We start from the raw sequence: 57,671 nt of genomic DNA on the forward strand, positions 1-57,671 counted from the left end.
GTATATTGTAAATCTTGATCATATTGAAGCCATTAATACGAGAGATATCGTCATCAATGGGGAGATCATTCCGATCTCTAAGGATTTCAGGGAATTCATTCTCGCCAATATGAACTCGTAACTGCAAGACCAATAGAACGTTTGCATTTACAACAAGAAAGGCAAGTCTTACAACATATATTTTAATGGGGGATATTCCTGGTCTATATTAGCAGGGTTGTTAGTTTGATACTGATACATCGCCCTAAATGTTATCAGTTTAATATTCCTCGAATCGATCCAATAACCAACCTACAAAATTGGATAATGAAAAAAGCTCCGGAGAAATTCGGGGCTTTTTTTATTAGTTAGCAGTTTGCAGTTTACAGTTAACTAATGATTTCGTCTTCGCGAGTTTACCTGTCAGTAGACGGGACCTATGAAATTGTATTTCTTGTGGAGGATGATGACGGTAAATGCAAAGGTGCAAAGTAGCTAAGAAGCTAAGAAGCAAAGGGTCCATAATTATCCCAACCGTAAATTATATATGGTTCGTCTTCGCGAAACCTGTAGCGCAGGTTGTGGCGATCTCCCGGTTATACCTCTATGCCTATTTTTGATCTTTCATCACCAAAGCCAATTTTGAAAACGTTTTTACCCTCCCCTTTTTTAAGGGGAGGTGGTTTTGTATAGCAAAACCGGAGGGGTCTAAGGACGACCGAGCGTTAAAAAAAGGTCTGGAAGACCATTTTAGCTATGGGGCCAGGGGGCGGGCTGGGAGTAAGGACGGGGTGGTTAAAAGGTACAAAACCGGAAGGAGTTGTAAGTGAGCTTAACTTCAATCAACCCGCCCCGTCTCAGGGTTTTATCCTGATCCACCCCGACCTGTCCAGGGTGGGGAGCCTCCTATAATTTTTACTTGATTAAAATTCGTTAACGTTAGGGCCCCCATATCCCCATATCCCAACTTCACAACAACTTCGGCCACCTTCACAACAAACAATTTGTAATAAGGGTATTCCTACATACTTTAGAGGTGTTGATACGAAAGAGTTGATTAATAGCATAACAACTTGTTTCATAAAAATTTTGCCCTGAAAACGAGTTTTAAGTCGCCCCTTAGAACTCGTTTTTTTTTCTTTTGATCATCAACGCAATACGTTTTTTGTCATAGAGAGATGCTTAATTAAATGTTGTTTATTCTTACTTTTTTTCTTTTATTCTCGTACATTTAATTTTGCTATAAGGAACTGAGATTCACAACAGCTTTCTGTGGTTATACAACAAAAGTTTAGGGGTTGTTGTGAATTGAGTTAAGTTTATCCTGCTGTTAAAATGTTATAAAGTATTAAGGTGAGTGCGATCTTGCCTAAACAATGGTAAAAAAAGCCTAAATGCGCATTTAGGCTTTTTTTAAATTAAAAGCAGCAGGTTTACCCCTAACAAGAAAGTGTATTGAGAAAAAAATTACTTCATACAAAATTTATCGGTTTTCTTCTTTGCCTGCTTCTGTCCTGGCCACTATTGGCACAGTCTGAGCCCAGAGATGCCTACTCTGCCTTTATGCAGTCTGAAGATGTTGAAGCACGATTCGATGTCTTTTTTGACATGGATCAGAGGTATGTGGGTATTACGGCCTACCGCTGGAAGGAGAAAATTGAGGATATCATAAAACGAATCAATACTGCTGAAGATCCTTATTCCAAGCCCTATTATGAAACCATGCTTTGCAGGTTGTATTATGACATGGGCGATTTTGAAAAAGGGGCCTACCTCGCCGATAAGCTGCTGGAAGACGGTGCTAATCTTGATGTAAAGGTAAAGCGTACCCTGCTTAGGGTGGCCGATCGTATTTATGCAGAAATGCTGCTGTATGATAAGCAGTTAAAAGTTCGCAAGGAACAGGAAAAACTGGCAGAGAAGGTTGAATTGTATTCGGTATATGCCAACCTGGGGCTATATCGTCAGGCCTTGTTTGATTACGAGATCCGTAACCCTTATGATTCTATCGCTAAGAAAGGAAATTTCGCACTGGCCAAATACTATAAGGACCGGGCAGACTTTAAAAGACTTGATGGAGGACTGCCGCTTTCTGCTATCAAAGAATATGAAAGTGCCCTTTCACTCATCGAAGATTATATCAATATTCAAGGTATCAGTTCGGAAGCCGAGTTCAGGGAGGCTCTTTTTCTCGGAGGACAGATCCATGGAGGGATTGGAAAGTGTAAATTGGCACTTGGTGAATACCGTAAAGCCATATCCTACCTGGAAGAAGGCGTGTCTTCAGGAAAGTTCTACGAACAGGGCAAATTTCCTTATCATACCTCTGAATACTGGACGGATCTCGCTGAATGCTATTTGAAGGATTCCAACTATGAGATCGCCAAGCTATACCTTGATAGTATAGAAAGTGTTGGCAAATTGGCTCCTTCCAATAAAATGCGGTTCTACCATCTTAAGGCCGATTATTTTTTGGGTACAGAGCGACCGGTAATGGCGGCATCATATTTAAACCGCTACTCTAAAGGAAGGGATTCTATAGAAAAGAGCGTTATGGGCAAGCAATTGCTCGGACAGTTCGTGGCTTTTGATATTGACCAGCAAACCAAGTTGAAGCTCGAAAAACAAAAGCAGGATCTGGAGAGAAATAAGAATGAGATCCTTGAACGCGAAAAGATCATTTACCTGAGTATTGTAGCCTTGCTTTTTAGTTTGCTTTGTGTGGTAGCCCTGATCGTTGCCTATTTAAAGAGTGTCAAGAACAAAAAACTCATTGAAAATCAGAAACAGATCATTGAGGATTCTCTTATTGAGAAAGATTCGCTCCTAAAGGAGATTCACCACAGGGTAAAGAACAACCTGCAAATGGTATCGAGTTTATTAAGCCTGCAATCCAAAAATACTCGTAGTCGAGCCGCGATCAATGCGCTGGAGGAAGGACAGAGTCGTGTTAAAGCCATGGCCCTGATCCATCAGAAATTGTATCAGAACGACGATCTTTCTGTCATCGAGATGCAGGAATATATTGAATCTTTGGTGGCTTCTATACATTCAGTATTTAAAAAGGAGGGATATCAAACCAATATTCACATCGATGCCGAACAAACCAGGCTTGATGTTGATAGGGCCATTCCTATCGGACTTATTCTGAATGAACTGGTCTCAAACTCCTTTAAATATGCCTTTGCAGAGAATAAGGAAGGAAATATTTATATCAGACTTCAGAGCGATGGTGAAGAATATTCCTTTGAGTACAAGGACGACGGGAAAGGACTTCCGGACGATTTTGAGCAGACCTCTGTAGGTTCAATGGGGTTACGATTGATCAGACGTCTGGCCAATCAGCTGAGATCCAATCTTCAGATAGATACCCAGGCTGCAGGAGCACGCTTCTGGTTTAATTTCGGGTAAATTTTACTACATTTAAAGGTGTCAATCTAAAGTATTTTATATGAAAATCACCTTTTATGGCCACGCTGCTTTCGGAATCGAGGTAAGTGGAAGCCATCTTGTTGTAGATCCTTTTATTTCCGGTAATGAAAAGGCATCAGCCATTGATGTTGATGCAATCAAGGCAGATGTTATTCTGGTGACCCATGCACACCAGGATCATATCCTGGATGTTGAACGCATCGCAGGGAATACCGGGGCCACCATTGTGTCTAATTATGAGATCGCTTCGTACTTCGGAAATAAAGGTTTTGAGATGCATCCGCTGAATCATGGAGGGGCACAGCATTTTGATTTTGGAAAGGTAAAATATGTCAATGCTATTCATACATCTTCATTCCCTGACGGCTCTTATGGCGGACAACCGGGAGGTTTTGTAATCGAAGGGGAACATAAAAATATCTATATAGCCGGGGATACTGCTCTTACGATGGATATGAAGCTAATCCCTTTGCAGACTTCACTTGACCTGGCGATACTGCCTATTGGAGATAATTTCACCATGGGGGTTGACGATGCTATTATAGCCTCTGATTTCCTGGAATGCGATAAGATCCTTGGCTGCCATTATGATACCTTTGGATATATTGAGATTGATCATGAAGAAGCTAAGAGAAAATTCTTCGATCATAAGAAAGATCTGATGCTCCTTGAGATCGGAGAAAGTATTGAATTGTAAATGAGAGGAAGATATTTCAGGCACATCCTGAACTTTAAACGACCCAGTGGGACCTCCAGGGGGGTATTAACCACCAAAGAAACCTGGTACTTAATTCTTGAGGAAAAAGGGAGAACGGGGATAGGAGAATGTGGTATTCTCAGAACCCTGAGCATTGATGACCGGCCCGATTATGAGGATAAATTGATCTGGTTATGTGATCATTTGCATCTGGAGCCCCATGAGATCTATGAGGCCTTAAAAGAATTCCCGTCTATTGTTTTTGGCTGGGAGCAAGCACTGTTGTCATTAAGATCGGAATCTCCTTTCATACTATTTCCTTCTGATTTTACAGCCGGCAAGCAGGGGATACCTATTAATGGATTGATATGGATGGGAGATCCGGAATTTATGCAGGAACAGATCTCTGATAAACTAAAGGAGGGCTTTTCTTGTATAAAAATGAAGATCGGAGCCATCGACTTCGACACTGAGGTCAGGCTTTTAAAAGAAATTCGCAAGAAGTTTGGTCGGGAAGATGTTGAATTGCGGGTAGACGCCAACGGGGCCTTTTCTGAAAAAGAAGCCCTTAAAAAGCTCGAGATCCTGAGCCGGCTTGATCTGCATTCCATAGAACAACCTATAAAAGCCGGAAACCCGGAAGCCATGGAGAAGCTGTGCCGAAATACGCCCCTTCCCATTGCGCTCGACGAAGAACTTATCGGGGTGTTTGATTATGAAGACCGCAAGTCATTACTTACGACTGTCAAACCTCAGTACATCATTCTTAAACCCAGTCTTGTAGGTGGGTTTAAAAGTAGTGATCAATGGATAGATCTTGCTGGAGAAGTCAATGCCGGATGGTGGCTCACCAGTGCCCTGGAAAGCAATATAGGTCTTAATGCTATTGCTCAATACACGTACGAACAAAAGAATCCCATGCCACAGGGCCTTGGTACCGGAAGCCTTTTTACCAATAATATTGAGGCGCCCTTAAGAGTTGATAATGGGTTACTTAGCTATAACGCGGAAAAAAAATGGGATTTACCTGCTGAATGGGGTGTAACATTTTAAAAAGTCAGACTACTTATGTGGATGATGTATTGAAGGAATCGAGAGTCGTGAGCCGAGAGTGGGGGCGTAGATGATGAATGATGAATTATGAATGATGAATGATGCTTTACGGAGTTAACTGTGGCAATATCCCTGTTTGAATACTGGGTATTTAATGTACTAGAATGAAGAAAATTAAGGTCCTTCGCATCGCCTGCCGCTGCTCAGGATCTCTGTTGGTTTTAATGCCAACGGTATAGTAACCAATAACAAATCTGCAAACTACTAACTGCAACCTGCAAACTGAAAACTGAACATATGTATATCGAACAAGCTTATAAAGGAAAACCGGAGCTTTGGAAATACTTGATCATTCCCGGACTGTTTCTCGGCTATATGGCCTTGAATTTTGTGGTGATGGCCTTTCTACCCCAAGGCGATATTGAAGAATTAATGGCGCAGATGATCGCCGAGATGGGAGAGATCAACTTTCTGATCCAGATGCTGCTCCCATTTGCCGTAGCGCTGGGCCTATTGTTCTTATGGGTGAAATATATTCATAAGCAATCTATTACTTCTCTGACCACCTCCCGTGATCGGATAGACTGGGGCAGGATCTTCTTTGCCTTTTTTCTTTGGGGAATACTCACCACCATATTTGTGTTTGTTGATTACAAATTAGAGCCCGAAAACTACGAATGGAATTTTGATATGTCTCTGTTCTTACAACTTGCTGCAGTGGCCATCCTGCTCATACCTTTACAAACGAGCTTTGAAGAATATTTCTTCAGAGGATACCTGATACAAGGACTGGGTATTTATGCAGGAAACCGCTGGATTCCCCTGGTGATCACTTCTCTTTTCTTTGGATTACTTCACCTCGGCAATCCTGAGGTAGGTAAATTAGGATATGGCATTATGATCTATTATATAGGTACCGGATTTTTCCTGGGAGTTATAACCCTGATGGATGAAGGTTTAGAACTGGCTTTAGGTTTTCATGCTGCTAACAACCTCTTTACGGCCTTATTGGTTACTGCTAATTGGACTGCTTTTCAAACGCCGTCGGTATTAAGAGAAGTATCGCAGCCGTCCCTGGGGTATGATGTTCTCGTACCCGTTTTTGTGGTATTCCCTTTACTGATCCTGATATTCAGCAAACGTTATCGCTGGACGAACTGGAAGGAACGGCTTGCAGGAAAGGTAGCCGGTAATGAAGTGGCAGGTGCAGTTAGTAGCTAATGGAATTCGGCTTCCCGGCTTTGTTCCCAACCGAAATAGAAGTAATTTTACAGTATGAAACTCACTTACGATAAGATCCATTTAAAGTTCCGTCTTAACGGACATTATTTTGACAGAGAACATCTTCAGGAAGTTGCTTATAGCTTTGTTAAGGAAGGTAAACCATTTGAAAAGTCAGTTGGAGACTTTCTGATGGATTGGTTAGATCATAATGATCACATTACAGTAACCACCTCCGGTTCTACCGGATCTCCCAAGACCGTACGGTTGAAGAAGCAGCACATGGTTAATTCTGCCCTTACCTCAGGAGATTTCTTTAAGATCACAGTGGGTGATTCGGCTTTACACTGTTTGCCGGCAGATTATATTGCCGGAAAAATGATGTTGGTTAGGGCTATGGTGCTGGGATTAGAGATCGACCTGATAGAGCCAACCACAAATCCGATGCACGGGATCGAGAAAAGGTATGATTTTGCAGCTATGACCCCAATGCAGGTGCAGAATTCTTTATCTCAACTGAATCAGATCAAAAAACTTATTGTGGGCGGTGCCCCGGTGAGTCGTGAGCTGGTGGAAAGCCTCCAGAACAAAAGAACCCTGGTCTTTGAAACCTATGGCATGACAGAAACGGTAACACATATCGCAGCCCGTCAATTAAACCATTTTCGTAATGCTGAGGAAGTAGAGTCTTCTTATTTTAAAGTGCTTCCCAAGGTGAGCATTAAAAAAGATGAAAGGGGATGCCTGGTGATCGATGCTCCGCAAATTAGTAAAGAAACCATTGTAACCAATGACCTTATCAATATCAAAGAAGATGATCAGTTTGAATGGCTTGGCCGCTATGATAATATTATTAATTCAGGAGGGATAAAGCTTATTCCTGAACTTATTGAAGAGAAGTTCTCACAGGCATTGGAAAAGCGATTTTTTGTCTGCGGGGTGCCTGATAGTGAACTGGGTGATAAGCTGGTTATGGTGATCGAAGATAAAAACAGTCGGGAAAACGAGTATTGGGAGCTTCTAAGAAAGGTAGAAGGCCTGGATAAATATGAAATGCCCAAGACCCTGCTGTTTACAGAATGTTTTGAGGAGACCGAAAACGGCAAGGTCATTCGTAAATCTACCCTGGAAAAGATCATCGGTTAATTTTTAGCAACAGCACAAAGAAGAGGAGTAAGGAAATTTTATAGATTCCTGCCTACTTATTCTTGACTGTCTGCTGACAGCGTTTATGATATAATTGTTACCCGAAGAAGAAAAGAATATCGGTTCTACTATCCCATAATTTTCCCTTCCCCATTCCCAAAAGGGTGGGTGAACATTTGCAAAATGTAGCTACTCCCGACTCTCTACTCTCTACTGCTGCATTTTAAAATAATAATCTGCAGAGTGTTTTCCACTACCATAGAAGAAAAAGAAAACACAGAGTCCTAATGCAACCAATGAGAGGATCAGGTTGGCAGTGTTCATTTCTCCTACAAAATTAATAGCCACGGCTCCGATTAAAATAGGAAGCTGAGCGGCTGCAGACCATCGGGTAAGCAAACCAAAGGCAATGAGCAGTCCGCCTACCATATGTGCCGGAGCTACATAATGTATAAGCATCATAGAGCCCATCCAGCCTCTAAGGGGTTCAATGATCTCAGAGAGATATTGGCTGTTTACAATGAATTTGGTTCCTTTAAGGAATAGAAATACACCCAGGGCGATTCGGATCAGGTCGAGCGGGTAATAAGTGTGCGCATTTGCCCACTTATTGAGGTTTTTAACAGTTTCCATAATTAGTTTGTTTACCTATAATTTACTAAAAATCAGCGACATATAAACATATGAATGTTTTTGGTTTTAATATGTGATGTATATGAAGTATTTTTCTGATAAAATTTTAAAGATGTTGAGAATATTATGTTTCCTGCTATTTGGGTTACACCTTGCAGGTGCCCAGGATATTTTGTCCGAAAGAGAACGGGCAGAGGTAGTAAATGAGATCCTTGAAGAGCGAATAAATGAATTGCTCCCTGAGCTTATGGATAAGGCCGGGATCGACATGTGGGTATTGATCTCCAGGGAATACAACGAAGATCCGGTATTAAAAACCATGTTGCCTGCTACCTGGCTTAATGCCAGAAGGCGCACAATAATCTTATTCTACCGGGATAAAGAAAAGAACAGTATTGAGAAGCTGGCGGTTGCCCGATATGATTTCGGAGAGCAAATCAAGGGAGCCTGGGATAAAGAAAAACAACCGGATCAATGGGCGCGACTTGTTGAATTGATCGAAGAGCGGGATCCTGATAAGATCGCCTTAAATTATTCAGAACACTTTAATATCGCCGATGGGCTGGTCCATACTGATTTTGAGGAGTTCAGTGAGTACTTGCCCTCTAAATATCAAAAAAGAATGGTCTCTGCAGAACCTCTGGCAGTAGGGTGGATAGAAACGCGTACTCCCAGGGAAATGGTAATCTATGAACAACTGGTTGAGATCACTCATAATATTATTGCAGAAGCATTTTCCGAAGAGGTGATCACCCCCGGAGTAACCACTACCTCAGACGTGGTATGGTGGATGCGTGATAAGGTGACCGAGCTTGGACTTGAAACCTGGTTTCACCCTACAGTTGATGTACAAAGAACGGCAGAGGAGTCTGCTGGGAGGCTGTATGCCTTTTCAGAGCGCCCTGAGAATGAGGTGATCATGCCGGGTGATCTGTTGCATTGCGATTTTGGAATTACCTACCTGAGATTAAATACCGATTGCCAGGAACTTGCCTATGTTTTGAAACCCGGAGAAAAGCAAGCCCCTGAATACCTGCGAAAAGCTTTAAAAGACGGGAACAGGGTTCAGGACATTCTTACCGAAAATTTTGAGACAGGAAAAAGCGGTAACGATATCCTTCTAAGGTCTTTGCAACAAGGTAAGGATGAAGGGTTGCGTCCTGCTATTTATACACATCCGCTTGGAAGTTACGGGCATTCTGCCGGTCCGACCATCGGAATGTGGGACAGCCAGGGGGGTGTTCCCGGTGATGGAGAATATACCTTAAATACCAATACGGTCTATGCCATTGAATTAAATACAACGGTAACGCTTCCTGAATGGAACCGGGATATCCGGATCATGCTGGAAGAAGCCGGATTCTGGGGAGAAAACGGCTTTCGCTATGTGAAGGGGCGTCAAACAGACCTGCTTTTAATTCCGCGTGTAAAAGATCATCTTGGAGAGTAGTTTTATGGATGATGAATGATGGATGATGAATGATGAATGGTGAATGGTGTCTTTGCGAGCCCTGGAACAGGGCGTGGCAATCTGCCCGTTACAGTGCCGGGCATCATAAGAACACTTTTATATAGACTGCATTTTAAAAATTATGGGGTCCTTCGCAGCGTTTAAGCTGCTCAGGATCTCTTATTCCGATGGACGATATTCCGTACGCTGTACCCCGTAACCCTTAACCAGTAACCCGTACCACCATGAACATAAAACGGCGACCCTATAACCTCTCTGATGTATCCAGGCTGGCTGAATACGCCAATAATTGGAACATATCAAAATACCTGTCAGATCAGTTTCCATTTCCCTACACAGAAAAAGATGCGGAGGAATTTATCAACAGAACCCTGGAGTATGATCCCCTTCACAGTTTTGCAATCGTGGTAAATGATGAGCTCGTTGGGGGAATAGGAATTCATCCGAAGGATGACATCCACCGGAAGAATGCAGAATTAGGGTACTGGGTAGCAGAACCCTTTTGGGGGAAGGGTATTATGAGCAGAATGATAAGAGAAATGGTGGAGTACGGTTTTAAAACCTTTGATATTGAGCGGATCTATGCGGCTACCTTTGGAGATAACCTGGCCTCTCAAGCCGTACTGCTAAAGAACGGATTCAAAAAAGAGGCCCATTTTACCAGGACCCTATATAAAGGCAATGCGCTGCACGATGAGATCATTTTCGGGATAAGAAGGGAGTGGATTATGGATGGTGAATTATGAATGGTGAATTATGGATTATATTTCGTAACCCGTAACCCGTAACCCGTAACCCGTACCCCGTACCCCGTAACCCGTACCCCGTAACTATTACTGCTAACCGCAAACTGCTAACTACTAACTACGTTTGTATCACCCCTAAATTAAATGGTTTTTCAAGAGGTGCATGGTCTGCAGCCTCAATACCCATGCTGATCCATTTTCGGGTTTCCAGAGGATCGATAACGGCATCGGTCCATAACCTGGCGGCTGCATAGTATGGAGAAACCTGTTCGTCATATCGCGATTTGATCTTATTGAACAGGGCATCTTCTTTTTCCTTAGTAATGGTTTCTCCTTTTTTCTTCAAAGCAGCGGTTTCTATTTGCAACAATACTTTCGCAGCCTGTGTACCTCCCATAACGGCAAGTTCGGCGCTGGGCCAGGCAAAAATAAGACGCGGATCATAGGCTTTACCGCACATTGCATAGTTTCCGGCTCCGTAAGAATTGCCGATGACTACGGTGAACTTAGGTACTACAGAATTACTAACCGCATTTACCATTTTAGCTCCGTCTTTTATGATGCCCCCGTGTTCTGATTTACTGCCAACCATAAACCCGGTCACGTCTTGAAGAAATACCAAAGGGATCTTTTTCTGGTTGCAATTAGCGATGAAGCGGGTGGCCTTGTCTGCAGAATCAGAATAGATGACCCCACCAAACTGCATTTCCCCTTTTTTGGTTCTTACCACCTTTCGCTGATTGGCCACTATACCTACAGCCCATCCGTTAATACGCGCATAACCGGTTATAATGGTTTGTCCGTAGCCTTCCTTATAGGCTTCAAATTCAGAATTGTCAACCAGTCGCTTAATGATCTCCATCATATCGTACTGATCACTTCGCGATTTGGGTAACAACCCATAGATTTCCTTCTGATCTGCAGCAGGGGGTGCAGGTTTCTTGCGATTAAAGCCTGCTTTTTCAAAATCCCCGATCTTATCCATGATATTTCTGATCTTTTTCAGCGCATCCTTGTCGTCTGCCGCCTTATAGTCGGTAACACCACTAATCTCACTGTGGGTAGTTGCGCCTCCCAGGGTTTCATTATCAATATCTTCTCCGATCGCAGCCTTTACGAGGTAGCTTCCTGCCAAAAAGATACTCCCTGTTTTATCAACGATCAGGGCCTCATCGCTCATAATGGGTAAATAGGCTCCTCCCGCCACACAGCTTCCCATCACAGCAGCGATCTGGGTAATACCCATACTACTCATCACCGCATTATTTCTGAAGATACGTCCGAAATGCTCCTTGTCAGGAAATATTTCATCCTGCATGGGGAGGTATACCCCGGCACTGTCAACCAGGTAAATAATGGGTAATCGGTTTTCGATGGCGATCTCCTGGGCGCGTAAATTCTTTTTGCCGGTAATAGGAAACCAAGCCCCGGCCTTCACCGTAGCATCATTGGCCACCACAACACATTGCTTCCCGCTTACATAACCGATGCAGACCACAACGCCTCCTGAAGGGCACCCGCCGTGTTCTTCATACATATTATCTCCTGCAAAAGCTCCAACCTCAATGCGTTCACTGTCTTTATCTAAAAGCAGGTCAATACGTTCCCGGGCAGTCAGTTTACCCTGATCGTGAAGTTTAGCGATCCGCTTTTCGCCTCCACCTTTATGAACCCTGGCTAACCGATGTTTAAGATCGGAAACAAGAAGTTTATTGTGATCTTCGTTCTTATTGAATTTGATATCCATTACCGTGTGTTTGTTGTTGGTCTGTATTTTAGGGAGGGAAGTCACGATCATCAGCCTATACGGCCTTGCAGAGCTATCCGGACTCCCCGAAAAGCATGGCTAAAATACAAAATGAATAGGGAATAGATTCCGCATTATTTTCGTTAATTTTAACGATATTTGCCCGCTTTACGAACTAAAACTAACGATAAATAAATAGATATTAAGAAAATGGGTATGAATAAGAATACAGTACTGGCCTGGGCCACCTGGATCATGATTTTTGTAGGACTGGGTCTCATAGCCATGGGCGCCTTTAAATACGAAGAAGTAGCCGGCTGGGGTTTTGCCGCCGTAGGTGTTGGTTTCTTCTCGATTGCCTGGGTGTTTAATGCACTAAAGGGGAGGGTTTAAGCCGGTATTGTTCAATAAATTAATTTGATATGTCTGACGATAAAAAAGTAATATTTTCCATGTCCGGGGTCTCCAAGACCTACCCCGGAGCCAACAAGCAGGTTCTTAAAAATATTTACCTGAGTTTCTTCTACGGGGCCAAGATCGGGATCCTCGGTTTGAACGGTTCCGGTAAATCCACCCTTTTAAAGATCATAGCCGGTATTGATAAAAATTACCAGGGTGATGTGGTATTTGCACCCGGATATTCTGTGGGTTACCTGGAACAGGAACCCCAGTTGGATGAAGAGAAAACAGTATTGGAGATCGTCAAGGAGGGGGTTGCAGAGACTGTTGCCATTCTTGATGAGTATAACAAGATCAACGATATGTTCGGGTTGCCTGAGGTATACGAGGATGCTGATAAGATGCAAAAGCTGATGGATAAGCAGGCCGAGCTTCAGGATAAAATTGATGCCAGCAACGCCTGGGAGTTGGATAATAAACTGGAGGTGGCAATGGATGCCCTTAGAACTCCGGAACCTGATACCCCTATAAAAGTGCTTTCAGGAGGAGAGCGCAGAAGGGTAGCCCTTTGCCGACTGCTGTTAAAACAACCTGATGTACTCTTGCTTGATGAGCCTACCAACCACCTTGATGCAGAATCTGTACTTTGGTTAGAACAGCATTTACAACAGTATAAGGGAACGGTGATCGCCGTTACTCACGACCGTTATTTCCTGGATAATGTGGCAGGATGGATACTTGAATTAGACAGGGGCGAGGGTATTCCATGGAAAGGAAACTACTCTTCATGGTTGGATCAAAAGGCCAAGCGCCTGGCACAGGAGCAAAAACAGGCTTCGAAACGTCAGAAAACTCTGGAGCGTGAGCTGGAATGGGTGCGAATGGCACCAAAAGGAAGGCAGGCCAAACAGAAAGCACGTTTAAATAATTACGATAAGCTGCTGAATGAAGATCAGAAGCAATTAGACGAAAAACTGGAGATCTATATTCCAAACGGACCGCGTTTGGGTACCAATGTGATCGAAGCCAAGGGCGTTGCCAAGGCCTTTGGCGATAAATTATTGTATGAAAATCTGAACTTTACCCTTCCTCAAGCCGGGATCGTTGGTATTATTGGACCCAATGGAGCCGGTAAAACCACTATTTTCAGAATGATCATGGGAGAGGAGCAACCCGATAAAGGAGAATTTACGGTGGGTGACACGGCTAAGATCGCCTATGTAGATCAATCTCATAAAGATATTGACCCGGAGAAAACTATCTGGGAGAATTTCTCGGAAGGTCAGGAATTGATCATGATGGGAGGAAGACAGGTAAATTCACGAGCTTATCTGAGTCGTTTTAATTTTTCCGGAAGTGAGCAGAACAAGAAGGTGTCGGCCCTTTCAGGAGGAGAGCGTAACCGCCTTCACCTGGCTATGACCCTGAAAGAAGAAGGAAACGTCCTGCTCCTTGATGAGCCTACGAACGACCTTGACGTGAATACCCTGAGAGCCCTTGAAGAAGGACTTGAGAACTTTGCAGGATGTGCCGTGGTTATTTCTCACGACCGTTGGTTCCTCGACAGGATCTGTACTCATATATTGGCTTTTGAAGGAAATTCTGAGGTGTATTTCTTTGAAGGCAGCTTCTCTGACTATGAAGAGAATAAACGTAAGCGCCTTGGAGAAGATGTTACTCCTAAGCGTATTAAGTATAAAAAGCTTATTCGGGACTAGAGATCTTGCCTTGCAAGATCAATTATGGATGATGGATTATAAATTATTGTTAGTTATATAGAAAAGCGGATCAGAATGATCCGCTTTTCTGTTTATTTCATAACCGTATAACCGTATAACCGTATAACCGTATAACTGTTTACTCTTGATACCAATTCCGAAGTCGTACCTCGGTCACATCGTTCTTCTCTTCCACCAGTGCTTTGAATTTTTCAGTATCGCTCATCTCAGGTCGGCCGCGGTAGTGATACGGATATACAATACCGGGTTTAAATTCATTAACAGCACTTGCGGCCTGGTCTACCGTCATGGTGTAAGGCATGTTCATGCATACAAAGGCGATATCAATATCTTTCAGGGCACGCATTTCTGGAATATCTTCTGTATCACCACTGATGTAAACCTTTTGTTCTCCAAGGGTAAGTATATAACCATTTCCACGGCCTTTTGGGTGACGGGACTCTTCTGTTTCCGGGAGATTATACATCGGAATGGCTTTGATCTCTATTCCCTGGATTGTTTTATTTTCATCATTAGCAATAACAATGGCCTTTTCTTGAAGTTGTTCTGAAAGTTGTTCAGCTACCGCCGCAGGTACTACAAGGGTGGCATTCTCCAGTGGAAGCCCTGAGAGGGTTTCCGGATTGTAGTGGTCGCCGTGTATATCGGTAATGAGAACAATATCCGGAGCATTGATCTCTTTGAATTTATCGGCTCCCCCGTAAGGGTCAACATAAATGGTTTTGTCTTGGTATTCAAGGGCCAGTGTGCCATGAACAATGGGTTGCACCCCGATCTCTCCAATAGATTCGGTCTCAGGAGATTGTCCAGATAGGGTTACAGTGCTCCATAATAGGAGGAGGAAGGGTAGTTGTTTTGGTATTCTCATAACTTGTTTTATGCTAAAGTTACGAAAATACATCGTCACGCTCCTACCGCTGACATATTATAGATTTGACTTCTCATGAATGATTAGCCCTTACTTTTTTGCATTGCCCAACCCCGTAAGGGCTCACAAACACCTCTAAAACAATAAAAAGGAAGTGAGTAAAAAAGTAACAAAAAAGTCTAGTCCTGGTTCTTCGGCCATCCGCTAACGATTCGTTGCCTAAGCCAGCTGAACTCACCACGCCTTCAGCGTGCCTCAAACAGCACCTGGCTTTTAACGGCAACTTCATCAAGCGGGTCCTGGCCTGCCAGAACCTGAGGACGGCCTTTAATTATTAAAAAGAATAAAACTTAGTTAATCCATTTTGGGATGCTAGTTTGGAAGGAACGAATATTTGCAGCAATAGTCTGTAAACCAAGCGGAAGTGCGTAGCATGCAGCGCAGGGTTAGCAGCGGTTCTGCGAAGCAGAAATTGCCTCAAATATTCTTGATTTTTTGGTTCGTTTTGCATCAAGGCAAAATGAACATAAACGAATGCATGAAAAGATTTTTAATTGAAGCAGCTTATAGTCATCATACTCCACAAGAATTCAAATTTCAGGAAATTCGTAAAGAAAGATCGAGATTTGCTATAAATCAGTTTGATTGATCAGGAATCAGATCCGGATGATCTCAGGCGATTATTCTCGGCCTTTAATTTAAGATTTCTGTACAGGGCAACCACCAATAAACAAAGACAGATTAAAAATCCTGAGGTTACCACAGAGGTAAGACGTTCTACATTTACTTCTGCAAGGAAAGTAGTCATAACTTATAGGTTTAAGGTTAAAATTTGGGTTTTAACGGGGGCAATATACTAAAAATTAGACAAATCCAACTTAGAATGGACTTGATCGCAGATGATGACGTGGGTATATTATAACTTTTCATTAAAAATAAACTCCATCTTGATGCTGCTTCTTATGTATGGAGAGTTCTTTTCCAGTGGAATCTCACGAAAGCCGTATTTACGATATATATGGAGTGCATTACCTAGTTTAAGACTTGAATACAATACAAGTTTATTCCATCCTTCAGCTTTTCCGAAATCGATACAATGTTGCATAAGTTCCTGCCCGATCTTCAATCCTCTGTACTTACTTTCTACAGCCATTTTACCCAGTTCATATGTATTATGATCCATACGAAGCAGGGCATAACAACCTACGATCTCTTTCTTGTATTTAGCAAAAAAGATATAGCCTCCTTTCTGAATAATATATTCTTCGCACTTTTCAAGGATCTCCCTGTCATGTTCTTCCACCTCAAAGAGCTGCTCCAGCCATTCCATATTCATATTGATGAAATAAGGTCTGTACTTCCTCTGATAGGGGATGATAGAAACATCTTCCGGATTCATTTTCTAATAAAATCTGAAATGAGATAGGCAATGGCCTTGCCCGTTAACTTCAATTCTGCGGCATTCCCGGGGTCGGGGGCTGCTTCGCAAAGATGAAGGTATGCTGTATTTTTCTTCCTGGAAGCCTGGTACACCATTTGCCGTACCTGGTCTAGTTTCAGGCCCGAAGGACTTTGGGCACTACTGGGCATAAAGGCAATAGCATCCATGTCAACCTCGATACCAAAGGGCTCTGATTTTACAAAATCAAGTCCTTCTTTAAATGCTGAATCGGGATCTTTCAGTTGTCTGATAAACAGATCTTCAAATGTGGTGAAACGAATACGCTCTTTATCTTCCAGGGCTTCAAAGATCTTTTTTGAAGTATAATTTTCATGAATACCATACATGAAATACCGGTTTAGAAACCCTTCATAATAAGCCCACGAAAATCCATTACCACTATGTCTGGAATTTCTTTGACGAAAATCGGTATGCGCATCGATATTGAGAGCGTTTACAGGTACACCTTTTGCAAGAGAACAACCTTTGATATTGCCATATGAATTATTATGACCTCCCCCTATGATAATAGGGACCTTACCAGCGGTGACTATTTTTCTCACAAGGTCTGTAACTTCTTTGTCGAGACTTTCGGCGCACTTCCTGCTTTGTTTTATAAGGTCATTTCCTGAAAGTCCTTCAAGTGTATTCATCAATTCACTTGTATCAAGGTGCCCTAAGACCAATACCTTTGATCCCTTTACTATTTTATTAGACTGTATATTGAGCAAGGCTGTTAATCCTGTGTGCCATGCATGTTTTGCACCGGCCACCCCGTGGTTACCAATGACTCCAACATCTTCGGGAATACCAAAAAGAACATAAGCGGCCTTTGTGGCCGCCAATTGCTCTAAAAGATCCCCCTCAGGTTCTATCCATCTTACTTTCTCCCCAAACTTGGTTTCCCCGGCACGGGTTTTTGTAAGAGAAGCAATTTTTTTACGGTCGTAAACAACTAATTTTGAAGACATTAGCTAAAATTTATTCTTATTTCAGTGCGAAAATAATCTAAAATAAAAGTTTGTTCGTATATATATCGTTGGGTAATTTAAAAAAAGAAAAACTATATTAACGCCCCAATAAATTTAAAACTAATCTTATGACTGACACAAAAAGTAATAACGGATTAAAAGTGATAGCCGGTCTGCTGGTTGTTGCTTTGGCGGTTACCATTTTCTATACAGTGAGCCTGTATACTGAAAAGAAAGAGACTACGGCCAAACTGGTTGAAGAGAAAAACCTGGTTATGGAAGACCTTAACAACCTAAAGTCTGATTATGACCGTGCTATTTCTGAAAGCGAATCTGCAAATGCCCAACTAGTGGATGCCAGAAATAAAATTGCTTCATACATTGATTCTGTTAAGACCATGAAAGCAGATATCAGTGCGCTTTCAAGATACAGACGTCAGGTACGTCAGCTTACCAAAGAGCGTGAGTTCCTGTTAGCTCAGAACGACTCTTTAAGATCGTCTAATGCGTTATTGGCTATGGAGGTTGATAGTACCAAGGTAGCCCTGGAAGAGCAATCTATGTTTACTGACTCTCTTCTTGTACAGAACACCCAACTTGCTAAGGTTGTAGAAACCGGTTCTGCACTTGCCCTAAGCAAATTCTCTGTGGAGGCTGTAAAAGAGCGTAACAGCGGAAAACTGGTTACGGTAACCAATAACAGACGTGCAGACAAGATCAGAATTTGCTACACAGTATTGTCTAACAGAATTGCCAAGCCGGGAGCAAAACAATTCTATATCCAGGTAACTGATCCTAGCGGACAGATCATCGGTGAGCGTGCAGTAGCTGCTACCCAACCTGAGGAAGAAGGACAAGAAGGTGTAAGCGTTACTTACAGTAAAGCGTCTAGCTTCTACTATGAGAACACCGATCTTGATGTATGTGATTTCATCAGCAAAGGAGGAGAAGAAGATTTCCCTGAAGGAACTTATAATGTTGTTGTATTTGATGAGAAATTAGGCGAATTGGGATCAGCTCAGTTTGAACTAAAGTAACATAAGAACCTATCAAATACCCAACTATTTGATCATAAGAGCACCAGTTCGTTTTCGGACTGGTGTTTTTTTTATTAGGGATGTGGGTAAGTAGGTAAGTAGGTAAGTAGGTAAGTAGGTAAGTAGGTAAGTAGGTAAGTAGGTAAGTAGGTAAGCAGGTAAGCAGGTAAGCAGGTATGCAGGTATGCAGGTATGCAGGTAGACGGGTAGGTGGTAAGAAGAAATTCCAATATTCAAATTCCAAAATTTTAATTTCGTGTAACCTCACAACTGTAAACTGCAAACCGAAAACTGCTAACTGCAAAAAAAAGAGCTCCGGGGGGCACCGAAACTCTTGTTTTTTTTACCTAAGTAGTAGGTTAAATCTTGGGCTTTGATTTGTTGTTCTTGCAGACATCAATTTGGGGCTCTGACATCAACAAGTAATTTAACAACACTTCTAATATACTACTGATAACCAGGAGTTAGAAATTTATGTTGTGAGGGTAGGGGTAGTTGTTGTGTAGGGTTGATTTATAGGGGGGCTGAGCGTTAAAAGGGCCGAAGTATAACCGCATAACCGTATAACCGCATAACTGATTAAGGTTTAAATCATAGCAGAAATGAACATTACTGACAATAAGCCTGTAAATGCCAAAATAGTCGTCATCATGGTCCACGATCTGAATGTTTGAGTTTCATTCATGCCCAGGTATTGGCTAACCAGCCAAAAGCCGCTGTCGTTCAGATGGGAGAAGATGGAGGCCCCTGAGGCAATGGCAATAACGATACAGGCCATTTCTGCCGATGGGCTCTGCTCAGGAATTAATGGGGCTACCAGCCCGGCAGCGGTGATCATAGCAACAGTAGCCGAGCCTTGAATAATTCTTACCAGTGCGGCCATAACAAACCCGAATAGGAGCAGGGGGAAGCCAATGTCAGAAAGTGACGCAGCCATCATATTTCCTGCTCCCGTATCGATCAGTACCTGTTTGAAGACCCCACCGGCACCGGTGATCAAAATAATGACTCCGGCCGGAGCCAGTGATCTGGCACTAATCTCCTGTAATTGTTTTCTGGATACTCCTTTCTTAATACCAAGAAAATACAGGCTTAACAGGTTGGCAATTATAAGGGCAGTGAAAGGGTGTCCGATAAGCTCAAAGAGCTCTGCGATCCGGGTACCCTGCATCCCACTAATGGAGTTATTCAAAACGGTATTGAAGAGGATCAGTAATATCGGTACCCCTATAAGCCATAGCACCATACTGAAGGATACTCTCTTATTAATTTGTTCGTTTTTATCAGCGTGGGCATCAGGTGGAGTGATGAAAAATTTTTTTCCAATATATTTTCCAAATAGTAATCCGCTGACCATAGTAGTAGGTATACCGGCCATGAACCCTATCAGGATCACATTACCCAGGTCTGCCCCAACGATGTCGGCTACTGCTACAGGGCCCGGGGTAGGTGGTATAAAGGCATGCGTAACGGCCAGTCCGGCAAGCAGCGGAATTGCGTAATAGAGCAAAGACTTGCCTGTACGCCTGTGAAGAGCATATAGGATGGGCACCATGAGGATGAATCCAACTTCAAAAAATACGGGGATGGCAATAATGAAACCTGTAATGGTGAGTGCTAATGGCGCTTTGTTGAGTCCGAATCTGTTTAAAAGATTCTCAGCAATTACCAGGGCACCACCGCTATGCTCAAGAATAGCTCCGAAAATTGCCCCAAGGCCTACTACTGTTGCTACATAACCCAGGGTACCTCCCATTCCGTTCTGCACCGTTGTGATGATCTGTGCGGGTGCCATTCCGGCAAGTACTCCAACCGTTATACTGGCTATCAACAAGGAGAGAAAGGCATGTATTTTGAATTTCAGAATAAGTAACAAAAGCAGGATGATCCCTGCTGCCACAGAAAAGAGGGCTTGATTTTCCAGTATAAAGCTCATGATTCCCAGTTGGTATGATAGTATTTTTCGGTACGGTCGTTTTCTTTTTGGTATTTATGCGCCCCGAAAAAATCTCGTTGCGCCTGTATCAGGTTGGCCGGACCCTTCTTCTCTGTAATGCCATTCAGGTAATTCAGGGCAGCGGTAAATGAAGGCACAGCAATACCCGCATGTATAGCTTCTATAATAAGTGATTCGAGTGCGGGTTTCCAGGCTTGTACCTGTTCTTTTATTTGCGTGATCAACAGAAGGTCAGAAGAAGTTTTTAGTTGTTCAACCAAACTGTTCATCAGTTCAGAACGAATGATACAACCATTGGTCCACAACCTGGCTACCTCAGACAGTTCACAGCCATGATCAACATTTTTCAAATAAGATTGTAGTATCTCGAACCCCTGAATATGATTAATGATCCTTGCCAGGGCATAGGCATTTTTAATTGAGTTAGGCTCCAAATTAACGGTTGGTTTTGGGAACTTATATTCCCGATCATAGGCTGTACGTTTATCTTTAAAATAGGAAAGATAACGTGCAAATAGTGCGCTTGCTATCATGGTTGCCGGAAGGCCTAGTTCGGCAGCCGAAATTGTTGCCCAACTCCCTGTACCCTTATTGCCGGCCTTATCCAGAATAGTTTCTAATAAAAGTCCCTCGTTATCCTGATAACTGAGGATGCTGCAGGTTATGGTTAAGAGGTAGCTGTTCAGCTCACCTGAATTATAAGATGAAAAGGCTTTAGAAATTTCTTTGGCCGACTGACCTGATCGTTTGTGCAAATGATAAAGCTCTGCCAGTAATTGCATTTCAGCATATTCGATACCATTATGGATCATTTTAATGAAGTGCCCCGAGCCCATGCCCCCTGTAAAGCTGCAACAGGGGTGGTTGTTTTTATCGCGGGCAGCCAAGACCATAAGAAATGGTCGTGAGATCACCCAGCCCTCACTGCTTCCACCGGGCATGAGAGACGGACCTTCAAGAGCCCCTTTTTCGCCTCCGGAAATGCCACATCCAAGAAAAAATATTCCCTTTTTTCTGAGTTCATTAAGTCTTCTGCTGCTCTCCTTGTAATGAGAGTTTCCTCCATCTATGATCACATCGCCTTTAGATAATAGAGGAAGCAGATCGTTAATGAGCTGATCAACAGCATCACCCGAAGGCACCATAAGTAATATCTTTCTGGGGGATTGTAATGAAGCTACAAAGTCACTCAGATTATTAAATGCCATCGCCTCTGTGAGTTCACCGTAAGCCTGTTTCAGCTGTTCAGCAACCTGTTCTTCTTTGCCTTTCACTTCGCGATTATACAGAGCCATCCTGAAGTCTTTAGAAGCCAGGTTCCTGCTGATGCTGCTCCCCATAACACCCATACCGGCAACTCCGAATTCAGTCTTTTGAGACAGATCATGGATAATAGTATTAGCAATGTGTTCAGGTGTATCTACAGTATCATATCGTGAAGCCTCTACAGGGTATTCAAGGGTTTCAAATTGAGATGTAAGCAGTTCTAAAGGCATAAAATGACTTTGGCGATCAGCCATCCTTTTTACGATCATTTCAGGGGTGCCATGTAAGTAAATAAATTTTACCTGTGCGTTGTGATCAGTCTCTAAAATTCTGCGGTAGTCAGCCTTAAGAGCTGAGCAGCTCAGGATACAGGAAGATCCCTTTTCAAGATGATCGTGGATCACCCTTGCTAATTGCCGCAGCCATGGAATCCTGTCCTCATCGGTCAGGGCAACTCCCTTTGTCATTTTTTGGATGTTTTCTTCGGGGTGGTAGTGGTCACCTTCTATGAAAGGAATATCAGTTTTGGAAGAGAGCAGTTTTCCTATGGTCGATTTCCCGGAGCCGGAAACTCCCATGACAACAAGGGCCAGCGGACGTAGCGTATTCATTTGATAGTAGTTGGTTTTTAAAGATAGGAAAAAATGATGTAGGGCTATAAGGATGGAGGGATAGAGGGATTGGGGGATGTGGGTGAACAGGTAGACCGGTAGACGAAGGGCCGAGCGTAAAAAAGGTCTTGCAGACCTATTTAGCGATCCTGCCTGTCGGCAGACAGGGGAGCCAGCTGACGGGAGGGCAATGCGGGTAGTCAGGTAAGCGGGTAAGTAGGTAGGCAGAAAACCTAAATTTTCAACTCCTAAAATTCCAGAATTTAATTTCGCATAACCGCATAACCGCATAACCGCATAACCGCATAACCGCATAACCGCATAACCGCATAACCGCTAACTGAATGCTGTACAAATCAAAAAAGCTCCGGATCTGTTCCGGAGCTTTTTTTGTAATCCAACGGGTAGGTTGGTTCGTAGGTTTCATTTAGGGTATGATGTACTGATTACTTTTTTTGGGGCTTGGTGATCAGTACTGAACTAACAACACTGCTAATATAGAACAGGATTACTCCTGATAGAAATTTATGTTGTAAGAATTAACTGAAGCGTTGTGAACTATGGTCTTTTGGTTATTTGATGACTTTAGGAGCTTAAATTTCAACCATTTAAACCGCATAACTGTAAACCGCAAACTGTTAACTGCCTATCCCCATCTCCCCATCTTTCCTTCCCGGAAATCCTGGTAGGCCTGGGCGATCTCTTCTTCAGTGTTCATGACAAAGGGACCGTGGGCTACCATGGGTTCATTCAGAGGCTGTGCATGCCCGAAAATAAGGATGGATTCTTTCAGGGCCTTGATGGATATTTTTTCATCATCGTTATTGAATTCAACAAGATGGAATTCAGATATCTTATGACCGTTTACTTCCAGCTTTCCTTTGATCACATAGAAAAAGATATTCCTGTCGGTAGAAACATCCAGCATAATAGTGGTACCCTTGTCAAAGGTCATCGTACTTAAAAAAACATCTGTGAGGGTAGAAACACTGCCTTCTTCTCCATTCCATTGACCTGCTATCAGGTCCATTTCAATACCATCTGCCGGCCGGCTCTTTACCATTTCCCGTGCCGGTACTCCTTTGTAAAAGGGTTGGGTCATCTTATGTTTTGCCGGAAGGTTGATCCACAATTGAAGGATCTCTAATTCGCCTCCTTCCTGAAGAAACCCATCCGATGACAACTCAGCATGGATGAGTCCGCTGCCCGCTGTCATCCATTGTATACCCCCGGCATCAATAACACTCTCGGCACCCGAGGTGTCCCGGTGGGCAATATCGCCCGATATTATAAATGTTACTGTTTCAATACCCCTGTGAGGGTGGGGCCCGAAAGGCAACCCGTTGTTATTTGGCGGATAGATCTGCGGACCGTGGTGATTGAGAAATATAAAAGGATCGATTTGCTGCAGGGTACGGCTAGGCAGGGGAGAGTGGGTTTTCAGATCTCCTATGGGCCGGGACTCTGCATTATGAATTTTCTTAATGCTTCGCATGCTTTTTTATTTCAAAGTTAATGATTTGGGGTAAACGGGTAAACGGGTAAACGGGTAAACAGTTAAACGGGTATACGGGTAAGTAGGTAAGCAGAGGGCCGAACGGCATTGGAAGGTTCTGTGAACCTTTCATCGTGAGGAGCCAGAAGGTGCGTTGGCAAGTAGACCTTTTTAGCGATCTTGCCTGTTGGCAGACAGGGGAGCCAGCCCGTGGAAGGGCGATGCAGGTAGGTTGTAATCTCTAGGCGACGTAATCTATCATTTACCATTTATAATTCATCATCCATCACGCCTTCGTCGTGATTAATTCCTGTAGCCTGTTCTGTTTCCCTTTGGTCACATTCCAGACGCAGTAATTAATAATCCATCATCCCCTCAACCGCCATACAGACCTCTTGGGGGTCAGTATCATATTCAAACCAGTTAATATCAGGGTCCTTTCTTAGCCAGGTAAGCTGTCTTTTGGCAAATCGTCGTGTATTCTTTTTGATCTCGCTAACGGCTTCCTCCAGGGTGGCCTTCCCATCCATGTATTCAAACAGCTCTTTGTATCCTACGGTTTGAAGGGCATTCAGTTCGCGGTAAGGGAAAAGCCTTTCTGCTTCTTCAAGCAAGCCGGCTTCCATCATCATATCGACTCTGAGATTAATGCGGTCATATATGATCTTTCGGTCGGCAGTAATGCCAACCTTAATAGTGTTAAACGGACGCTTTTCCCGAGGTTGATTTAAAAAGGAGGAAAAGGGTTTTTCGGTACCCAGGCAAACTTCTAAAGCACGAATAAGACGATGGGGATTGTTTGTGTCAACTTTCTTGTAGTAATCAGGGTCTTTTTCCTTAAGTAATTGCTGCAGCGCTTCCAGCCCTTGTGCAGTAAAGAGCTCATTAAGCTTCTCTCTGATCTCAGGATCTATATCAGGAAAATGATCCATGCCCTTTATGACAGCATCAGAGTAGAGTCCGCTGCCCCCGGCCATGATCACGCAGGTGTGATCTTTATACAAGGCGTCGAGGCGTTTTAGGGTATCTCGCTCGAAATCTCCGACACTGTAATTCTCGTGTATGCTTATGTGCTGAATAAAATGATGCCGGGCAGCTTTCAGTTCATCGGGGTCAGGTACAGCGGTTCCAACAGACATTTCTTTAAAGAACTGCCTGGAATCACTCGAAATGATCTCTGTGTTAAAGTGCTTGGCCAGGTGAATAGCCATTGCGGTTTTACCAATAGCGGTGGGACCCGCCACCGAAATGAGATAGTTATGGCTCATTCAGCAAAGATCCACATTTATGACAAAAATGAGCATCACTGGTGTGAAATTCTTCCAGACAATGCGGACAAGCCTGGGTATTGTCGTGTATGTCATGTTCAAGCTTTGATTGTCTTGCAAATTCAGAGGTGACAATCCCGGTAGGCACAGCTATGATGCCATAACCCAGGATCATGATCATGGCAGCGATCACCTGCCCGAGGTCGGATTGTGGGGCAATATCCCCATAACCTACTGTGGTAAGTGTCACAATGGTCCAATAAATACTTCTGGGAATACTGGTAAAACCGGCATCTTCCCCTTCAATAAGATACATGACTGTTCCGAGGATTACAGATAGTATAAGTACCGTATAAATAAACACAGCTATTTTAATTCTACTGGCTTTCAGGGCACGACCCAGTTGTGATGCTTCTCCTAAAAACCTGATCAGTTTTAAGATCCTGAAAACCCTCAATAATCTGAGGGCACGAACAGCCAGTAATACCTGTGTTCCGGCAAAGAAGTAGGAAATATAGAGAGGGATGGTTGACAGGAAGTCAATGATACCGTAAAAACTAAAAATGTATTTTGAAGGTTTTTTGATACAAATAATGCGGGCGATATATTCCAGGGTAAAAAGTATGGTGACTACCCACTCGGCCGCAAGTAAGGTGTCGTGGTATTTCGCATCAAAAGGCTTAACACTTTCAAGCATCACCAAAACCACACTGAACAGAATAATTATAAAAAGAGCTATATCAAAGGCTTTCCCCATGGGGGTGTCTGCCTCGTAGATGATCTCATGGAGCTTAAACTTCCAGTTGTTTTTTGGCTCTATAGTTTCCGGCATTTTTAGGAATTTACAGCTAACGGTATTTTAAAGTTATAGGATTCCTGATATATATCCTTACAATATGTATTAAAAATTCCTTCGGAAGAAAACCCTTGCTGTAAGATACCGTTGCAGAAAAGGCCTTATAAGCCCCGTTCTATGGCTTATTTGGATGTGACTGTATCAAACATATCTCTCGGAGTCTGCAGCACCAGTCGGTTATTTTCTCCGGTATAAAGAAGAGCAGTTCTAAAAATTCAGGATCTTAAGATGTTTTTGTTTTCTCATGTATTTTTCAACGATATGACGGGTAAAGTGATCATGTGCAATGGGGCTCAGCATGGTTTGTATGATCTCTTTGACCTGTAGTTGATGATTGAGATTCACGTAGGCATAACCCTTAATAGTTCCGTTTTCTATCAGTAAAGCACTTTTCTCATCGATCTCCCGACCCTTTCCCGTGATGATCATATTTTTGTTGCTCATTGTAAGGGACGCCACGGCATTATTCACTCTTTCGTTATATATCGAGGGCTGTTCTTTCTGAATGCAGGCGCCATGACATTTCTGTTCATTATAGGCCGAACATTGAGCTCTGGCTTCACTCAAACCGTTTACTTTTAAACACAAATTGAAATCGGAGGTTAAACGGCGCAGCAGGTTCAATGCCTCCGGATAGGTATTGAAGCTTGTTATATAAGAGTGTTGTTTTTTATAGGGCTCTATAACAAGGGCCTCGTAGTTGTCTTTATTCTTTTCCTTCTTTAAAATAAATTTAAAAGGCTTCACTCTTCCGCGACGGTTATACTTTGGCTTGTTGATCTTTAATTCTTCATATTCTTTAAGAGAAGCGATAAGCTCTGTCCCGGTTTCCTCATAGGTTACTGCACGCATTTCCTTTTGCAGACTTCTAAACTTTTTACTTACCGAGGTAAATTTCTTATTGACACTTTTTTTCAGGTTACTGCTTTTCTCAATAAAGATCACTTCCCCCTTGTCATTATGCATATAGTAAAGTCCCATGGAAGAAGGCATGGCATCTACAATATCAAGCAGGCGTTGACTTAATACACCGGTAGTTGCGGTTCTGACCGTATTACTCATGATCTCCTTGCTCTTATCTTTATTCAGTAAGATCTTGAATAGCTTTAGGGTGGCCTGGGCATCACCGTTGGCTCGATGCCTGTCGCTAACGGGTATACCTAACGATCGCACCAGTTTTCCCAGGCTGTAGGAAGGTTGATCGGGCATCAGTTTTTGAGAGAGCTCAACGGTACATAATGATTCTCTTTGAAAGTCGTACCCCAATCGTCTGAACTCGGTTTGAAGTATTCTGTAGTCAAACTGGGCATTATGAGCCACAAGAATACACCCTTCGGTGATCTCTACGATCCGCTTGGCAACTTCGTAAAACTTTGGGGCACTTCTAAGCATTTTGTTGTTAATGCCGGTAAGCTTCACCACAAAGGGTTGAATTTCTTTTTCAGGGTTGACCAGGCTGATAAATTGATCAGTGATCTCATGACCATCAAACCGGTAGATAGCGATCTCAGTGATGCCTTCTTCGTTGTATTTTCCCCCCGTGGTCTCTATATCCAGAATTACGTACAATACCTTGGTATTTTATTGATAATTACGCTCTCCGAAAATACTGCTTCCAATTCTGACCATGGTACTTCCACATTCTACGGCCAGTTCATAATCGCCACTCATACCCATGGAAAGTACCTCCATACTGAGGTGAGGCCATGATTCCTGATCTTTTTTCAGGCTTTCGAAGAGTTGCTTAAGATAGGAAAATTCACTTTGAACGACCTCCTGCTTATCGGTAAATGTAGCCATACCCATAAGTCCTTTAATATGCACATATTTCATCTGGCTAAAAGCCTCAGAAGCGAGTAATTCCTTTAGCTCTTCTTCGTCGAGTCCGAATTTCGATTCTTCCCTGGCAATATGAATTTGCAGCAGGCAATTTATTACCCGATCCTGCTTTTTGGCCTGCTTCTCGATCTCTTTTAGAAGTTTCAAACTGTCTACCCCATGAATCATGTGTACAAAAGGAGCCATATATTTTACCTTATTACGCTGTACGTGACCTATCATATGCCATCTGATATCCTTAGGAAGGTTCTCGTATTTCGCCGTCATTTCCTGAACCTTATTCTCGCCAAAGTCACGATGACCGGCACGGTAAGCTTCCATGATATCCTCTTCGGGTTTGGTCTTGGATACAGCTATAAGCGTAACATTTTGCGGTAAATTTGATTTGATCGTATTTAGTTTCTCTGCTATCATCAGGTCTTTCTGCTTTTGGGTCAATATATTAAAATTCAAATACAGTAAGAGCACTTTTTAGTTTAGGCTCGATATAGGTTGACTTTGGCGGCATTCGTAGTCCCTTATCAGCAACGGCTTTAAGTTGCTCAAAACTAACCGGGAAATGGGTAAACCCTACCTCATATAACCCCTCATCAATAAGATTCTTCATCTTAAGTTCTCCGTTAAGGCTGTGTATATAAGTAATGCGCTTACTGCGTCGCATACTCTTGATGTTGAGAATAGGTTTTAGTACCGTACGCTGTAGAATGTTTGGAGGAAGATCTTTTAATGGATGATCTTTCAGGAATTGATCTCTCAGGGTAAGGCTGTAAAACCCACCATCCAGATACATGGTGAATTCCAAAGGGTTGGTTGGTTCCAGGTGCTGCGATACTTTTTCTTCAACAATAAAAAAACGATCGAGAGCTATTAGAAAATCGGCCTTACTGAGTCCGTTCAGGTCGTGTACTAACCTGGTAAATCCACTGATTCGAACCTGAGAGGCTGCGGCAAACAAACTCATAACATAGGCTGAATCCTGATGCCCGTCTTGAGTGCTCTCTTTGTACATTTTTGCAGAAGAAGAGATACGATGATGCCCGTCTGCAATGTAAATAGTATTCATTTTCTCCAGATAATTGCTGATACGTTCAATGGCGGTCTGGTCAGTGATACGCCAGAGGCGGTGTTTCTGTTTATCCGGAGTGGTGAAATTAAGACAGGGTTCGTTTGCCCTCAGTTTTTCCAGGTATTCCTGTAATGTACTATCGTCATCATGTACCAATAAGACTGGGTCTGTTTGAATTCTGGTAGTTCTCAGGTAATCCTGGAAGATCTCTACCCTTGCCTTCAGCGTTTTTTCATGAGGCTTTACCCTTGATTTTTCGTAATGAGACAGATGAAGATTGCCCAAAAGTCCCATGCAGCTTAAGGTATCATGATCTAATTGGTAGAGAAAAAGGGCTTGCTGATCGTCTTTGACGAGCACTTTTTCCTGAACGAATTCCAGGTACCTGTTTCTAACCAGGATATTCCTGTCTTCTCCGGTAACCTCTTTATTATAACGGTGCCCGGGGTTGATGACCTGAAGAAAAGAATAAGGATTGTATTTAAGTATCGCTTGAAGTTCCTCCGGAGAATAGCTCCTAAGGTCCCTTGTCACCACATGGGCAACTTTGTCCGGAACCGGTATGACGGCTCTGAATGGATTTATCAGGAACATAGGTATTACTTTTCTCCGAAGGTACTTAATTTATATTCAGCTGAATTGGGCTGATGGGGTTTCTGCTTTTCGCGAGGCAGAATAATCGTAGAAACCTTCCCCGGATTTTACACCCAGCTTCCCGGCCATAACCATATTCACCAATAGAGGGCATGGGGCGTATTTTGGATTTTTAAAGCCGTCGTAAAGAACGTTTAGAATAGATAAGCAAACATCAAGACCAATAAAATCGGCAAGCTGTAATGGCCCCATGGGATGTGCCATCCCCAGTTTCATAACCGTATCGATCTCTTTTACCCCGGCAACACCGTTGTAAAGCGTTTCAATAGCTTCGTTGATCATCGGCATCAGGATTCTGTTGGCTACAAAACCCGGATAATCATTAGCCGCTACCGGAACCTTATTCAGTTTTTCTGATAAGGACATCACGGTGCTGGTCACCTCATCAGAAGTATTGTATCCTCTTATCACTTCCACGAGTTTCATGATCGGCACCGGGTTCATAAAGTGCATCCCTATTACCTTATCGGCACGTTTGGTAGCGGTGGCAATTTTAGTGATGGAGATTGAACTGGTATTGGTAGCCAGAATAGCCTCGCTCTTACAAATTTCGTCAAGTTGTTCAAAGATCTTGAGCTTAAGGTTCTCGTTCTCTGTTGCGGCCTCCACAACAAGGTCGGTATCTTTTGCACCTTCTTCAAGGCTTGTATAAGTAGTTATGGCGTTAAGGGTTGCTTCTTTTTTAGCTTCGTCAATACTTCCCTTGCTAACCATTCTGTCAAGGTTTTTGGTGATGGTGCTCATTCCTTTTTCGAGAGAAGCTTCAGAAATATCAATAAGATTTACATCATAATCGAATTGAGCGAAGGTATGAGCAATTCCATTACCCATGGTACCTGCACCAATTACTGCGATCTTTTTCATGTATTCGTAAAATTTATAGTGTTTGTTTCAGCTTAATTTTTTTGTTCAACGAGTCGAACGATCTCCATGGCAACCCTCAGAGCCTCGGTTCCTTGTTCAAGGGTTACCGGAGGAGTGGTATTGTTGTTAATGGCATGAGCAAAGGCCTCCAGTTCATCTAAAATAGCATTGTTCTGGGTAACCTTCGGGTTCTCGAAGTAGATCTGTTTTTTAATGCCCTCGGCATTCTGCAACACCAGGGCGTATTCGTCCGGGTTTTCAGGGGCATCCTTCATTTTGACTACCTCTACCTTTTTCTCCAGAAAGTCAACCGAGATATAGGCGTCTCTCTGAAAAAATCGGGACTTTCTCATGTTTTTCAGTGATATTCTGCTGGCAGTAAGATTTGCCACACAACCGTTCTCAAATTCAATTCGGGCATTCGCAATATCGGGAGAGTTCGAGATCACATCAACACCACTGGCTACAATATTAGAAACCTTTGATCTGACTACGCTCAGAATAATATCAATGTCGTGTATCATGAGATCGAGTACCACAGGAACATCAGTCCCTCTCGGGTTGAATTCTGCCAGGCGGTGGGTCTCTATGAACATAGGATTCTCCAGTTTGCCCATAACCGACATAAATGCAGGATTAAATCGTTCAACATGTCCAACCTGCCCTTTGACGCCCTTTGCAGTTGCAAGTTCTATGATCGATCTGGCTTCCTCCACTGTTTTAGTGATGGGCTTTTCCAGGAAAATATGTTTGCCTTTTTCAATAGCTTTCACCGCACAATCATAATGCGAGAGGGTTGGAGTAACAATGTCTACCATGTCTACCTCTTCTAATAGGGCATCGATAGTGGAGAAGTACTTATATCCAAATTCTGCCGCAACCTTTTTTGCGTTGGTTTCATCGGGATCAAAAAAACCTACCAGGTCATATTGATCAGATAGTTGTAATAATTTTAGGTGAATTTTGCCCAGGTGACCGGCACCAAGAACCCCTGCTTTAAGCATAGAACGATGTTTTTCACAAAAATAAACTTCTAATGGCATTCTTTCAACCTGAAGCCCTATTAATTTTAAGAACAGGGCCCGACTTTGGGCAGAATAAATGAGATAATTGTTAATTTTACCCCCTCTAAAATCCAACCGATCTTGAAAGATAGTCTGAAACATCAGGGCATGAGAAATAAACTCGTGCAAACCCTTGAATCCAAAGGTATCAAAGATAAACGTGTATTGGCGGCTATTGCGAATATTCCACGGCACCTGTTTATGGATAGTAGTTTTGAAGACCATGCCTACCAGGATAAAGCCTTTCCCATAGCTGCAGATCAAACCATTTCTCAGCCATACACGGTGGCGTTTCAAACCGAATTATTGGAAGTTGCCCCCGGTGATAAGATCCTGGAAATAGGAACCGGAAGCGGATATCAGAGTGCGGTTCTTCTTGAAATAGGAGCCCTGGTATATACCATAGAGAGACAGCACGAACTGTTTAAAAAAACCAGCCGATTTCTACCTAAACTGGGGTATAAGCCAAAGCGCATGATCTTTGGCGATGGTTATAAAGGCCTTGAAGAGGAAGCCCCTTTTCACGGGATCATTGTTACCGCAGGAGCTCCATTTGTTCCAAAACCTTTGCTCTCACAATTGAAAATAGGAGGTAAATTGGTTATACCGGTGGGCGATGAAGTTCAGGTAATGACGCGGTTTGTTCGTAAATCAGCAACAGAATTCGAGAAGACAGAATACGGTGATTTTCGTTTCGTACCTATGTTGGAAGATAAAAACTAGTTATAGGCCTTCTTAATACGGTCAAGCTGTCTTTTACTGTCTCTGTCCTTAATGGACTCTCTTTTGTCATAGAGCTTTTTACCCTTGGCAAGGGCAACTTGCATTTTGGCCAAGCCACGGTCGTTAATGAACACCCGGAGGGGTATAATAGTGAGCCCGGAGGTTTTTACCTGCTTGTGCCACTTACGCAGTTCCTGCTTGTTTAAGAGTAATTTACGTTCGCTCTTAGGCTGGTGGTTAAAATGCGTGGCATGATCATATTCCTGAATGGTCATATTGATCACAAATAATTCTCCCTTGTCATTGAATTCACAAAAACTTTCGGCAATAGAGGCCTTGCCCTGACGAATTGATTTGATCTCTGAACCTGCCAGAACAATACCGGCTGTATAGGTGTCCAGGATCTCATATTCGAAGCGCGCTCGTTTATTCTTGATGTTAACCGTGTTCTTCATAGTTGGTTCAAATTTAAGAACAATATGTGAATTCCCTCTATTTCCGAAGAAATGAAGTTTTGTTATCTAAACTGTATATTTGCGACCTAATTAAAAGCATTGATAAAAATAGCATAGCATGAAATACCTACCTGTGATCCTGGTGTTGGCCCTGAGTATACTATCCTGTTCTCCGGATGCTACTGAAATCGTGAACAGATCCCTTGAAAGCTCGGGGAGTGCCAATTTAGAAGGTAAGGAAATCCGTTTTGAGTTCAGAGATAAGAAGTACCGCTCTGCCAGAGAAAACGGCAAATTCTTGTTGGAACGAACTTTTGTACAGGATTCTTTTCAGGTAAGAGACGTGATAACCAATGATGGCTTTCAACGTTTTCTCAATAACAACCCGGCTGAGGTGGCAGATAGCATGGCGGTGAAATATGCCAATTCAGTGAATTCAGTACACTACTTCGCTTATCTGCCTTACGGCCTTAATGACAAGGCGGTTAACAAAGAAATATTGGAGGCGGTTGAGATCAATGGAACCCCTTATTATAAGATCAAAGTTTGGTTTGATCAGGAAGGTGGGGGTACTGACTTTGAAGATGTATTTCTGTATTGGATAAATCAGAATACCTTTAAGGTAGACTTTCTGGCTTATGAATATCATACCAATGGCGGTGGTATGAGATTCAGAGAAGCTTTTAACAGACGAAGCATTGAAGGAATTGACTTTTCTGATTATCGCAATTTTAAACCCCGGTCAAAAGAGGCTTCCCTGTATCAACTGGACAGCCTCTTTCAGGAGGATGATTTAGAGTTGCTCTCGGTAATAGAACTTAAGGAAGTTCTTGTGGCACCATGTGATTCCTGTTTATAGGCTCGGGTTGCAGAAGTATGCTTTCGGCATTCTGACCTTTAACATGCACGATATAGAGATTTGCATTGTTCGTATCTTCAATTTGAGAATACTTTTCCTCACCTAAAAGAGCGTTGGCAATGCCGGGAATCGTATTACTGTGTCCAACCACAAGTACGTGCCCTCCCTTATGTTGAGCTATCCATTCTTTAACAAGGGCAGCACCATTTTCGTAGATCATTGTGTTTAACTGTTTTGATGCTGCCGTTGGCTCAGCAGTCTGCCTGGTTCTTGCATAATCTGTACTGTAAACAGCTGAAAAAGGCACCTCCCTGAACAGATCACTCCAATAGTTGGCCCTTAATTGCCCTTCCGGGGTGAGAGCCGGGTCTTTTTCTTCCGGGTCACTTCGGTCTTTCTCTGCATGTCTTATTAAATAAAATACGGTGGATGATTCCTCTTCGATCTGTTGACCATTCTTTTTGGAAGAGGAATTGCAGGCTGTGAGGGCGAACAATAAACACAGGATTGGTAATAGTCTGAATAGTTGCATGGATTTTGTTTTTTTCTGAAAGATAACAGAATTCGCGGTTATAGGTGTATGTATACTACTCTGACTTAATTTTTGAACGACGTATCGATGTATTAAAAAAGTGTATTTCATCGATATTTTTGTCATTTAATCGGGTTTTGTGATTTTTTGTACTACATTCATTAGTGTAATTGTAGGAAAAATCAAGTTAAGAACACTTGGTAGCTACAGAAAACTTAACCTATGAAAAAACATTACTTTGCCCTAATAGTCTTGTTTTTAGCCGCGGTTAATGGTTACTCCCAAACCTTGAACCAACCTGTGCTGAATTTTAGCCATGCCTGTATTAGTGATTCCTTCAGAAACTTTGAAGTGGCATTCTCTTTTTCTGAAAAATCTTTTTCTTCCGGGAATACTTTTTATATAGAGCTTTCTGACGAGCAGGGAGATTTTTCACAGGCAGAGGTGCTTGCTACCCTTTCAGACAAAAATACCTCATTCGAGTTTACACATTCTCTTGAGTTTGCCACGACCATGGCAGGTTCGGGATACCGTATCAGAATACGTTCTACCGTTCCGGCATTAACCAGTGAACCTTCTAAGCCTTTTGATGCCTATTATGTACCATCAGAATACCTGGTGCTTAATAATTACGAGACTTCGAGTTTTTGCGGTTCAGAACCCGTATTACTGGAACTTGACAAAGATGTTGCCAACAGGTATATATGGTTTAAAGACGGCGCATATTATACAGAAACAGAACTTCCTTACCTGGAAGTGAATACAGCCGGAAACTATTATGCTGAACCCTTTTACGGAGCCTGTTCCGGATCTGTTGTTTCTAATATTGTATCTGTTGAGGCCCTCGATGCCATGCAGGTAGTTCTTGCCATACCCAGCGAGATCGTTGCCTGTTCCGGACAGGAAATTATGTTAAAGGCCGAGAATGATCAACCGGGGTACACCTATCAATGGTTTCGAAACGGACAACCGGTATCGGCCATACAAACTTCTGCTTCTGATTATTCTTTCAGCGCTTCCGGCAGTACTTTAGGAACCTATTTTTTAGAGGTAACCAATGAGTTCGGATGTACCATTACTTCTGATCCGGTTATGATCTCAGGGAATGAGATCCAAGTAAGTACGATCGCTCCGCTTAAGTCGGTGCTCATTGGAGAAGCCATTGCAGAATTAAAGATCACGACGAATCGTAATGACCTTGAGATATCATGGTTTAAAAATGGTGCTGAAGTAGCAAAAGATATCAATCTTACCCAATTTGCTGCCATTGATGAAGGTCAGTACCATGCAGTACTTAAAGATGTTAATGGTTGTGCCATGGAGGTTTATTCTCCAACTTTTCAGGTATTTGAGCCGGTAAACTTTAGTGCCGAAATAGATTTTGATGGTTCTTATATGGCCTGTGACAATACAGCTGCAATTCTTTCTTTAAACCAGCTTACTGGTTCGCTCTCTAATGGAGATGAAATTAGTATAGGTGAAGATCTTTATGCGAATTTTGATTTCTCCTGGTTAAAAGAAGGGGTTGCTACAGGAATAACAGGACCCGTCATTCAATTAGACCATTACACGGCAGGGGGAGTGTATACCCTGGAGGTAAATTACAAGGGCGAATCCTATTTCTCAGTTGCAAAAGAAGCGTATATAGGCTTGGAGAAACCCAATCTTTACCTGGAGGAAGTCCTGACTTGTTCTGCTCCTGCAATGCTGAGGGTTGATGAATATCAGGATGTTATTTACAATTGGTATCGTGATAATGAATTGGTGCACTCAGGTATGGATGCGGTTTATTCAGCCCAGGCAGAAGGAGTGTATCGTGTAGAAATGGAATATATGGGTTGCCTGTCTGTTTCTGAGCCTGTAGAAGTAGTTCCAGAGGCACTTAATACTATTGAGATCTACCCGGGAGAGCGTATTTTCCTGGTACCTGATAAAGAACTTGAAGTGGTTGCCAGTGGGGCAGATAGTTATACCTGGTTGAACGCTGAGGGCGATATTCTCTCTCAGGAGGCAGCCTTACATATTTCAGAGGATGGGATATACCACCTCAGAGCCGAATCGGGCGGGTGTGTCATAGAAAAAACCGTAGAAGTCAATTACGATTACGTAAGCGCTATTCCTAATGTGGTTACACCTAATAATGATGCTATAAATGATCGATGGGTATTGCCGGGTAAATTTCTCGAGGACCCCGATCTGGAGGTGATTATATGTGATTCTTACGGACAGCCGGTACTGCGAACCAAAAGTTATGACAACAGCTGGCCTCAGTCAATGGATCAAATACCTGCACAGGATTCCAATTACTACTACATCCTGAACAAAGGGGGTAAGAGCGTTCAGAAGGGGGTAATTACCCTGCTTCGATAAATCATTAAGTATTTCTGATATGAAATTTACAGATAAAGGCATTTGCCTGTTACTGTTGCTGTTAACCGTGCAGGCATTCTCTCAGGTAACCAATAATTCTGTTACCCTCGATTGGCGACAGCACAACCTGAACAAATACAACCGTATGCTGTTCAACCCGGCCTACAGTATATCCCGTGAACAGGGAAGGGCGTTGAGTTTCTGGAGCCGTATACAATGGGCTGGGGTAAACAATGCGCCTCAGACCTTCCTGCTCAATTACTCCGGGAAGATAGGTGAAAATGCCGGGGCAGGATTAGGACTTTATCAACAAAACCTGGGACTCTTAACTGATTCCGGGCTATTGATGAATTATGCTTATCAGGTTCAGTTTTCCGAAAAGGTGCATTTGACTCTGGGGTTAAACTCCACTTTGTTTCGAAGAGGACTTAATCAAACGGCTTTGAGTGCTGCTGACCCGGATCCGGCCATCCTTGAAAATCAAAATGATTTTCTTTGGCTGTTCATGCCTGGAATGACCCTGAGCGCGGGTAAGTTCGATCTGGGATTCTATGCCGAAAATCTTTTTGATTACAACTTGAATGAGTCCCGTTCTGTAACCGGGTTCAATGGTAAGATCTACTCAGGTCACCTGGCTTTCAACCAGCGGTTTGTGAATGCCTTTGGCATTATGAGAGATGCAGTTTGGCGGGGCGTTGTATACGCTAAGACACAACCTAATGAAGTAGCCCAATACGGAGGGAATACCATGATAGACCTTCCTAAATATGGATGGTTTCAAATGGGTTATAACAATACCTACGGAGTTAACGGGGTGTTGGGTGTCAAGATAGGAGGCGGTATGAGCATAGCTCTGACCTACGAATCCGGCTGGAAAAACGGTATCAATAATTTCGGGCCTACTTATGAGGCAATGGCAACGATTGAATTGGGCAATTCTTCACCTAAGCCCAGGACAGCTGCCGTAGTTCAGGACACTCAGAATGCAAGTGCTGTGAAAGAGCATGATAATGAAATGTCGGATGTCACTATGGAAGAACAGGTATCTGAAATGGAAGCCATTGCCCAAACATTAAACACCGGTTATGCTGTAATAGGAGGAGCGATATCAGATAAGGATGAGCAATCGAACGATACTACAACCTCTGTAGCAACTGCAGCCATTCCTGATCCTGATATGAATAGGGCATTGACGCAAAATGAAGAAGAAATGAAGCAAGCACTGTTAGATAAGGTCCTGACAGATATTGATAATGAAGATGTTCTGGTTGAATCTTCAGATTCGCATGAAACCACTACAGATCACAATGAAGATCTTAAGAATAAACATCAAGAGCATCGCGATATGGCGCAATACCTGGGTTTATTAGCTTCGTTGGAGGATGTGCCTGAAGATTATGAGAAGCAAACCTATCTTGAAGGGGAGGAGGAAGCTATTTCACCGGAAGGAGAAAAGAATGAAAACGAAAATGAAAAAAGTTCCAGCTATCGAGTACTTAACGCAGGAGAAGGTGTAAAGAAAGGGTTTTATCTGGTGGTAAATGTTTTTGCTGAAGACAGGTATTTTAAAGAGTTCACAGAGGACCTGAGATCTCGCGGATTAGAACCATTACATTTTTTGAACCCTGATAATAATTACCAATATGTGTATTTGGCCTACGCCGATAATTATTATAGGGCCAAGCAATTACAGCGATCTCATTTTAATGGGAAGTACCGTGAAGAAAAATGGGTTTTATGGGTTAAATAATGTGCTAAAGTCCTGCTGAATTAGCAGTAATGGCACAAATATGACTTCCATGGGTCTATATTTCCTTTCCTTCAAGGATCACCTGATGAATGTTGGTATTACCAAAATCATAGGGCAGATACCCGTAGGAAGGTATACTTTTAGTAATGATCAGGTTTGCCTTTTTTCCTTTGGTAATACTGCCGTGTGTAGCTTCAAGTCCCATAGCATAGGCGGCATTAACAGTGGCGGCATTAATCGCCTCCTCCGGGGTCATGTTCATTTTAATACAAGCGGTGGCAATGACAAGGTTCATATTACCGCTGGGAGATGTTCCCGGATTATAATCTGAGGCCAGGGCAAGAGGCAGTCCTGCATCGATCATTCTGCGGGCGGGTGTATAGGGAATAGAGATAAAAAAGGAGCATAAAGGAAGGGCTACAGGCATGGTGTCACTGTTTTTGAGTGCTGCAATATCCTCCTCGTTGATGATCTCCAGGTGATCTACACTTAAGGCATTGTGTTTTACGGCAGCCGGTACGCCGCCTGTAATATTAAATTGATTAACATGAACCTTTGCTTTCAGATCGAATTTTTTTGAAGCCCGGAGCAAACGTTCCATATCCTCTACCGAGAAATACCCTTTTTCACAAAATATATCAACGAAATCAGCAAGCTTTTCTTCTGCCACAGCCGGCAGCATTTCATTGATTACCACATTCATGTATTCATCTCGATTACCTTTATGTGCAGCCGGAACGGCGTGTGCCCCCAGGAATGTTGCCTTTATGGTTGCCGGAAAATCTGCCTGCAACCTTTTGATTACCCTAAGCATCTTAAGTTCGGCCTCGGGAGTTAGTCCATAACCACTTTTGATCTCTATGGCCCCGGTTCCCTGGGCCATAACCTGTTCTAATCTCAATTTTGATTGCTCGTACAGGTCATCTTCCGGAGTTTCCTGCAGTCGTTTTGCGGAGTTTAAAATACCTCCACCTTTGCTGGCGATCTCTTCATAGGTTAAACCGTTGATACGGTCAACGAATTCCTGTTCCCGGTTACCGGCGTAAACAAGGTGTGTGTGACTGTCAATCCACGCAGGAAGCATAAATTTTCCCTGAAGATCTATGATGCGATCTGCCGAAACGGCGTCGGCATAACGCATTTCTCCAAAATCGGCTATGGTATCATTCTCCACCAACAAAAAGGCATCCTGAAGCCTGGGAAGAATGTTCATTTCATTGCCACTGAGATAGGTAGTGCTATGATCTCTGATCTGCAGTAATTCTCCGATGTTTATGTAGAGGGTTCTCATATGCTGTTTTAGTCACTCAAAGGTATTAAAACATTTAGGAAACCTCTTTTCAATACTGTAAATTTGAAAGAGAAAGCAAATTGTTATGAATAAAGGATTATATATCGCCACCCTGGAGGCTAACAGTGGAAAATCTCTAATTACCCTGGGCCTTATGAGAACCTTATTGGGTAAGGTTACTAAAGTTGCCTATTACAGGCCCATCATTGAAGATCTTCCTGAAGGGGTCAAAGATAATCACATTGATACCGTATTAACTTATTACGATCTGCCTCTAACCTATAAGGAGGCTTATTCGTTTACCCGGTCAGAAGTGATCCAAATGCGCAACAAAGGACAGTCAGGCGATATCATTAATGCCATTATAGATCGGTATAAACAGTTGGAGGCTGCTTATGACATGGTCCTTATAGAAGGTTCAGACTATTCAGGTGAGGGCAGTGTTTTCGAGTTTGATGTCAATGTACTTATCGCTAAAAACCTGGGGGTGCCAACCATCATTGTGGCCAGTGGAGTAAATAAGACCCGGGATGAATTGCTGGGAAGTATGGAAATGGCCTATAAAACCTTTGTTGATAAGGATGTAGATGTAGTGGCCTTGATCGCTAATAAGATACAGCCCGAAAACCTTGAGGTGGCCTCTACCGGAATGCAGGAATTTCTGCCGGAGAATGTGGCTGCCTTTGCCATTCCCATGGTAGAGACACTGGCGCATCCAACGGTAAAAGAGATCATGCATGCCCTGGAAGGCAAGGTGGTGATCGGGGAGGAGTATCTCGATAATCAGGTAGGAAGTTACGGAGTGGGTGCCATGCAATTGCGTAATTATTTACAACACCTCAATAATGACAGCCTTGTTATCACTCCCGGAGATCGGGCTGATGTGATTCTCGGAGCCCTGCAAGCCAATATTTCTACCAACTATCCACGAATTTCCGGTATTGTACTCACCGGAGGCTTGCTGCCCGAGCCCTCGATCATTAAGCTAATAGATGGTTTGTCGCAGGTAGTACCTATAATATCAGTTCAGTTAGGTACTTTTAATGCCACCAACCAAATTGGTAATATTCAGGCCAATATATACGCCAGTAGTACCCAGAAAATAGAAACCTCTATTGATACCTTTATGAAGTTTGTCGATTTTGATTCTGTTCTGGAACACCTGATCAACCTGCAGCCAAAAGGCATAACCCCTCGCATGTTTCAGTATGATCTGATGAAGAGGGCACAAAAGGAGAAAAAACATATTGTGCTTCCTGAGGGTACAGATGATCGCATCCTTATTTCAACCTCCCGTCTGGTAGCTATGGATATTGTGGATATTACGCTCTTAGGGGATCCGGTCAAGATCGAGGAGAAAATTGTTCAACTGGGAATTAATTTCCCCAACCGAAAACCCCAGATCATTAACCCGGTAGACTCCGAGCATTTTGAAGATTATGTGAACACCTTTTACGAACTGCGAAAACACAAGAATATCAACCTTGATATTGCCAAGGATATGATGAGTGATGTATCCTATTTCGGAACCATGATGATCTATAAAGGGCACGCCGACGGAATGGTGTCTGGTGCGGTTCATACCACCCAGCATACGATCAGGCCGGCTCTTCAATTTATAAAAACCAAACCCGGGGTAAGCGTGGTGTCTTCTATTTTCTTTATGTGTCTCCCTGACAGGGTATCTGTTTTTGGAGATTGTGCCATTAACCCGAACCCTACCGCTGAACAATTGGCTGAAATAGCAATTTCTTCTGCAGACAGTACAAAAGCCTTCGGGATTGAGCCTAAGGTGGCAATGTTGTCGTATTCTTCCGGTACATCGGGAAAAGGGGAGGATGTAGATCGGGTGCGTGAAGCCACGGAGATCGTAAAATCGCAACGTCCAGATCTGAAGGTAGAAGGGCCCATACAATATGACGCAGCTGTTGACCGGACTGTGGGGCGCAGTAAATTGCCTGACTCTGAAGTAGCAGGGCAGGCCAATGTACTTATATTTCCCGATCTCAACACCGGAAACAACACCTATAAGGCAGTACAGCGCGAAACAGGTGCCCTTGCTATTGGTCCGATGCTCCAGGGACTTAATAAACCGGTAAACGACCTTAGCCGTGGATGTACAACAGACGATGTTTTTAATACCGTGATCCTGACCGCTATACAGGCTCAAGGTATTTAATTCTTAAAAAGATTTTTACAAGATGAATGCAATTCTAGTGATTAATTCCGGCAGCTCCTCCATAAAACTTCAAGTGATAAAAATGCCCAGTGAAACAGTGGTTGCTTCCGGACTTATTGAGCGAATAGGGCTTGAAAATTCAGCACTTCACCTAACGATAAAAGGGACCAAAAAATCAAAAGAACTTGAAATCCCCGATCATGAAACAGGACTTAAAGAGATCACCAGAATGCTTCTTGACAAGGAGAATGGGGTCATAAAGAATACTGCAGAGATCAAAGCTGTAGGGCATAGGGTGGTGCATGGTGGTGCCGCCTTTTCTGATACCATAGAAGTGAATGATGCCGTTAAAGAAAGTATTAAGGAACTTTTTTCGCTGGCCCCCTTACACAATCCGCCCAATTATAAAGGAATAGAGGTGGCAGAAAAAATATTTCCAGAGGCCAAACAGGTGGCCGTATTTGATACCGCCTTTCATCAAAGTATCCCGTTAAAAGCCAAGAAATATGCTATTCCTAACGAGTTCCAGGACAAACACGGACTACAGGTATACGGTTTTCACGGTATAAGTCATAAATATGTCTCTGAAAAGGCAGGTGAATTTCTTAAAAAGAAACAAGGAAAGTATATAACCATTCACCTGGGTAATGGATGCAGTATCACTGCTACGAAAAATGGAAAGAGTATTGATCATTCTCTGGGATTTGGTCCGGTAAACGGATTGATCATGGGTACCAGAAGCGGTGATATCGATCAGTCGGTTATCTTTTATATGATAGAGAAATTAGGGTACACGGCAGAAGAAGTGAGTGAAATACTTCACAAGAAGAGTGGGATGCTGGGGCTTACGGGAATGAGCGATCTCAGGGATATCGAGGAAGCAGCAGAGAAGGGCGATGAAGCATGTCAACTGGCTTTGGAGATGAACGCCTATCGCATTAAAAAGTATATCGGGGCCTATATGGCTGCCATGAACGGGGTAGATGCCATTGTATTTACAGCCGGGATAGGGGAGAACAGTGATATCTTAAGGGAACTGGTATGCAGAGATATGGAGTATCTGGGCATTGAACTGGAACCGTATAAGAATAACATACGCTCCAAAGAACCCCGGGTGATCAGCAAGGAAAACTCCAGAGTTGCAGTCTTAGTAGTGCCTACCAACGAAGAATTGGAAATCGCGAAGCAAACGTATGAATTATTGTAGGTTACAGTAAGCAGTTTGCAGTTTTCGGTTCTCAGTTCTCAGTGAATAAGTTCGTGACAATGAATTGGCACCTGAATATAACAGGCCTGTATGAGAAAATTTAACCTTAAGTCATAAAACTGCAGACTGTAATCTGCAAACTGTTTACTGCAAAAAAAAAAGGAGCCCTATAGCTCCTTTTTTTGTGATCTATTTCAAAGATCCAACCATATCTTCCGGTTTTACCCACTCATCAAATTCTTCTGAGGTGAGATGTCCGAGAGCTAAGGCAGCTTCTTTGAGGGTAGTACCTTCTTCATGCGCTTTATTAGCGATCTCTGCCGCCTTGTAATACCCTATTTTGGTGTTAAGGGCTGTAACAAGCATCAAAGAATTGTTTACCAATTCATCGATTCTCTTTTGGTTCGGCTCAATGCCTGCCACACAGTTCTTCTCAAAACTAATGCAGGCATCTCCTATAAGTCGGGCAGACTGCAACAGGTTGGCTGCCATCATAGGTTTGAAAACATTAAGTTCATAATGCCCCTGGGTACCTCCAACAGTAATGGCAACATCATTACCCATTACCTGGGCGCACACCATGGTAATGGCTTCACTTTGGGTCGGATTAACCTTTCCGGGCATGATAGAACTTCCCGGTTCGTTGGCCGGTATAATGATCTCGCCAATACCTGAACGTGGACCAGAGGCCATCATACGAATATCGTTGGCGATCTTATTTAAGGAAACGGCGAGCTGTTTTAAAGCACCGTGAGTTTCAACAATGGCATCATGGGCAGCCAGGGCTTCAAATTTGTTCTCGGCGGTTTTAAACGGCAACTCGGTAAATTGCGCAATGTATTTGGCAACCAGCTCGGCATACCCCTCAGGAGTATTGATCCCTGTACCTACTGCGGTTCCTCCCAGAGCCAGTTCTGAAAGGTGCTCCAGGGTGTTATTCAAGGCTGTAAGACCATGATCCAACTGAGAAACATATCCCGAAAATTCCTGTCCAAGGGTCAGCGGGGTAGCATCCATCAGGTGGGTACGCCCGATCTTAACCACATTCTTAAACTCTTCGGCCTTTTTTTGAAGGGTGTTACGAAGCTGTGTAACTCCTGGAATGGTGGTTTCTACGATCATTTTGTAGCTGGCAATATGCATCCCGGTAGGGAAGGTATCATTAGACGATTGTGATTTGTTCACATCATCGTTGGGTTGCAGGGTCTTTTCGCCCTCACCAATGGTTTTTCCTGCCAGTTGATGTGCTCTGTTGGCTACCACCTCATTCACATTCATATTACTCTGGGTGCCCGAACCTGTTTGCCAGATCACCAGTGGAAACTGATCATCGTGCTTTCCGGCCAGGATCTCATCACAAACTGCTCCGATCAGGTCGCGCTTTTCTTCAGGAAGCACGCCCAGTTCGCAGTTGGTATAAGCAGCTGCTTTTTTCAGGTAGGCAAACCCGTAAACCACCTCTAAAGGCATACTTGCCGGGGCTCCGATCTTAAAATTATTTCGGGATCTTTCGGTTTGTGCCCCCCACAATTTGTCGGCGGGAACCTTAACCTCTCCCATGGTATCTTTTTCTATTCTGTATTCCATAAGAAGTATTGATTTTTGATCAGCACAAATTTACATTTTTTCAGGGGGTAAGCCTTGGAGTATTCCGTGTTTTTCATAAGGCATTTCTTTAAAGGTAATCACGGCCTTAACCATTGATTGTTAATCTATTCGATGGGCGCAATACCCGGTGTTACCGGTATGGTGGCATTTTCAGCGAAAATTGTACCTCAAATTATTCAGGAAATTGCAGGGTTAACTAAAGAATTGTGGTTATCTTTGACGCGAATTCAGAAAATTTCCGGAAACTATGTTCGAATTTGATCAGTATCTTGGCTTTTTAGCCTTCTTAACCATCCTAACTATCGGGTTCTGGTTGATGATCTTTCTTTTAACCTTCGTGATCCCTTATTGGGTAGGAGGTTCTATCATTGAAATGATCAAGGAGAAAAGAGCTGCTAAAAAAGCTGAACGAGAAGAATAAAAAAAGGAAGCGCAACGCTTCCTTTTTTTGTATCATAAACCTTTTGCAATTCCCTTCGCAACTCCGCTTCTTCATTGAGCTCAAATTCCAACTCAAACTCGTTACTGAAACTCATTCCTCAACCTCAAGACCAAAAAAAGGGAAGCTATGCTTCCCCTTAATGATCTGGTTTCATACTTTTCTAAACTGCAAACTGCAAACTGCAAACTGCAAACTGCAAACTGCAAACTGCAACTCGTTCCTCAAACTCAAACTCTAGAACCCTCCTTCATCATCATCGCCATAATCATTTCCTCGGCCCCTTTGCTGCTGACGTTTCGTTTGGTTAAAGCGGTATACAAATCCAACCTGGAATTGTCTTACACGCCATTGGGTTTCGCTGGTTGAAGTTACTCTGGGAGTTTCTGAAACCGAACGACGTACACCTGAGTTAAACACGTCATTTACGTTAAAACTAATGGTTGCATTGTCCTTGAATATATCCTTGGCAAAGGCAACATTTAGGATAAACAGACCTTCTGTTCTTGACTGGGCATTCTCGCTGGGGCCTCTGTAGAAAGCATTGGTTTGCCAGTCGATCTTTCCGGGCAAGGTAACCTTGGCATTCATACGGGCGAACCAGCTTAAATTGGAGGCACCGAAATCAGTGCCGTTATATTCACCGTCTTTGACGAATCTGAATACGTTCGCACTGGTGTTGATACGCATCCATTTGGAAGGATTCCATAATACTGCGGCCTCACCACCATATCGTTCTTCAGATGATAAGTTGATAGGAGTTCGTCTTAAGATCGGAATATTATCTGAGGTAACTTCTCCTGTTTCTTCGGTGATCCACTCAAAGCTATCCGTTTCAAGCTGATAATACACCGATGTGGTTAGTGTTAGCTTGTCCCATCGCTTAAGGTACCCAAGATCAAAGGTGTTGGCGTAAGCGGGGTTCAAAGAAGGATTTCCCTGGAAAATATTGGTACGACTGGACTGTGATGGGAAAGGGTTAATCTGCCAGCTTCTGGGGCGGTTTATACGACGGTTATACCCAAGGGTAATATTTTCGCTTTCTCCAAATTCCCAGGTGAGGTTGGCCGTTGGGAAAAGTCCCAGGAAATTTTTATCGAAATTAGGATCAAACGGAAAGTCTACTTCATTTTCATTAAAGTCAACGCTCCCTATGAGTCGTGTGTTTTCCAGACGTAACCCAGCCAGGAAAGAGAACTTTCCAAATTTGTTTCCGTATTGGGTGTAGAATGCATTGATGTTTTGCTCGAAATTGAAAGTATTAGTCAATCCGAAATTTACTACGACCTCTCCAAAATCAGGTAGCGTTGGATCGAGCTGCAGTCCCTGCAACAGATAATCGGTTTCTGAGTTTTCGAAAGATCCCCGATAACCCGCTTCAAAGCGTGCATTTTCTCCTATAGGTAATACATAGTCTGCCTGCACCAGGTAGTCATTCTGTTCCTGGATCTCAAAAACATCATCATCTCTTATCAGGGAATCCTGGGGAGCAAAGATACGCTCTTCAATAGGCGTGTTTACATCTTCTTTATCTTCAGAATACTGAAGGTCTACGGTAAGATTGTGACCATCTTCATTGAAATTGTGTCTGAAGTTCAGTGACGTTTGATAACTTCGGTCTTCTTCATTCTCTTCTTCTGTACTTACTGATTGATCGAAGGAACCATCTGCATAGAAACGATCATTGATATTGGTAGTCAGGTCAACTCCGTCACTCAGCCTGGTAAAAAAGCTGGCAGTAACAGAGGTTTGTTCTGTGATAAAATATTCTGTTCCAATGTTCAGGTTGAATCCATTGCTGGTGCGGTCCCAGTCTCTTTCTTCGGTGATCCTGTCAAAATTACTGCTTCCGGGATTGTAAATATTATCATTTAAAGCACGACCGGGAGAATTTCTGTAGCGATACCCTATGGTATTGAAGAAATTAAACTTTTTTGTACGGTAATTCAGGTTTGAAGTTGCCTGAAAACTTTCAGGGTACCCTCCATTAGCCTGGAATGTTCCGTTGAATCCAAGGGTCTTATCTCGCTTAAGCACAATATTCAATATACCTGCTGTTCCTTCCGCATCATAACGTGCAGAAGGACTTGTAATAACCTCTATTCTTTCTATGGCATCTGCCGGTAGTTGTTGAAGGGCATCGGTAGATCCGAATCCGGCCAAAGCAGACGGACGACCATTGATAAGAATTCGAACGTTTTGGTTTCCTCTTAAAGAGATACCACCTTCAACATCAACTGCTACAGAAGGAACATTGTTTAAGGCATCAGAAATGGTGGCTCCGGCATTGGTGAGATCTTTACCTACGTTGTAGACCTTTTTATCAAGCTTGATCTCTACCGTAGTTCTTTCTCCGGTTACTTCTACCGCTTCCAGGGTAGAAACGTCAAGGCTAAGGGAGATGGTTCCCAGGTCATTTCTTCCCCTGAGCATTCGGTCTTTAACCTCGTAAGTTTTGTATGAAATAAACTCTACCCGTATGTTATAACGTCCGGCCGGTGCTTCTACTTCAAACTTTCCTTCTGCATCTGTAATACCTCCTGTGATATTATTCGGGTCTTCTGTACTTTGAAGCACAAGGGTTGCAAATTCAAGGGGCTGGCCGTTCTCTTTATCAATTACCTTCCCTGTTATTGTGGTTCTGCGTTGTGCATCGCCACCGGGCTCCTGCCCAAAAGAAAAAATGCCGCATCCCAGCAGTACGAATAGGAGTGCAGCTACCCTAAGCCATTGTCTCATAGTTAGTTAGTGTCTAAAGATTTTTTTGATTCGTTAAACACAAATGTAAATGATGAAGTCTATGCCCGGTATTAATGCTATGTTAATAAAAAACCGAAATGATGTCATTTCGGTTAATTATTTCATAAAAGGCTTTTGATGTTTTCCGGTGGCCTGCCCAGAACGGCTTTTGAGTTCTTTACTACTATGGGCCTTTCTATAAGTTTAGGGTGAGTGGTCATGGCCTTGATGATCTCTTCATCGGTCATGGTCTTGCCCTTATAATTTTCTTTCCAGACCGATTCTGATTTACGCACCAGGTCAATAGGAGCCATATTGAGGTATTGCAGGACCTGTTTTAGTTCCTCTTCTCGGGGAACATTTTCAAGGTATTTTATGATCTCAAATGACTGGCCTGATTCTTCAAGGATCTGAAGGCCTTCTCTGGATTTACGGCATCGTGGGTTATGATAAATTTTGATCATCTTGGTGTATTTAATAGGGTTGTAATTAGATCTCCTCTTCCTGTTGCCCCATCATCATCAAATAGGATTTTAGAAAGCCATCAATATCACCATCCATCACCGCGTCAACATTTCCCGTTTCGTGGCTGGTTCTTACATCCTTTACCAGTTTATAAGGGTGCATTACATAGTTTCGTATTTGTGATCCCCATTCGATCTTCATCTTACCGGCTTCGATCTCATCTTTGGCCGCCTGTCTTTTCTTAAGCTCGATCTCATAAAGCTGTGATTTCAGCATTTGCATGGCTTTTTCCCTGTTTTCCAGCTGGGATCGTGTTTCAGAGTTATGGATAACGATACCCGTAGGGTGGTGGGTAAGAATGGCTTTGGTTTCCACCTTGTTTACATTTTGTCCACCTGCTCCGCTGGAGCGTGCAAAATCCCATGAGATATCGGCAGGATTAATATCTATTTCAATACTGTCGTCAGCCAGCGGGTAAACATATACCGAAACGAATGAAGTATGTCTTTTGGCATTACTGTCAAAGGGAGAGATCCTAACCAGCCTGTGAACTCCGTTCTCGCCTTTTAACCATCCAAAGGCATAATCGCCATCAAACTCCAGGGTAACAGTCTTAATTCCGGCCACATCACCTTCCTGGTGGTTGAGTTCTTTGATCTTAAACCCGTGTTTTTCTCCCCACATCAGGTACATACGCATAAGCATGGAGGCCCAGTCGCAGCTTTCGGTACCTCCGGCCCCGGCAGTGATCTGAAGTACGGCACTCATGCTGTCGCCCTCTTCAGAGAGCATGTTTCTGAACTCCAGGTTCTCTATTTGTTCTTTAGCTTTTTCATATTGGGTCATAACCTCTTCCTCCGAGGCGTCACCTTCTTTATGAAATTCCATTAACACCTCAAGGTCGTTTACCAGGGTGTTGGCCGTATTGTAGTCTTCTACCCATTTCTTTTCAGTTCTCAGGGCTTTCATGATGACCTCGGCCTCTTTCGGCTTGTCCCAAAAGTCAGGTGCAAAGGTCTTTTCTTCTTCATTTTGTATCTCGATCAGCTTAGCCTCTATATTGAGGTATTTCTTAAGGGCCTGTACCCGTTCTGCGAGATCTTTATATTGATCGGTTGTGATCATAGGGATCGAATTTTGCTCAAAAATACTATACTTTTTTCATACCACCTATCCTGACATTTGTTGCCTGGCACCCTTCTTATTGAATATTGAAGCCTGGTTTTGATAATGAGAATTGTATTTAAGGGAAGTTTGGTTATTTTTAGCCTTAGATTCTAACTACAATTTTTATGAGATCATTCTTACGTATTTGTTTCCTGGTCACTTTTATGACCTCTTTTTCAGGATTATCCCCGCTCCAGGCGCAGATAACTTTTAATAAAGAATTGAAGAAATTTACAGGTTTCTTTGATTTTTACTACCATGAAAAAAAGAACAAGCTTTACCTGGAGGTAGATCGATTAAATGAAGAATTTCTTTACGTATACTCTTTGAAGACGGGTATTGGTAATAATGATCTTGGGTTAGACCGTGGCCAATTGGGTAATGAACAGGTGGTATACTTTACCCGCTCAGGCGATAAGCTCTTATTGGTACAGCCCAATTTGAAATACAGGGCTGTTTCAGAGAATAAGCAAGAGCGAAAGTCTGTAGAGCAGGCTTTTGCCCACTCGGTCCTGTTCGGTTTTAAAATTGAAGAGTGGCTGAATAACGATAGTTATATTATTGATATGACCCCCTTTCTATTGGAAGACTGGCATGGGGTAACTGACAGGATCAAGGGGCGAAATGCCGGAACCTATAGTCTGGATCAAACAAGATCAACACTTTGGATGGAGTCTACAAAGTCTTTTCCTGAAAACTCAGAATTCGAAGCCCTGCTTACCTTTAAAGGCAGCCCTAAGGGAAGAATGATCACCTCTGTAGCACCTAATTCAAAATACCTTTCTGTTGTACAGCATCATTCATTTATAAAACTGCCCGATGCTGATTATGATACAAGGAAATTTCATCCGGGAGCAGGAAGCATTATGCTCAGCTATTATGACTATGCCAGTGAGATCGGTACTGATCTTATTCAACGCCTGGCTATAAGGCACCGCTTAAAAAAGAAGGATCCTGATGCCCTTGTAAGTGAGGCGGTTGAGCCTATTGTATATTACCTTGATAACGGAACGCCCGAACCGGTAAGAAGCGCCTTGATGGAAGGGGCTTCCTGGTGGAACCAGGCTTTTGAAGCTATAGGATATAAGGATGCCTTTCAGGTAAAGGTGCTTCCCGATGATGCTGACCCTATGGATGTGAGATATAATGTAATTCAATGGGTGCACCGTTCTACCCGTGGTTGGAGTTATGGAGCAAGCGTGACTGACCCAAGAACTGGTGAGATCATAAAGGGACATGTTAGTTTGGGAAGTTTAAGAGTTAGGCAGGATTATCTTATTGCCCAGGCTTTATTAGATGATCCATTTGCGCAGGAGAACGATCCTATGTTAGAGATTTCTCTTGCCAGGATCAGGCAGTTGGCCGCACACGAGGTAGGGCATACCCTTGGGTTTACCCATAATTTTGCTGCCAGCGTAAGCGATCGTGCCTCGGTTATGGATTATCCGCATCCCCTGTATGAACTGGAAGGCAATACCATTACTGCTAAAAATGCCTATGATACCGGGATTGGTGCCTGGGATAAGGTGAGTGTTGCTGCGCTTTACGGAGATGTTCCAAATGAAATGGACGAAACTCAATACGTTAATAATGTACTTGCCAATGCGAAAAAAGATGGCTTGTTCTTTATTACAGACAGTGATGCCAGAGCCCAGGGTGGTGCGCATCCGAAGGCTCATCTGTGGGATAACGGGAAAGATGCCGGAGCAGCCTTAAAAGAGGTTATGCAATTAAGAAAGGTGGGAATTGCGCAATTTGACGCCGATCATATCAAAGACGGAGAGCCTTTTACAGTGCTTGAGGATGTATTTGTGCCTCTTTATTTGTTTCACCGTTATCAGACAGAAGCAGCCGTAAAGTTGATCGGTGGTATTGATTACAGTTATGCGGTAAAGGGTAATGACGATCTGATCAGGGAGGCTGTAGATGGTAAGATCCAGGAAAACGCTTTAGAAGCCGTACTTCAAACCCTTCATGCTGAACACCTGGCCATTCCTGCCGACAAATTGGAATTATTTCCACCAAGGGCGTTTGGTTATGCCAGAACCCGTGAAAGTTTTAACTCAAGGACTGATGTTGCCTTTGATGCCTATAGTGCTGCTGAAACAGCCGCCGACATGAGTCTGTCATTATTGCTGCATCCGGCCAGGGCTTCCAGAATGGTGCAGCAGAAAGCGCTGAATGGTAAGCTGCCCGGCTTTGATGAAATGCTGGATGAACTGATCGATGCTACCTTTGAGCAGAAATTCAGAGATGACTATGTGCAGGATGTGCAACACACCATTAATTTCAGGGTTTTACACCACATGATGTTGCTGGCGCTTCATAAGGATGCATATCCTCAGGTAAGGGGTATCGCAAGGGCAAAGATTGATATACTGGAAGCCGACATAAAAGGGAAGTATGGATTTCCGGATGCATACAAGAAGGAGTATCTTCGCATTATAGATCAGTTTAAGAAAAAACCGGAAGAATTCCAGCCATTGCCGGTGAAAAAGATACCTGATGGTTCGCCAATAGGTAGCTATTGTGAGTTTTAAAAACAAGAAGATATAATGGAGATCAATTTAATCAGTGATACGGTAACCCGTCCCGGTAAGGGAATGCTGGATGCCATGATGCAGGCCCGGGTGGGAGATGATGTATTTAAGAATGACCCCACTATTAATGCCCTGGAAGAGAAGGTAGCACAGCTTTTTGGAAAAGAAGCTGCCTTATTGTTTCCCAGTGGAACCATGGCCAATCAAACAGCGATAAAACTTCATACCCAACCCGGAGATCAACTTATTGCCGATAAGTATGCCCATATATACAACTATGAAGGTGGGGGTGTGAGCTTTAACAGCGGGGTCTCCTGTAAGCTTCTGGATGGGCATAGGGGTATGGTTACTGCTGCCCAGGTGGAAGCCGGAATCAATCCTCCGGACTTTTACCACAGTCCGAAAACTTCCCTGGTGTGTCTGGAAAACACAACCAATAAAGGGGGAGGTGCCTGCTGGGACCTGGATGAGATGAAGGCCATAAAGGAGGTATGCGATCGCAACAACCTGAAGTATCACCTTGATGGTGCCCGGTTATGGAATGCCATGATCGCAAGGGGGCAAAGACCGAAAGACTTTGGAGCGTTGTTTGATACCATATCCGTATGCTTTTCAAAGGGACTGGGTTGTCCGGTAGGATCTATGTTGGTAGGGTCTAAAGAAGATATGGATAAGGCTCTTCGGATTCGAAAGATTCTTGGTGGAGGGATGAGACAGGCAGGGTATTTAGCGGCTGCTGCCATCTATGCCATAGATCATCAATGGGAACGCCTGGCAGAAGATCACAAAAGAGCGGCAGAGATATCTGAGGTTCTCAAAACATTACCGTTTATTAAAAGTGTAGAGCCTGTTGAGACGAATATTTTGATCTTTAACCTGGAAGACGATGTAGATGAGAAGGAATTCATGCAAACCCTCAATGAGCACGGTGTTCATATAATTACCATGGGGCAGGGCAAATTGCGTATTGTCACTCATTTAGATTACACTGCTCAGCATCATGAGTACTTTTTGGAACTCATAAAAAAATTACCTGTAAAAAAAGCGACTGTTTAAGTCGCTTTTTTTATGGTTAGAATTTCCTTCAGGACTCAGTCAGATCTTTGATCTTAGCTCCTGAAGTATGGTTTTTTACCGAAGCGATACCGTTTTCCATCCCTGCCTCCGAAGAGTACATTTGTGAGCTTCCCACGATCTGCCCGTTACCCGCCTTTAAGTTAAAATGGAACTTACCATTAGAGGCCGTCTTACGTTCATATTTACTATCGTCATCGGCATTTTCCTGCACCGATTTGATACCCTTTTCAGCGCCGTTCTTGCTTTCATAGCCCTGGCTTGACAAAATGATCTGCCCATTGGCAGCTTTCAGATTAAAATAGAACTTTTGATTCTTATCGCTTTGAAATATTTCAAACATAGATGTATGGATTAGAGTTGATGTATCTTCTCTAAAAATACGCTAAGTCTGCAAATTTTAAGGCATGACTTTTATAAAGTCGTTAGTAAACTCGTTTACCAACTCCTACCTTGACTATTTGAACATGTCAAGCCCCGGAATATCCGGCATGCCGTCTTTGGCCACTGCACCCAATTCGGCTTCCTGAACCTTTGAGGCCTTTTCTATAAGTTTGTTCATGTTCAAAATAAGGTAGTCTTCCAACTGCTCTTTGTCTTCCAAAAGGCTGTCATCTATTTCAACGCTCTTCAATTCTCTGTTGGCAGTCATGCTGAGCTTCATTAACCCATCATTGCTTTCCTGGGAAACCATCACTGAGTTCAGTCGCTTTTTAGTTTCCTCCATTTTCTGTTGGGTTTCCTTGATCTTACCCATCATTCCCATTAAGTCTCCAAACATAGTATTCTTGATTTATGATTAGGTCGTAAAATTAAGAATTTCATCAGGGAATTGATAAAAGGGTTGCTGTGAAAAGGCTATTCTTGATCGAAATAGTATTTTTGTTCAGATCAGAAAACTGAAATTAAAACCTATGAAGGTATTGAATGCCCCTGTTGCGGCTAAGAAACCCAAAAAGCTTGAGATTCATGATGATGTGCGTATTGATGAGTATTACTGGCTTCGGGAAAGAGAAAATGAAGAGGTAATAGACTACCTGAAGAGTGAGAACGACTATTATGACAATCAAACCCGCCATACGGATGCTTTGAAAGAATCTCTTTTTCAGGAAATGAGATCGCGTATCAAGGAAGATGATGAATCGGTGCCGTATCGCTATAACGGGTACTGGTACATCACTCGATTTGAAGAAGGAAAGGATTATCCGCTATATTACCGGAAAGCCGATCAGGAAGGTGCCGTAGAAGAGTTACTTTTTGATTGTAATGGCATGGCAGAAGGTCATTCCTATTTTCACCTCAGGGGAATCAATATCAGTAAGGATAATCGCAAGGTAGCCTTTGGTATTGATACGGTAGGCCGAAGAATCTATACCATCTATGTGAAGGATCTGCAAACTGGTGAATTACACCAAAACACCATAGAAAATACCACAGGTAGCAGTGTCTGGGCGAATGATAATGAAACACTTTTTTATTCAAGAAAAGATGAAGTGACGCTTCGATCAGAGAAGATCTATCGTCATGTCATGGGTTCAGACCCTCAGGAAGATGTTTTGGTGTATCACGAAGAAGATGAAACCTTCAATGCGTTTGTATACAAGTCGAAGTCGCAACGCTTTATCATTTTCGGATCTGAAAGTACCCTTACTTCAGAATACAGTATACTTGATGCCAATAACCCACAGGGCACCCCACATGTGTTCCAGCCACGCATCAGAGGCATGGAATACGGGATCTCTCATTATGGTAATGATTTTTATATTCTTACCAATGCCGATGGGGCTGCCAATTTCAAACTCATGAAAACCTCTGTTGATAAGACTTCCAAAGAACATTGGGAGGAGGTAATAGGGCATCGGGAAGATGTTTTGCTGGAGGATATTGATATTTTCGATAAATACCTGGTGGTTAGTGAAAGGAAGGAAGGGCTTAACCTGATCAGGATCATTAAATGGGAAGATCATACAGAATACTATCTGCCTTTTGACAATGAGACCTACACTGCATTTCCTTCTACCAATTTAGATTTTAATACCGTAGTACTGCGGTATGTATATAACTCGTTAACCACCCCGTCAAGCACTATTGATTTCAATATGGATACCCGCGAAAAGACCGTTCTGAAAGAGCAGGAAGTACTGGGGGGAAATTTTGACAAGGATAATTATACTTCTGAACGTATTTGGGTAACCGCCGATGATGGTCAAAAGGTCCCGGTCTCTATGGTGTATCGCAAAGGAATGAAAAAAGACGGGAATAACCCCTTGCTCCTATATGGGTACGGTTCCTACGGTGCAACCATCGATCCGTATTTCTCTACGGTACGATTGAGTTTGCTTGACAGGGGCTTTATTTATGCTATAGCTCATATCAGGGGAGGAGAGTACCTGGGGCGTAAGTGGTACGAACAGGGAAAATTATTGGCCAAGAAAAACACTTTTACAGATTATATTGCGTGTTCACGTCATCTCATCAGCGAGAATTATACTTCAGAAAAACATCTTTATGCCATGGGTGGATCGGCAGGGGGGTTGTTGATGGGAGTTGTTATTAATATGGCTCCGGAACTCTACCATGGCGTTGTTACCCAAGTGCCTTTTGTAGATGTGGTTACCACCATGCTTGATACCAGTATACCGCTCACAACAGGAGAATTTGACGAATGGGGTAATCCGCAGGATCCTGAATTTTATGACTATATAAAATCGTATTCTCCATATGATAATGTAAAAGAACAGGAATACCCTCATCTTTTGGTAACTACAGGGCTGCATGATTCGCAGGTGCAATACTGGGAACCTGCCAAATGGGTTGCCCGGTTGAGAGATCGCAAAAAAGGAGATAATAAACTGCTCTTTCATATTAATATGGATGCTGGGCACGGAGGGGCTTCCGGCCGTTTTGAAGCCCTTAAAGAAGAGGCTATGGAATACGCATTTCTTCTTGATTTAGAAGGGATAAGCCTCTAATTAAAAAAATATTTTAAATTTGCATCAACTCGAGGCCCTCCAAATTCTTTGGACCTAACTATACTTATATGGAACAAAAGATTAAAGCTTACAACAATATGCTTGAGCTAATCGGGAATACCCCCTTGATCAAGCTGAACACAATCACAGAATCTTTTGAAGGTAATTTTTACGCCAAGATCGAAGGATTTAACCCCGGACACTCTTCTAAAGACCGGATAGCACTTCACATCATTGAAGAGGCGGAAAGGAAAGGCATTCTAAAACCCGGGGATACCATTATAGAAACCACTTCAGGAAATACCGGTTTTAGTATAGCTATGGTGAGTATTATTAAAGGATACGAATGTATACTTGCGGTAAGCTCTAAATCATCCAAAGATAAAATAGATATGCTTAGGGCCATGGGTGCTAAGGTGTATGTATGCCCGGCCCATGTGAAGGCCGACGATCCAAGATCGTATTATGAGGTAGCAAAACGAATGCACCAGGAGATCGAAGGTTCTGTGTATATCAATCAATATTTCAACGAATTAAATACGAATGCTCACTACAGAACCACGGGACCCGAGATATGGAACCAGACCGGCGGTGCTGTAACCCACCTGGTAGCTTGCAGTGGTACCGGAGGTACCATTTCGGGAACAGCGAGATTCCTGAAAGAGCAGAATCCGGATATCAGAATTATAGGTGTTGATGCCTATGGTTCCGTATTGAAGAAATATCACGAAACCAGAGAGTTTGACCCTAAGGAAATATATCCGTACCGTATTGAAGGATTAGGAAAAAACCTTATTCCAACGGCTACAGATTTTGATGTGATCGATACCTTTGTAAAGGTAACCGATGAAGAAGCAGCTCATACAGCCCGGGAGATCTCAAGATCAGAGGGTTGTTTTGTAGGGTATACCAGCGGCGCTGCCATGCAGGCCGTAAAACAATTAGCTGAAGAAGGGGAGTTTGATGCCAACAGCAAGGTGGTTGTTATTTTCCCTGATCACGGTTCGCGCTATATGAGCAAGGTATACAGTGATGATTGGATGCGCGAGCAAGGTTTCTTTGATACGGTTCATTCTGAAATAGAAGAAGATATTCAATATGTAAAATAGCGATCTGTGATGTGTGCCTCTTATTTGCACCATGATCTGATCAACACCTAACCTATTACGATGATAATGATTTCTTCTCAGCTTTAAAGGCTTTTATTGAAATTGCTGCATTGTGTAAATGAAATGTCAGCCAGGAAGATCTTTTATCATTTTATTTAATAATTCACAGTTACCTGGGTATATCAAAGAAGATCTAACAGGTACTGCTTTGTGACAGGATATTCATAACCGGCCTCTCATTGCAGCCGGTTGTAAAGAAAGCCATTTTAATGAAAAACATTTTGATCACCGGGGTTTCCTCCGGAATTGGGTATGTAACTGCATTGTATTTTCTCGAAAGAGGCTACAGGGTATTCGGCAGCGTTCGTAAAGAACAAGACCTGTCTGCACTCCACGAGGCATATCCTGATCAATTTACCGGACTTGTTTTTGATACTACCGATGAAAATGGTATTAAAAAAGCCTATTCAAAGGTAGAGGAAGCGCTTCAAGGCAAGGGTCTGGATATCCTGGTGAATAACGCAGGGATCTCTGTAAACGGGCCTATGGCTTATGTAGCGGTGGAAGAATTCAGACACCAGCTAGATGTGAATGTTCTTGGGGTTCTTAGGGTAACCCAAACCTTTTTGCCCCTGCTGGGGTTCGATAATGAACTTCCTAAAGGGCATATTA

Annotated in this window: 48 protein-coding genes (2 of these 48 cut by a window edge); 23 read left to right on the forward strand and 25 right to left on the reverse strand. The window is 42.9% G+C overall.

Annotated elements, in window-relative coordinates; all coding sequences use genetic code 11:
* The 6 genes from E7Z59_RS08975 to E7Z59_RS09000 form a co-directional block, all read left to right on the forward strand.
* Positions 1 to 121, forward strand: the final stretch of a protein-coding gene (locus E7Z59_RS08975) for a LytR/AlgR family response regulator transcription factor (protein ID WP_136335977.1). The gene continues 623 nt to the left of window position 1, outside the view; the window shows 121 of its 744 coding nt (coding positions 624–744); its start codon lies off the left edge, out of view; it ends in the stop codon at positions 119 to 121.
* A 1,313-nt stretch (positions 122 to 1,434) separates the two neighbouring features.
* On the forward strand, positions 1,435 to 3,390 hold the full coding sequence (locus tag E7Z59_RS08980; protein WP_136335978.1) for a sensor histidine kinase: 1,956 nt from the start codon (positions 1,435 to 1,437) through the stop codon (positions 3,388 to 3,390).
* Positions 3,391 to 3,430: 40 nt separating this feature from the next.
* Positions 3,431 to 4,108: a metal-dependent hydrolase gene (locus E7Z59_RS08985; RefSeq protein ID WP_136335979.1), complete on the forward strand. Its 678-nt coding sequence runs from the start codon at positions 3,431 to 3,433 to the stop codon at positions 4,106 to 4,108.
* Positions 4,109 to 5,161, forward strand: coding sequence for an o-succinylbenzoate synthase (locus E7Z59_RS08990; RefSeq protein ID WP_136335980.1), 1,053 nt, complete (start codon positions 4,109 to 4,111; stop codon positions 5,159 to 5,161).
* A 297-nt stretch (positions 5,162 to 5,458) separates the two neighbouring features.
* Positions 5,459 to 6,382: a CPBP family intramembrane glutamic endopeptidase gene (locus E7Z59_RS08995; protein ID WP_136335981.1), complete on the forward strand. Its 924-nt coding sequence runs from the start codon at positions 5,459 to 5,461 to the stop codon at positions 6,380 to 6,382.
* A gap of 54 nt (positions 6,383 to 6,436) precedes the next feature.
* Positions 6,437 to 7,528 (forward strand): AMP-binding protein, encoded by a 1,092-nt coding sequence (locus tag E7Z59_RS09000; RefSeq protein ID WP_136335982.1) that lies wholly within the window; start codon positions 6,437 to 6,439, stop codon positions 7,526 to 7,528.
* A gap of 210 nt (positions 7,529 to 7,738) precedes the next feature.
* Here E7Z59_RS09000 and E7Z59_RS09005 read toward each other — a convergent pair whose 3' ends face one another.
* Positions 7,739 to 8,161, reverse strand: coding sequence for a DoxX family protein (locus tag E7Z59_RS09005; RefSeq protein WP_136335983.1), 423 nt, complete (start codon positions 8,159 to 8,161; stop codon positions 7,739 to 7,741).
* A 112-nt stretch (positions 8,162 to 8,273) separates the two neighbouring features.
* Here E7Z59_RS09005 and E7Z59_RS09010 point away from each other — a divergent pair, with 112 nt between their 5' ends.
* Positions 8,274 to 9,611: a M24 family metallopeptidase gene (locus tag E7Z59_RS09010; protein WP_136335984.1), complete on the forward strand. Its 1,338-nt coding sequence runs from the start codon at positions 8,274 to 8,276 to the stop codon at positions 9,609 to 9,611.
* A gap of 245 nt (positions 9,612 to 9,856) precedes the next feature.
* Positions 9,857 to 10,378 carry a GNAT family N-acetyltransferase gene (locus E7Z59_RS09015; protein ID WP_136335985.1) on the forward strand — a complete coding sequence of 174 codons (522 nt, stop codon included), beginning with the start codon at positions 9,857 to 9,859 and terminating at the stop codon, positions 10,376 to 10,378.
* 118 nt (positions 10,379 to 10,496) lie between these two features.
* Here the strand turns inward: E7Z59_RS09015 and E7Z59_RS09020 are convergent, their stop codons facing one another.
* A complete protein-coding gene (locus E7Z59_RS09020) occupies positions 10,497 to 12,125 on the reverse strand; it encodes an acyl-CoA carboxylase subunit beta (RefSeq protein ID WP_136335986.1) in 1,629 nt (542 codons plus the stop codon).
* A 210-nt stretch (positions 12,126 to 12,335) separates the two neighbouring features.
* Here E7Z59_RS09020 and E7Z59_RS09025 point away from each other — a divergent pair, with 210 nt between their 5' ends.
* A complete protein-coding gene (locus tag E7Z59_RS09025) occupies positions 12,336 to 12,518 on the forward strand; it encodes a CAL67264 family membrane protein (RefSeq protein WP_136335987.1) in 183 nt (60 codons plus the stop codon).
* 29 nt (positions 12,519 to 12,547) lie between these two features.
* On the forward strand, positions 12,548 to 14,242 hold the full coding sequence (ettA, locus tag E7Z59_RS09030; RefSeq protein ID WP_136335988.1) for an energy-dependent translational throttle protein EttA: 1,695 nt from the start codon (positions 12,548 to 12,550) through the stop codon (positions 14,240 to 14,242).
* Positions 14,243 to 14,381: 139 nt separating this feature from the next.
* Here the strand turns inward: ettA and E7Z59_RS09035 are convergent, their stop codons facing one another.
* The 4 genes from E7Z59_RS09035 to E7Z59_RS09045 form a co-directional block, all read right to left on the reverse strand.
* Entirely contained in the window at positions 14,382 to 15,131 is a 750-nt protein-coding gene (locus E7Z59_RS09035) for an MBL fold metallo-hydrolase (RefSeq protein ID WP_136335989.1), read from the reverse strand.
* A 649-nt stretch (positions 15,132 to 15,780) separates the two neighbouring features.
* Positions 15,781 to 15,939, reverse strand: a complete 159-nt coding sequence (locus E7Z59_RS15250) for a hypothetical protein (RefSeq protein ID WP_168731270.1) — start codon at positions 15,937 to 15,939, stop codon at positions 15,781 to 15,783.
* A 108-nt stretch (positions 15,940 to 16,047) separates the two neighbouring features.
* Positions 16,048 to 16,530, reverse strand: coding sequence for a GNAT family N-acetyltransferase (locus tag E7Z59_RS09040; protein ID WP_136335990.1), 483 nt, complete (start codon positions 16,528 to 16,530; stop codon positions 16,048 to 16,050).
* Positions 16,527 to 17,543 (reverse strand): formimidoylglutamase, encoded by a 1,017-nt coding sequence (locus E7Z59_RS09045; RefSeq protein WP_136335991.1) that lies wholly within the window; start codon positions 17,541 to 17,543, stop codon positions 16,527 to 16,529. Before E7Z59_RS09045 ends, E7Z59_RS09040 begins: the two co-directional genes overlap by 4 nt.
* 128 nt (positions 17,544 to 17,671) lie before the next feature.
* Between E7Z59_RS09045 and E7Z59_RS09050 the strand changes: the two genes are divergently transcribed.
* The gene (locus E7Z59_RS09050; protein WP_136335992.1) at positions 17,672 to 18,580 is read left to right on the forward strand and encodes a hypothetical protein; all 909 of its coding nucleotides are present in this window, start codon (positions 17,672 to 17,674) and stop codon (positions 18,578 to 18,580) included.
* Between the two features lie 586 nt (positions 18,581 to 19,166).
* On the opposite strand, the gene E7Z59_RS09060 is transcribed toward E7Z59_RS09050, so the two are convergent.
* The 10 genes from E7Z59_RS09060 to E7Z59_RS09105 all read right to left on the reverse strand — a co-directional run bounded on the left by E7Z59_RS09060 (position 19,167) and on the right by E7Z59_RS09105 (position 31,460).
* Positions 19,167 to 20,516, reverse strand: coding sequence for a GntP family permease (locus E7Z59_RS09060; RefSeq protein ID WP_136335994.1), 1,350 nt, complete (start codon positions 20,514 to 20,516; stop codon positions 19,167 to 19,169).
* Positions 20,513 to 22,414, reverse strand: a complete 1,902-nt coding sequence (gene gndA, locus E7Z59_RS09065; RefSeq protein ID WP_168731271.1) for an NADP-dependent phosphogluconate dehydrogenase — start codon at positions 22,412 to 22,414, stop codon at positions 20,513 to 20,515. The genes E7Z59_RS09060 and gndA overlap by 4 nt, the downstream gene beginning before the upstream one ends.
* Before the next feature lie 646 nt (positions 22,415 to 23,060).
* On the reverse strand, positions 23,061 to 23,909 hold the full coding sequence (locus E7Z59_RS09070; protein ID WP_136335996.1) for a pirin family protein: 849 nt from the start codon (positions 23,907 to 23,909) through the stop codon (positions 23,061 to 23,063).
* Between the two features lie 356 nt (positions 23,910 to 24,265).
* Positions 24,266 to 25,177: a tRNA (adenosine(37)-N6)-dimethylallyltransferase MiaA gene (gene miaA / locus E7Z59_RS09075; protein WP_136335997.1), complete on the reverse strand. Its 912-nt coding sequence runs from the start codon at positions 25,175 to 25,177 to the stop codon at positions 24,266 to 24,268.
* Entirely contained in the window at positions 25,167 to 26,009 is an 843-nt protein-coding gene (locus E7Z59_RS09080; protein ID WP_136335998.1) for an ion transporter, read from the reverse strand. Before E7Z59_RS09080 ends, miaA begins: the two co-directional genes overlap by 11 nt.
* Positions 26,010 to 26,240: 231 nt before the next feature.
* Positions 26,241 to 27,602, reverse strand: coding sequence for an exonuclease domain-containing protein (locus E7Z59_RS09085; RefSeq protein ID WP_136335999.1), 1,362 nt, complete (start codon positions 27,600 to 27,602; stop codon positions 26,241 to 26,243).
* A 12-nt stretch (positions 27,603 to 27,614) separates the two neighbouring features.
* Positions 27,615 to 28,289 carry a YggS family pyridoxal phosphate-dependent enzyme gene (locus tag E7Z59_RS09090; RefSeq protein WP_394346655.1) on the reverse strand — a complete coding sequence of 225 codons (675 nt, stop codon included), beginning with the start codon at positions 28,287 to 28,289 and terminating at the stop codon, positions 27,615 to 27,617.
* Between the two features lie 25 nt (positions 28,290 to 28,314).
* Positions 28,315 to 29,532 carry a DUF1015 domain-containing protein gene (locus E7Z59_RS09095; protein WP_136336000.1) on the reverse strand — a complete coding sequence of 406 codons (1,218 nt, stop codon included), beginning with the start codon at positions 29,530 to 29,532 and terminating at the stop codon, positions 28,315 to 28,317.
* 36 nt (positions 29,533 to 29,568) lie between these two features.
* On the reverse strand, positions 29,569 to 30,456 hold the full coding sequence (locus E7Z59_RS09100) for a 3-hydroxybutyryl-CoA dehydrogenase (protein WP_136336001.1): 888 nt from the start codon (positions 30,454 to 30,456) through the stop codon (positions 29,569 to 29,571).
* A 32-nt stretch (positions 30,457 to 30,488) separates the two neighbouring features.
* Positions 30,489 to 31,460, reverse strand: a complete 972-nt coding sequence (locus E7Z59_RS09105; RefSeq protein ID WP_136336002.1) for a Gfo/Idh/MocA family protein — start codon at positions 31,458 to 31,460, stop codon at positions 30,489 to 30,491.
* A 141-nt stretch (positions 31,461 to 31,601) separates the two neighbouring features.
* Between E7Z59_RS09105 and E7Z59_RS09110 the strand changes: the two genes are divergently transcribed.
* Positions 31,602 to 32,243, forward strand: coding sequence for a protein-L-isoaspartate(D-aspartate) O-methyltransferase (locus tag E7Z59_RS09110; RefSeq protein WP_136336003.1), 642 nt, complete (start codon positions 31,602 to 31,604; stop codon positions 32,241 to 32,243).
* Here the strand turns inward: E7Z59_RS09110 and smpB are convergent.
* On the reverse strand, positions 32,240 to 32,698 hold the full coding sequence (smpB, locus tag E7Z59_RS09115; protein ID WP_136336004.1) for an SsrA-binding protein SmpB: 459 nt from the start codon (positions 32,696 to 32,698) through the stop codon (positions 32,240 to 32,242). The two genes, E7Z59_RS09110 and smpB, sit on opposite strands and share 4 nt — an antisense overlap.
* Positions 32,699 to 32,816: 118 nt before the next feature.
* On the opposite strand from smpB, the gene E7Z59_RS09120 reads away from it, so the two are divergent.
* Positions 32,817 to 33,557 carry a DUF6503 family protein gene (locus tag E7Z59_RS09120; RefSeq protein ID WP_136336005.1) on the forward strand — a complete coding sequence of 247 codons (741 nt, stop codon included), beginning with the start codon at positions 32,817 to 32,819 and terminating at the stop codon, positions 33,555 to 33,557.
* Here E7Z59_RS09120 and E7Z59_RS09125 read toward each other — a convergent pair.
* The gene (locus E7Z59_RS09125; protein ID WP_168731272.1) at positions 33,517 to 34,089 is read right to left on the reverse strand and encodes a SixA phosphatase family protein; all 573 of its coding nucleotides are present in this window, start codon (positions 34,087 to 34,089) and stop codon (positions 33,517 to 33,519) included. The genes E7Z59_RS09120 and E7Z59_RS09125 overlap by 41 nt on opposite strands.
* A 222-nt stretch (positions 34,090 to 34,311) precedes the next feature.
* Between E7Z59_RS09125 and E7Z59_RS09130 the strand changes: the two genes are divergently transcribed.
* Together E7Z59_RS09130 and E7Z59_RS09135 are read left to right on the forward strand one after the other, a co-directional pair.
* Positions 34,312 to 36,459, forward strand: coding sequence for an Ig-like domain-containing protein (locus tag E7Z59_RS09130; protein ID WP_136336007.1), 2,148 nt, complete (start codon positions 34,312 to 34,314; stop codon positions 36,457 to 36,459).
* A gap of 19 nt (positions 36,460 to 36,478) precedes the next feature.
* Positions 36,479 to 38,209 carry a PorP/SprF family type IX secretion system membrane protein gene (locus E7Z59_RS09135; RefSeq protein ID WP_136336008.1) on the forward strand — a complete coding sequence of 577 codons (1,731 nt, stop codon included), beginning with the start codon at positions 36,479 to 36,481 and terminating at the stop codon, positions 38,207 to 38,209.
* A gap of 55 nt (positions 38,210 to 38,264) precedes the next feature.
* Here E7Z59_RS09135 and hutI read toward each other — a convergent pair whose 3' ends face one another.
* Positions 38,265 to 39,500 carry an imidazolonepropionase gene (gene hutI, locus E7Z59_RS09140; protein WP_136336009.1) on the reverse strand — a complete coding sequence of 412 codons (1,236 nt, stop codon included), beginning with the start codon at positions 39,498 to 39,500 and terminating at the stop codon, positions 38,265 to 38,267.
* A gap of 85 nt (positions 39,501 to 39,585) precedes the next feature.
* Here hutI and pta point away from each other — a divergent pair, with 85 nt between their 5' ends.
* Positions 39,586 to 41,679 (forward strand): phosphate acetyltransferase, encoded by a 2,094-nt coding sequence (gene pta / locus E7Z59_RS09145; RefSeq protein WP_136336010.1) that lies wholly within the window; start codon positions 39,586 to 39,588, stop codon positions 41,677 to 41,679.
* Positions 41,680 to 41,701: 22 nt separating this feature from the next.
* Positions 41,702 to 42,886 carry an acetate/propionate family kinase gene (locus E7Z59_RS09150; protein ID WP_136336011.1) on the forward strand — a complete coding sequence of 395 codons (1,185 nt, stop codon included), beginning with the start codon at positions 41,702 to 41,704 and terminating at the stop codon, positions 42,884 to 42,886.
* A gap of 189 nt (positions 42,887 to 43,075) precedes the next feature.
* Here the strand turns inward: E7Z59_RS09150 and fumC are convergent, their stop codons facing one another.
* Positions 43,076 to 44,473, reverse strand: a complete 1,398-nt coding sequence (gene fumC / locus E7Z59_RS09155) for a class II fumarate hydratase (RefSeq protein ID WP_136336012.1) — start codon at positions 44,471 to 44,473, stop codon at positions 43,076 to 43,078.
* A 268-nt stretch (positions 44,474 to 44,741) separates the two neighbouring features.
* Between fumC and E7Z59_RS15255 the strand changes: the two genes are divergently transcribed.
* The gene (locus E7Z59_RS15255) at positions 44,742 to 44,915 is read left to right on the forward strand and encodes a hypothetical protein (protein ID WP_168731273.1); all 174 of its coding nucleotides are present in this window, start codon (positions 44,742 to 44,744) and stop codon (positions 44,913 to 44,915) included.
* Positions 44,916 to 45,170: 255 nt separating this feature from the next.
* Here the strand turns inward: E7Z59_RS15255 and E7Z59_RS09160 are convergent, their stop codons facing one another.
* From E7Z59_RS09160 to prfB, 3 genes are all read right to left on the reverse strand, one after another.
* Positions 45,171 to 47,672, reverse strand: a complete 2,502-nt coding sequence (locus tag E7Z59_RS09160; protein ID WP_136336013.1) for an outer membrane beta-barrel family protein — start codon at positions 47,670 to 47,672, stop codon at positions 45,171 to 45,173.
* A gap of 122 nt (positions 47,673 to 47,794) precedes the next feature.
* The gene (gene arsC / locus E7Z59_RS09165; RefSeq protein WP_136336014.1) at positions 47,795 to 48,136 is read right to left on the reverse strand and encodes an arsenate reductase (glutaredoxin); all 342 of its coding nucleotides are present in this window, start codon (positions 48,134 to 48,136) and stop codon (positions 47,795 to 47,797) included.
* A 25-nt stretch (positions 48,137 to 48,161) separates the two neighbouring features.
* On the reverse strand, positions 48,162 to 49,262 hold the full coding sequence (gene prfB, locus E7Z59_RS09170) for a peptide chain release factor 2 (protein WP_136336015.1): 1,101 nt from the start codon (positions 49,260 to 49,262) through the stop codon (positions 48,162 to 48,164).
* A gap of 167 nt (positions 49,263 to 49,429) precedes the next feature.
* On the opposite strand from prfB, the gene E7Z59_RS09175 reads away from it, so the two are divergent.
* Together E7Z59_RS09175 and E7Z59_RS09180 are read left to right on the forward strand one after the other, a co-directional pair.
* Positions 49,430 to 51,844, forward strand: coding sequence for a zinc-dependent metalloprotease (locus E7Z59_RS09175; protein ID WP_136336016.1), 2,415 nt, complete (start codon positions 49,430 to 49,432; stop codon positions 51,842 to 51,844).
* Between the two features lie 15 nt (positions 51,845 to 51,859).
* The gene (locus tag E7Z59_RS09180) at positions 51,860 to 52,900 is read left to right on the forward strand and encodes a threonine aldolase family protein (RefSeq protein ID WP_136336017.1); all 1,041 of its coding nucleotides are present in this window, start codon (positions 51,860 to 51,862) and stop codon (positions 52,898 to 52,900) included.
* Positions 52,901 to 52,928: 28 nt separating this feature from the next.
* On the opposite strand, the gene E7Z59_RS09185 is transcribed toward E7Z59_RS09180, so the two are convergent.
* Both E7Z59_RS09185 and E7Z59_RS09190 read right to left on the reverse strand, forming a co-directional pair.
* Positions 52,929 to 53,261: a YegP family protein gene (locus tag E7Z59_RS09185; RefSeq protein WP_136336018.1), complete on the reverse strand. Its 333-nt coding sequence runs from the start codon at positions 53,259 to 53,261 to the stop codon at positions 52,929 to 52,931.
* 114 nt (positions 53,262 to 53,375) lie between these two features.
* Complete coding sequence (locus tag E7Z59_RS09190) at positions 53,376 to 53,699, reverse strand: YbaB/EbfC family nucleoid-associated protein (protein ID WP_136336019.1); 324 nt, start codon at positions 53,697 to 53,699, stop codon at positions 53,376 to 53,378.
* Between the two features lie 133 nt (positions 53,700 to 53,832).
* Between E7Z59_RS09190 and E7Z59_RS09195 the strand changes: the two genes are divergently transcribed.
* The 3 genes from E7Z59_RS09195 to E7Z59_RS09205 form a co-directional block, all read left to right on the forward strand.
* A complete protein-coding gene (locus tag E7Z59_RS09195; RefSeq protein ID WP_136336020.1) occupies positions 53,833 to 55,890 on the forward strand; it encodes a S9 family peptidase in 2,058 nt (685 codons plus the stop codon).
* Between the two features lie 68 nt (positions 55,891 to 55,958).
* Positions 55,959 to 56,999: a PLP-dependent cysteine synthase family protein gene (locus E7Z59_RS09200; RefSeq protein ID WP_136336021.1), complete on the forward strand. Its 1,041-nt coding sequence runs from the start codon at positions 55,959 to 55,961 to the stop codon at positions 56,997 to 56,999.
* Between the two features lie 269 nt (positions 57,000 to 57,268).
* A protein-coding gene (locus tag E7Z59_RS09205; protein ID WP_136336022.1) for an SDR family oxidoreductase crosses the window boundary here: on the forward strand, positions 57,269 to 57,671 show its 5' portion. It continues 455 nt past the right edge of the window; the window shows 403 of its 858 coding nt (coding positions 1–403); its start codon is at positions 57,269 to 57,271; its stop codon lies off the right edge, out of view.

Source organism: Robertkochia marina, assembly GCF_004799345.1.
In the GTDB taxonomy this organism is placed as follows: domain Bacteria; phylum Bacteroidota; class Bacteroidia; order Flavobacteriales; family Flavobacteriaceae; genus Robertkochia; species Robertkochia marina.

Excerpts from the sequence above, each read along its gene's own strand:
- E7Z59_RS08985 (WP_136335979.1), top strand. The coding sequence starts at position 3,431 with ATGAAAATCACCTTTTATGGCCACGCTGCTTTCGGAATCGAGGTAAGT.
- E7Z59_RS08990 (WP_136335980.1), top strand. The coding sequence starts at position 4,109 with ATGAGAGGAAGATATTTCAGGCACATCCTGAACTTTAAACGACCCAGT.
- E7Z59_RS08995 (WP_136335981.1), top strand. The coding sequence starts at position 5,459 with ATGTATATCGAACAAGCTTATAAAGGAAAACCGGAGCTTTGGAAATAC.
- E7Z59_RS09000 (WP_136335982.1), top strand. The coding sequence starts at position 6,437 with ATGAAACTCACTTACGATAAGATCCATTTAAAGTTCCGTCTTAACGGA.
- E7Z59_RS09005 (WP_136335983.1), bottom strand. The coding sequence starts at position 8,161 with ATGGAAACTGTTAAAAACCTCAATAAGTGGGCAAATGCGCACACTTAT.
- E7Z59_RS09010 (WP_136335984.1), top strand. The coding sequence starts at position 8,274 with ATGTTGAGAATATTATGTTTCCTGCTATTTGGGTTACACCTTGCAGGT.
- E7Z59_RS09015 (WP_136335985.1), top strand. The coding sequence starts at position 9,857 with ATGAACATAAAACGGCGACCCTATAACCTCTCTGATGTATCCAGGCTG.
- E7Z59_RS09020 (WP_136335986.1), bottom strand. The coding sequence starts at position 12,125 with ATGGATATCAAATTCAATAAGAACGAAGATCACAATAAACTTCTTGTT.
- E7Z59_RS09025 (WP_136335987.1), top strand. The coding sequence starts at position 12,336 with ATGGGTATGAATAAGAATACAGTACTGGCCTGGGCCACCTGGATCATG.
- ettA (WP_136335988.1), top strand. The coding sequence starts at position 12,548 with ATGTCTGACGATAAAAAAGTAATATTTTCCATGTCCGGGGTCTCCAAG.
- E7Z59_RS09035 (WP_136335989.1), bottom strand. The coding sequence starts at position 15,131 with ATGAGAATACCAAAACAACTACCCTTCCTCCTCCTATTATGGAGCACT.
- E7Z59_RS15250 (WP_168731270.1), bottom strand. The coding sequence starts at position 15,939 with ATGACTACTTTCCTTGCAGAAGTAAATGTAGAACGTCTTACCTCTGTG.
- E7Z59_RS09040 (WP_136335990.1), bottom strand. The coding sequence starts at position 16,530 with ATGAATCCGGAAGATGTTTCTATCATCCCCTATCAGAGGAAGTACAGA.
- E7Z59_RS09045 (WP_136335991.1), bottom strand. The coding sequence starts at position 17,543 with ATGTCTTCAAAATTAGTTGTTTACGACCGTAAAAAAATTGCTTCTCTT.
- E7Z59_RS09050 (WP_136335992.1), top strand. The coding sequence starts at position 17,672 with ATGACTGACACAAAAAGTAATAACGGATTAAAAGTGATAGCCGGTCTG.
- E7Z59_RS09060 (WP_136335994.1), bottom strand. The coding sequence starts at position 20,516 with ATGAGCTTTATACTGGAAAATCAAGCCCTCTTTTCTGTGGCAGCAGGG.
- gndA (WP_168731271.1), bottom strand. The coding sequence starts at position 22,414 with ATGAATACGCTACGTCCGCTGGCCCTTGTTGTCATGGGAGTTTCCGGC.
- E7Z59_RS09070 (WP_136335996.1), bottom strand. The coding sequence starts at position 23,909 with ATGCGAAGCATTAAGAAAATTCATAATGCAGAGTCCCGGCCCATAGGA.
- miaA (WP_136335997.1), bottom strand. The coding sequence starts at position 25,177 with ATGAGCCATAACTATCTCATTTCGGTGGCGGGTCCCACCGCTATTGGT.
- E7Z59_RS09080 (WP_136335998.1), bottom strand. The coding sequence starts at position 26,009 with ATGCCGGAAACTATAGAGCCAAAAAACAACTGGAAGTTTAAGCTCCAT.
- E7Z59_RS09095 (WP_136336000.1), bottom strand. The coding sequence starts at position 29,532 with ATGTTCCTGATAAATCCATTCAGAGCCGTCATACCGGTTCCGGACAAA.
- E7Z59_RS09100 (WP_136336001.1), bottom strand. The coding sequence starts at position 30,456 with ATGAAAAAGATCGCAGTAATTGGTGCAGGTACCATGGGTAATGGAATT.
- E7Z59_RS09105 (WP_136336002.1), bottom strand. The coding sequence starts at position 31,460 with ATGCTTAAAGCAGGGGTTCTTGGTGCCGGTCACCTGGGCAAAATTCAC.
- smpB (WP_136336004.1), bottom strand. The coding sequence starts at position 32,698 with ATGAAGAACACGGTTAACATCAAGAATAAACGAGCGCGCTTCGAATAT.
- E7Z59_RS09120 (WP_136336005.1), top strand. The coding sequence starts at position 32,817 with ATGAAATACCTACCTGTGATCCTGGTGTTGGCCCTGAGTATACTATCC.
- E7Z59_RS09125 (WP_168731272.1), bottom strand. The coding sequence starts at position 34,089 with ATGCAACTATTCAGACTATTACCAATCCTGTGTTTATTGTTCGCCCTC.
- E7Z59_RS09130 (WP_136336007.1), top strand. The coding sequence starts at position 34,312 with ATGAAAAAACATTACTTTGCCCTAATAGTCTTGTTTTTAGCCGCGGTT.
- E7Z59_RS09135 (WP_136336008.1), top strand. The coding sequence starts at position 36,479 with ATGAAATTTACAGATAAAGGCATTTGCCTGTTACTGTTGCTGTTAACC.
- hutI (WP_136336009.1), bottom strand. The coding sequence starts at position 39,500 with ATGAGAACCCTCTACATAAACATCGGAGAATTACTGCAGATCAGAGAT.
- pta (WP_136336010.1), top strand. The coding sequence starts at position 39,586 with ATGAATAAAGGATTATATATCGCCACCCTGGAGGCTAACAGTGGAAAA.
- E7Z59_RS09150 (WP_136336011.1), top strand. The coding sequence starts at position 41,702 with ATGAATGCAATTCTAGTGATTAATTCCGGCAGCTCCTCCATAAAACTT.
- fumC (WP_136336012.1), bottom strand. The coding sequence starts at position 44,473 with ATGGAATACAGAATAGAAAAAGATACCATGGGAGAGGTTAAGGTTCCC.
- E7Z59_RS15255 (WP_168731273.1), top strand. The coding sequence starts at position 44,742 with ATGTTCGAATTTGATCAGTATCTTGGCTTTTTAGCCTTCTTAACCATC.
- E7Z59_RS09160 (WP_136336013.1), bottom strand. The coding sequence starts at position 47,672 with ATGAGACAATGGCTTAGGGTAGCTGCACTCCTATTCGTACTGCTGGGA.
- arsC (WP_136336014.1), bottom strand. The coding sequence starts at position 48,136 with ATGATCAAAATTTATCATAACCCACGATGCCGTAAATCCAGAGAAGGC.
- prfB (WP_136336015.1), bottom strand. The coding sequence starts at position 49,262 with ATGATCACAACCGATCAATATAAAGATCTCGCAGAACGGGTACAGGCC.
- E7Z59_RS09175 (WP_136336016.1), top strand. The coding sequence starts at position 49,430 with ATGAGATCATTCTTACGTATTTGTTTCCTGGTCACTTTTATGACCTCT.
- E7Z59_RS09180 (WP_136336017.1), top strand. The coding sequence starts at position 51,860 with ATGGAGATCAATTTAATCAGTGATACGGTAACCCGTCCCGGTAAGGGA.
- E7Z59_RS09185 (WP_136336018.1), bottom strand. The coding sequence starts at position 53,261 with ATGTTTGAAATATTTCAAAGCGATAAGAATCAAAAGTTCTATTTTAAT.
- E7Z59_RS09190 (WP_136336019.1), bottom strand. The coding sequence starts at position 53,699 with ATGTTTGGAGACTTAATGGGAATGATGGGTAAGATCAAGGAAACCCAA.
- E7Z59_RS09195 (WP_136336020.1), top strand. The coding sequence starts at position 53,833 with ATGAAGGTATTGAATGCCCCTGTTGCGGCTAAGAAACCCAAAAAGCTT.
- E7Z59_RS09200 (WP_136336021.1), top strand. The coding sequence starts at position 55,959 with ATGGAACAAAAGATTAAAGCTTACAACAATATGCTTGAGCTAATCGGG.